Genomic DNA, 43,911 nt, shown 5'->3' on the forward strand with positions numbered 1-43,911 from the left:
AGAACGTCCCAGCCCCTCGGCGGTGTGTGGAAAGAGTGTATCATGTTCTCTTTCCCACGTCTATACTAACAGAGCGTCAGCGAAGCATCTCGTTTCTGCCCATCGATGCTTTCCGAGAGTCCTTAATTCGCCCAGAATAACAAAGGATGCACCAGGAATGACACATTACGGCTGTTTACAACTCGATCGTGGTTTTCACCGGGTAACGCGGTGCCTTCCAAAAAATTCGCCAGCGAGAGAGGGCGTTCCTGCGGGACAGAGCGTGGTTGCAGGGGGTGCGGCACGGGGACGGGTAAGCAACTTACCCGTCCCTGCCAGATTGAAGCCGAGGGTTTTACTCCTCCACCATCCGTCCAAAGTTCCTGACCAGAATACCGAAGTCGAACAGGCTCACTTCTCCGTCACCGTCCAGGTCGCCGAAGAAGATGTCGAAGAAGCTCAGCTCCCGAACGCTGCCGTCTCCCATCTCCACGTCCTTTTGCACCGCAGGCAACGCGCTACCGAAGAAGAGCACCAGGTCATAGCTGCCGTCCGGCACGTCAGGGTCGGCCTCGAAATCGCCGTCCTCGTCCAGTTCCACGTGCTGCACATCGGCGATTTCTCCGTCAGGGGTACGGATTTCCAGTGTGGCATAACGTTTGCCGACATAGGCATCGCTGTTGACATGTCCCGTGATACTGCGTGAATAGAGCCGAAACGCCAGGTCGTCTCTCCCACCGTCGCAGGCGTCGATGAGCGGCTGCGTCCACGGGGGAAACTGCCCTGCAGGGCACAGCTTTACTTCCCGATGCGCCGACCAGCGGAAGTCCTCCTGTTCGGGGCGCGCGCTCTCCTTGTCTGACTCCGAGATCTGGACCCAGTAGTGTTCCTCAGCACGCTGCATGAAGGGCGTCGGCAGGCGGGCGGAGAAGTAGAACACCCGCTTCTGCGTGCAGTCCCATCTGCCGGTGTAGCGGATCACGTCGGGGCGGATGCAAGTGCGGTAAATCGGTTCTGGCGCCGGCTGACAGGTGCCGGGAATGTTACGGTAGATGGCGATGTAGTAGCTCCATCGTTTGCTGTACTGAGCCGCATTGAGCAACACGCCCCACCAGCTCACCCGCACGATGGGGCCGGTTTTGGTGCAAACCCAGTCATCCATCGCCACTTTCTCGAGGGGGCGGGGCTGCTCGCAGCTGAACACGCGCGACTCGTGGGAAGCGAGCTTCCACGTATACGGCTGGTTCCACTTGAAACTCCAGTTGGTTTGTGCCCACGCGCTTACGGTCATGGTAAGCATCGCCAGCACGGGCAAAAGGCGAACTTTCATCGTTGGTTTCTCCTTTCGTGGTGTTGAGGGATGCCCTGTGCAGGGCATCCCTGTTGCTTCTCAGTCGTCCCCAATCGCGCCGAAGTTGCGCACGAGGATGCCGAAGTCGAATAGCGTCACCTCGTCATCTCCGTCCAAATCGGCGCTGGGGTTCCAGTTGCTGTCGCCCGGCAGGCTGCCGAAGGCTGCCACCAGCTCACCGAAGTCGAATAGCGTCACCTCGTTATCGCCATCCACGTCGCCGTTGACCACGCTGAAGTCCACGGTGACATCGCCGGTGATGGCGACCCTCGGGCGGGTGTGTCGCAGCCAGTGCGACGCCTTCGCCGCCACGTCGAACGTGCCGTTGCGCGTGGTATTGAAAGAGTACTGGCTGCTGCCGTTCAGGGTGACGACGTGTGTCTCCAACGGGCTGGTGTCACCCGGGTTGCGGATTTCAATGGTGACCGAGACAGTACTGGGGTCTCCGCTGAAGTCCTGCAGGTCCACCGTACCGCTGACCTTGCGAGTGCTTGCCGCCACGGTGAGCGTGCCGGTGCTACTGCTGGGGTTGAGCGGGTCATCCCCGGCGAAGACGACCTCGATGGTGTGCGCGCCAAGTGCTGCGCCTGCGGGGATGGTATAGCCGATGCTGGCGACGCCGCTGGAGTTGGTGGTGGCGTTGCCTACCGCCGAGCCGTCCACCTTGAACTGCAGGGTGCGTCCCACAATCAACGCGCCGTCGTGTGCTCGGCGCAGGGTTGCGCTCAGCGTCACGGAGGAGCCTCGCGTGCCCGACGCATCGGCTACCGAGACGGTGGTATCGGCATATCGGCGGAAGGTGGCACTGCCGGAGCTGCCGTGGTAATCGGCGTCGCCACCGAATGACGCGCTCATCGGCACGTTGCCCAGCACGCCTGCCGTCACCGTCCACGCGCGGGAGGCGACCCCTGAGCTGTTGGTGTTCGCGCTGCCGGCGTTGCTGCCATCCACGTTGAACTGTACGGTTTTGCTTGCCAGCACCGCATTATCCGAAACGCGCCGGAGCGTGGCTCGCAGTACCACCGAGTGACCGATGGTGCCGGACGCATTGTCTACTGTCAGCGAAGTGGTGTATCTGGTCGCCACGGTGTAACTGGGACTGTATGACCAGTTGCCCGCCACGTCGCGAGCCGCGAACTGGATACGGTTGACAGACGCGCTCTGCTGGTTGAAGGGCACGTTCGGCGCGCTAATGGTCTGGAAGGCGTTGGTGCCATCCGAACCCGTGATCGTGCCCAACTGCCACCCGCTCCACGTCGATCCTCCATCCGTAGAATAGCGATACCAGCCCCCACTGGAGATACTTAACCCCGACAGGATATCCCGCACCTGCACGATGCAGGTCGGCGTGAGCCCGGTGCTGCCCACGTCGGTCACGGAGAAGTTCTGCCAGTCCTGCGGGATAGTGGTGTCGATCTTAACGACCTGCCAGCCGCTGTCGCTGTAGTTGCCTGCACGGTCGTAGGCGCGGAAGTAGACCTGGTTCTCGCCGCTACCGCCCTCCTGATTGAAGGGCACGCTCGCGGCGTAGATCCACTCCAGCGCGGTGCTGCCGTTCGAAGCGACGGTACTACATGCGAACGGTCCCTGTGTCCCCGTGCCAGCCGTCCAGTACCAGTAGTACAGCGCACTGGTGTTCAGTCCGGAAAGCTCGTCCCGCACCTTGATCCAGCAGGAAGGCGCGGAGGTGTTCGCCCAGTCGGGCCAGAAGTCCTGCCAGTTGGTCGGGCTCGTACCGTCCACGATGATGGTGTTGGTGACACTCCCGTCGGCGCCGTTGATGGAGCGCACGCGGTAGCGGACGCTCTTGCTGCCTTCGCTGGTACCGCGAAGGTTCCACACGAGGCGTCGCCAGTAGCCGGCAGGGATGTTGCCCTGATTCATACCGGAGAGATTGCCGAGATTGAAACTCTCCTCTGCGCCGTTGGGGGCGTACCGCACGTAGGTCATGCTGTTGCGGCTGATGCCCGAGCTGAGCAGGGAGATGTCCCCGAACACACCCGACGCCACGAAGGAGTCGGCGCGCGCCCAGCCGATGACGTCGAAATCTACATTCGGCTTCACCGCCACAGGGGTTTGAAAGACCTGCGTGATATTCGGGTTGACCGCTCCATACACCGCGCGCACCGCCACCGACCACGACTGCGAAGAACCTTCGCGTTGCGCGTAGGTGTACACCTTGATACGGTAGTCACCCGCACCCGCATTGGTGATGGTGATGACCTCTACGTTATCCCGCGAGGAGAGGGAAGACCACTCCCCGGTGGCGCCGCTGGAGAAGGGGGCTCTATCCAGATAGATGTCGAGGTCGTTCTTGAGGGCGACACTACCACCCGATGGGGCGGGAGCGTCGGGATAGACCAGCACCACGCGCAGCAAGGTGGCGGTCTGCGGCAGGTTGAAGTCCACCGTGCGAAGGTCGCCAGTACCGCCGTTGTTCCACCACCACACGTGCCACCAGCCGTCCACGTTGTAATGCGAGAGCATGGCGTCGACCTTGCCCCGTCCCTGAGCGGCGGAGCTGACGCCGAGGTCAATCGTGTTGGCGAGGATGACCGCTTTGGTCGCCCACGCGGGGAAGTTGTAATGCCCGATCATGCCCGCCACCAACCCGGCGACATGCGGAGTAGCCATCGAGGTGCCGCTCCAGCCGTACCTGTAACCAGAATTGTTCGTGTTGCTCAGAGAATCGATCCACGAGCCGGGCGCCACCACGTCGGGCTTTACACGACCGTCACCCGTTGCGCCTCTCGACGAGTAGTCCGTCACGCGGTCTACATAGTTCGGGTCGTCGTCGTAAATCGCGCCGACGGTGAACGCGCCCTTCGCCACGCCGGGGGCGCTGATGGTGTTCGCACCAGGACCGTCGTTTCCCGCGGCAATCACCGGCACGATGTTTTGCTGGAAAATCTCATCCACCTTGCGGGACTGCGCATCCGTACCGGCGAGGTTCGTGCCGCTGGAACCACCGCTGTAGTTGAACACCTGGCGGCTGTAGCGTGCTTCACGTCCCTGCATATCCAGCAAACCCTCGTACACCGAGTTGCCTTCCGCGACACCGCGCCCGTCCGCTGCGCGACGGAACACCTTGCTGATGAGGAGGTCATAGCCATCCACGTTGGTATCCTGCAGCCCCTGCGCCGTACCGCGATAGCGTGCCTGAATGCCGCCTTCGCCCATAAAAGTGCCCGTCACGTGCGTGCCGTGACCGTGCACGTCGTCCCACCAGTTGGTCTCAGTGGTGCGGTTATAGCCGGCGGTGCCTCCCCAGATGTTGTTGAGGTCCCAGTGGAAGCTGAGCCCCGTGTCCATTACCCCCGCCTTGATGGGGCGTCCGCCCTCGGGACGTCCGTCGTGCTGGTAATACCACAGCAGGTCCGCGCTGATGGACGCCTGTGACTCGGTGTGCATGGCGTATGCGGGACGCACCGGCTCCACAAACAGCACCGCGTTTATGTCCAGCAGGCGGTTGATGGAAGCAGCGTCCGCCTCCACATACATCACCGCCAACGAGGGGTCGTAGGTGCCTGTCTCCGCCACCAGCGCGGACACCGCCCCGCGTGCGCCCTCATCGGGCGCGAAGAGGTTGACATACAGCCCGATGCGCTCGCTGGTCTGCCCGCCCATAAATAGAAGCAGTTCGGGGTCCAGCTTCTGGAGGGGGTAGGGCTGACCGACCCAGCGCACCTGCGGATGCGCCGACACGGCGTTCAGCGCGTCTACCGGAATGCGCGCCTGGTAGGCGTTGTGCGGGTAGAAGCCGAACAGCTCCACCCCGCGCTCCTGCAGCCACGCCTGCATGCCCTCATCCAGCCTGTCGTTGAGCAGAATGAAGGCGTACACCGCGCGTTTCGCATCCATGCCCTGCGCCGAGAGCGCTGTAGACTGCGCCAGCTGCGCCAGCGCGGGCTGCAGCTTCTCGCCCTCGGGGGGCACGTACTCTCCGCTCAAAAACGCCAGCGCGACCCTCTCGCCTTTGGTGCCGAAAGGCAGAGGGAAGCGACCGGCTTGCACCACACCCTCGTTGCCCAGCCCCAGTCCTTCCCGCACATACGCAGGACCGACAGGTCGGTTGGCGTTGGCTTTTTCGGGGCGGGTGTGCGCCACAGAGGTTTGATACTGCAAGGGGGGATCCAGACCGGGGATAGCCAGCAGCATATCCAGCGGGCTACCCGGCATGAAGGGAAAGCCTCCCGAAGGGGGAGGGGACTGCTTCGCCTGCTGTGAGTGCGAAAGCGGTGCCTGAACGGTGAGGAGCAGCATCGCCATCGCCCATCCCGCAGGCAGAAGCCTGAAAGATTTGAGCCTCATCGAGATTCCTCCTTGTTTTCAGGGATGGCCTGCTGCTCTTACCCGGCACCGGTCGGAACAGCGTGGTTAACCCTGATGCGTCACGGCTACTTCTATCACGCTAACATTTAGCTTCGCCATATTGTATCACATCCCCGTTGCAAAAACACGTGTTTTCGCGGGTTAATGCAATTATTTTGGAAAATATTCCTGCGGCTGTCGTGTGACAAACTTCCGGACTCTTCGGGCGTGAGGGTTTTCCCCGTTTCCGCGCGTGGCAGTAGGCAAAACCGCATCGCTGCGCTCCTTTTCGACTATGACGGGCAGGCGCTAAAGGTCATCCCTTAGGAGCTACCGTCTCTCCCGCTGCACACGGATGGAGTCTCCAAACGCCCAGCCACACAGCACCCCAAGCCACAGCAGGTTGGGCGCAAACAGGGCTACCTGTTCGCGTCCGGGCGCATAGCTGAGCAGAAAGCCCAGTGTCAACCCTACAACCACCCCGACCGCCCGGTTGAGTGTACGGTGGAAAGCGTTCCGGGTAGAGGCTATCAGCAGGTACAGAAACGCCGCCGCATAGAAAGCAAATAGCCCCAGCACCCCCAGTAGCCCGGCTACCGCCAGACGCGCCTGCGGTACTCCCTGGCGATGAGGCCACCAGACCACCTGCGCGATCGGCTCCACCGCTCCGCTCAGCGAGATCAACGCGCCCGACATCATGCCTGCCGTGAGCATCAACAGTACCAGCGCCATACTCCATCGGCTGATAAAACCGATGCCCTGAAACGTGCCATCCACCTCCAGCGCGAGGTACCACGGCGCCAGCACCAGCATCACCACCGCTGCCCATCCGAGTATGGTACCGTAGCGCGCCCATAAAATGGCAGGGGGAGAGGTGTAAGACGGCGGCGTGCCGGCGAAGTAACGCTGGCGCAGCAGGGCATCCAGCTTGGACTGTGCGCTCTCCAGACGGGGGTTGCACTGCAGGGCACAGGTGAACATGGCGATGGCTTCCTCGATGCGTCGCTCTTGCCTGTACACGTCGCCCAGGATCTCGTATGCCTGTGCGTTGTGGCGGTTCAGGCGCAATACCCGCTTCGCCAGAGAAGCCGCCTCGTGCAGGCTACCGCGTGCATATGCCAGCATGGCGTTCTGCAGCAGCTGCTGCACTTCCAGTTCCGCGCTGCGAGCAGACGTGTAGGTAAACGAGAAATCAGTGGTCGTTCGGCGTTGCTGGGTGTGTTGTTGCGAAGAAGCAGGGCGCGAGCGTGGCGGGGGCGTGCTGCTGGTGGTTCTACCGCTGCCCGTTCGCGCCTGCTGTGCCCGATGGCGCATCAGGTCGTAATCCGCTCGCAGTGACGGGCTGGTCAGCACGCGGTATGCCTCGGTAATCTCCTTGAACAGCCGCTCGGCGTCGGGAGAGCGGTTCACGTCCGGATGGTATTTGCGGGCGAGCTCGCGGAACCGCCGACGAATCTGTTCGTCAGTGGCGTTGGGAGGCACCCCCAGCACCTCGTAGTAGTCTCGCTCCGGCATCCGCAGCATGTGTTACTCTCCTAAAAGCGCTCCTCCTCCGCCAGCGTATCCCTGCCAGAAGCCGATAATCATACTGGCAATCCACAGCGCAATCAATAGATACACGCCCACACTCAGCACGACGACCGCCTGCCCGCTTTTGACGTCGGTCTCCTGTTCATAATATTCGGCAACTTTGTCCATCATCGAATCGACATTGCCGGTGCTTTCGCCCGTCCACAGCATGTCCAGCACCAGCCGCGGCATCACCCCCGTGCGACGGAAGGCTTCCGATATCGACTGCCCATGCTCTACCTCTCGGATCGCGCCGCGCAGGCGTTTGGTCAGGTAATAGTTGTCGGCGGCAAGCGCGGCGACGGCAATCGCTCGGGGCAGGGAGACACCTGCGGCGTAGAGCGCAGCCATCGCGCGGCTGAAACGCGCCATCGCCATCTGCCGCACCAGCCCACCGATGCCCGGCACCATCAGCTTCAGGGAGTCATAAGCCTCCCGCAACGGCGCTACCTGCAACAGGATGCGCACCACCGCTACGACGGCAAGAACCGCCAGCAGGATTGGTCCCGCCCAGCCGACCGTCTCGCGCAGGTATGGTATTAGCCCCCCGCCGACCACCAGCACAGGGATTTTGGGGATGAAGATGCCCGCCAGCAGCAGCACTTTGGGGTAGAACGTGCCCGCGCGGATTTTCAGGCGCAGCTTGTAGTCGCGCTCCAGATAGTCCGCAAGGCGTTCCAGCATGTTCTCCAGCAGCCCGCCCTCTTCGCCCGCCTGAATCAGCGCGAGCTGCAGCTCGTCAAAGACGTGCGGGTGCTTGCTCATCGCCTGCGCCAGCGATTTGCCCGCCATCAGGTCGTTCACCACCGCCTGCACCACGCGGCGCAGGCGCGGCTTGCCCGTGTTCTCCGCCACCGAAAGCAGCGCGCGATGGATGGGGATCCCTGCCCGCACCGCCGTCGCCATCTGGCGGTAGAACACCGCCAAATCGCGCACCGATACGCCCGAGTACACCGGGTAGACCACCTTCTGCATCACGACCTGTTCCGCCTGTTGCCTGTTCACCGTGCGCTCGGGGCGGACGTCTAACAGCAGTAAGCCCATCTCCCGCACGATGCCCGCCGCGCGACGGGTGTCCTCCGCCTCTACGAGACCAGTTACCGTGCCGCCCTGCTGATTCTTTGCGGTGTAACGATAGACAGGCATATCGTTCTCCCCCTATGGCGTCTGGAAAAACTCGTCCACAAAGCGGAACATGCCCTGGTAATAGGTGTGCGCCATCCACAGCATCGCTGCGCCGCCCAAAATCAGCATCCCCAGACAGCCGATGCGTATCAGCGCGAAGGACGCCCGCTGATAGCGCTCGCGCAGGGTCTCCTCGTGATAGCCTGCCACGCGGTCGAGCATGGCGGCGATTTCCCCGCTCTGCTGTCCGGCGGCGACCAGGCTGATGGTCTCCCAGTCAAACAGTCCCGTCGCCTGCAACGCGCGGTCGATGCTCTGTCCCTGTCGGATGATGGGCAACGCCTCGATCAGTTTCTCCCTCACGAAGACGTTGCCTGCCGACGGAGCGGCTGCCTCCCACGCGCTGATGGCGGGCACTCCCGCGGCGAACATGCGGTGCAGGGTGCGCAAAAAAGCGGCGAGCGCACGTTGACGGTTCAACGCCCCAAACACTGGCAGGCGCATCACCACCGCATCCTTCCAGCGGCGGTTGGCGGGCAAATCCAGAAACCACCACACGCCCGCCGTGACCAACATGACCGCCAGAAGGATGGGCAGAGAGCGCGTCAGAAGCAGGGTAACGTAGCGCTGATAGAACTGCGATGCATCCCCGCGCCCCATGCCGTAATAGAAAGCAGGGAACAGCGGCAGCACCAGCAACAACATGCCGATGCCGTTCAACAGCAACAGGCGCGGTATCCACAGCTTGCGCCACAGGGCGTGTTCCTGTTCGTAGTGCGCGGCGATTTCGTCGCAGATGATGTCCAGCGAGCCGCCCAGCTCGCCCGCGCGGAACATGCCCACCACGTGCGGCGCGAACAGGCGGGGAAACTGTTCCATCGCCTCGGAGAGCGACTGTCCCAGATGGGCGTTTGCGAGCATGGCACGCGCCGCCGCCTGCAACGATTCGGGCATGGAAGGCTGGTCGGCAATCTGGCTGAGCGCGGAAACAGGGTTATTGCCCGCCCGCAGGAGGGATGCCAGCTGCCGGAAGAAGACGGCGCGCGCGTGCAGGCTGGCAGTGGCGCGTTCGGCGCGGCGGTTGGTGCGCTGGGGTGGGGCAGCCGCCTGCACGGCACTGTCCGTCTTGGAGATGATGCGCTGCACTACGAAGCCGCGCGCCCGCAACAGCTGCTGCAAACTCTGCTCGTCGCTTGCCTGCAGCGTGCCCACAACGGGTCGTCCGGTGGTCTCGTCCACTGCTTCAAAGCGATAGGTCGGCATCTTGCAGCTTCCACACCTTCTGCGCCTGCACCGCAGGCTGTTTCAGCAATTCACAGATGGGTGTGCCGTCGGGCATCGTCAAATCTGGCGCAATCTCCAGCAGAGGTATCAGCACGAAGGCGCGCTCATGCATTCGCGGGTGGGGCAGGGTCAACCGTTCGGTATGCATCTGCACGCTCTCGTACAGAACAATATCGATATCGATGGTGCGGGGACTGCCGTAGTGGGTGCGCACGCGCCCGCCCGCTTGCTCCACCGCCAGCACATGCTCCAGCAGCTCGAGCGGCTCCAGCGTGGTGTCCACCTGCACGACCGTATTCAAGTATAGCGGTTGCGGCGTGTCGTAGCCCACCGGCTCGGTCTCATACACACTGGCGCAACGCACCACCTGCACCTGCGGGGTATGCAGGCGGCGAACCGCCTCGCGCAGGTGTTGCAGCCGGTCGCCCCGATTAGAGCCGAGACTGAGCCACGCATTAGCACCCATCGCTTTCTATCCAAAGCCCGAAAACGGCGGCACCCGCTTGCGCAGCAGGCTGAACAGGGAAGCCAGCCAGTTCGCCCGCTCGACCTGCTGCTGGCTTTCGATCGCATACTGCGCAATGGCGAGTTGCCGCCTTTCCTCGTCCTCCGCGCTCTCGCGGGCGTGCAGCTCCTCGAACACCTTGCGCAGCTCGCCGTTCTGCACCCAGATACCATGACACTGCTCACATCCGTCCAGTTCCACTGGCGAGTCATACAGGTAGCGGTATGGGTGCAGCGGTATCGCGCATCGCGGGCAACGACGTTGCACAGTCTCATCTGGATCATACTGGACGTCCGGGAGCGCACGGTCCTCAATGCTCAGCAGGATGAGTGGGTCTACCTGCATCAACGCGCGCAGTTCCCCCTCGTCCAGCCAGATGCCTGCGCAGGCAGGGCACACGTCCACGACGACGCCGTAATAGGTTTGGGCTTCCATCTCGATCCGACAATCGGGGCACAGCGGTGCGCTCATCGTTTCCTCCTCATGAAGTGGGTATCCTGTCCGATTGTACCCCAACGCTATTCTCGCTGGCAAAACCAGCTGTATCGGCTGGACTCGGCGTCGGTGATGGGGATTTTCCAGCAGAACACCTCATCGGATACGCTTTGCGGGCAGTTCCACAGCACGGGCGGTTTGGTCGCCTTCAGCCACCGCGAATGACCGTCGTAAAACAGGAACACCGCCCCGCCGTGATGCACGATGGAAGGGCAGTCGGCGTTCACGGGGTGGTACGCGCCGTCGTTCAGCGTGATTTGCTCGTCGATGAGCAGGGCAACGCGGGCGGGTCGCTCCACGGCCGTTTCGGGGATGAACGCCAGCCCGGCGTTCATCGAGTAACTCAGCAGTTTCTCCTCGCGCGGGTCCGACGGGCAGATGTAAAGCCCGGCGTTCCTGACGTACGGATAGAGCACGCCGCTGAGCGGTCCCTTCACGGCGAGCCATTCGGGGTTCACCGGTGCGGTGGTCTCCTGTCCGACGGGCACGGCGTAGATGCAGGGCACCCACTGCGCACCAGAGTTCCACCAGAAACCGCGCATCCACGCGGGCCATGCCTCGCTCACCCAGCCGCCCATGCAGTTGCCGTCGCCGTTGCCCGCGTTGCGCCCGTCGTAATCGGTGCGGTACATCGCGAACGCCAGCCCCAGCTGCCGCAGGTGCGCCAGACAGGTGGTTTGCCGTGCCTTCTCGCGAGCCTGCGCGAACACGGGAAACAGGATTGCCGCGAGTATGGCGATAATGGCAATCACGACGAGAAGCTCGATCAGCGTGAATGCCCTTAAGCGAGACATGTTCATCACCCTCCTGCGGGGATATAGGCAGTTCTATTATAGCGAAAATCTGTGAGGAAGTCAGCAAGCCCCTTCTCCCGCAATGTGGAGACATCGCCTGTCCTGAAATGTCCGCGCCTTCACTGTTTCTCTTCTAAACAGCGGGCTGGCTACCTCACGTTCTCCTCTCTCAACAGGTAGCGGAGGTTCCATTCCTGTAAACGGTGTTCCCCCTCTGGAGTCAACAGAACGAAACTCACGGTAAACGCCAGTTCCGAATGGGTAAACCGTTTGCGCACTGCCTCCGGTTGCCCCGCGAGCCACTCTTCGGGAGATTAGTGACGGCACAGGGAGTCGGACAAATCGGAGGGCAGCTTGGACCGATCGAGTCTGTCCCCCGTCGAAACACGGTTTTTTTCACCCCACGCCGCAGAAAGCATATCACCCCTTGCATAATCATATTCAATCAGTTATAATAATATCCAACAGGTTATGCTTTTGGGGTGTGCCATGCGGGCGCATATTCTGGAAGTACATGGTCCGGACAGTGTCGAGCTGTTCAAAGCGCTGTCTTCCGAAACGAGGGTGCGTATCCTCGAACTGCTTGGGCAGGGCGAGCGCAACATCAACGAAATCGGGCAGGCGCTGGGCATCTCACAGCCTGCGGTGACCAAGCACACGCAGCTGCTGGAGCAGGTTGGGCTCATCAAGACCGAGTACAAACCCGGCGTGCAGGGGATGCAGAAGCGCTGCCGTCTGGCGTATGACCGGTTCATTATCTCCTTCGAGCCCACGCATCCTCTGGAAGACCGCGTGGAGGAGGTCGAGATGCCCGTCGGGCTGTACACACTGGTGAACCCCACACCTACCTGCGGACTGGCGAACCGCGAGCGCATCATCGGCTTCCTGGATGACCCGCAGTCCTTCTTTGACCCCGAGCGCGCCACCGCGCAGCTGCTGTGGATGGCAGAAGGCTTTGTGGAGTATGTGTTCCCCTGCTCGCTCGGCGCGGGGGTGGAGATACGCCGCCTCGAGTTGCTGGTGGAGGTCTGCTCGGAAGCGCCCAACTACGACAACGACTATCCCTCCGACATCACCGTGTGGGTGAACGGCGTGGAGATAGGCACGTGGACATCACCGGGCGACTTTGGCGGGAAGCGCGGGCGGTTGAACCCCGCATGGTGGAACGACTACATGACCCAGTACGGTATGTTGAAAATCTGGTCGGTGGACGCGGAGGGCAGCTATGTGGACGGCACACCGGTTTCCGAGACCACCCTTGCCGACCTGATGCTGGCGCCTCACCATCCCATCGTGGTACGTATCGGCGTGAAACCCGATGCGGAGCATATCGGAGGTTTCAACCTGTTTGGGCGGGGCTTCGGCAACTACGAACAGGACCTGGTGCTGCGCCTGCACTACGCTGTCCGGGCACGGGCCAATCGCACCGAAGCAGTGGTCGCGCAGGAAGGAGGTGAAAACGGATGAGCTCATCGGGCTTGAAGCGAGAGATCCCCGGCTGGGTGGGGGTTGTGGTCGTCGTAGTGATACTGGCGGTGCTGGCGATAGCCGGTTATCGGTTTTTCACCGCAGGAGGGCCACGCAAACCCGGTGAATACCCGCCGGAGGCATATCGTCCGCCGGGGTATGTGCAACCCTCGCAAACGCCGGGCGCCGCAACCGGCGGAGGGCGGTAATAGTATCACTGCGGTTGCGGTACCAATTTGCGATCGCTACTGGTCGCATGGACTAACATGACAAAGATCAGAGGAGGTTATCTGAAATGTCCAAACGCAAAGCGTTCACACTGATCGAACTGCTCGTCGTCATCGCGATTATCGCGATTCTGGCGGCGATCCTGTTCCCGGTGTTCGCCCAGGCTCGCGAGAAGGCACGGGCGGCATCCTGTCTGTCCAACATGAAGCAGCTGGGACTGGCTCTGCAGATGTTCGCGCAGGACCATGACGAGTATCTGCCCAAGGCATGGTTCAACGACGAGCCCGATACCTCGTGTCCGCAATGCTGGGGCTACAAAGACCCCATGTGGGGCTGGGACTACGTGCTACTGCCCTACGTGAAGAACAAGCAGATTTACCAGTGCCCTTCGGACAGCGAGAGCTATCCACGCGGACTGTGGAACGACGGCTGGAGCAACCTGCCTGATAAGCCGGACGCGGACAACATTCCGGGTTCCTACCGTATCAACATCAGTGACTACCCGAACGGACCCTGGAACGCGCTGAAGCTGTCCGCTCTGGAAAAGCCCGCAGAAGCCATCCAGATTGTGGAGAGCGTGCCGGGCATCAATAATGCTCAGTGGCATCAGGTGGCTACCTGGGAAGCGGATGAGGGCTATGTATGCATCGACTTCACCGCTAACGTTGCCTACGGACGCCACAACAAAACCACCGGCAGCACCATCTCACAGCGCAACCAGGGCGGTTCCAACTACGTGTTCGCCGATGGTCACGCCAAGTACATGACCTGGGGACAGACCTGGCGGCGCATTGGCGACGACGTGCAGAAGGGTGGGCAGACGGTCACGCCCACTATGTGGCGGCAGAACTTCTCCGGCTGGAACGACCGCTGCAACTATCGGGAAGGACAAAACCGGTAAGGGAAACCCTCACCCCAGACCCCTCTCCCGACACTTCGGGAGAGGGGCGTTCCCCCTTTACCGGCAAAAGCAGGCAGGATCGCAGACACAAGTCAGACAGATGGAGGTTCCTATGGCAACCTATACCAACCCCGTGTACGCCCGCGATTTCCCTGACCCTCATGTGCTGGTCTATCGCGGCAAGTTCTACGCCTACGCTACGCACTCCTCAGGGTATGACTTTCAGGTCATGGAGTCGCCCGACCTGGTGCACTGGACGCATAAAGGCAGCGCGTTCTGTCCCCCGTGGTCGCGCGAACACCTGTGGGCGCCCGAGGTGATACAGCATCGCGGCGTGCTGTATATGACCTACTCTGCCCGCAACCCGGAAACCGGCAAACACGACATCGGCATCGCCACCTCGACGAACCCACTCGGTCCCTTCACCCATCGCGCCATCCTGGTGCACGGCGACGACAACCGCGTGGGGGTGATCGACGCCACCGTGTTCTTTGACAAAGACGGCACCCCTTACCTGATATATTCGGAGGAAGACCCTCGTGCGATTGTGCTGCGCCGCATGACGCCTGACCTGTTGCGCGTCAGCGAAGAGAAGACCGTGCTGCTGCGTCCCGACCGCGACTGGGAGAAGGGCATCGTGGAAGCGCCAACCATGCTCTACCGCAACCGCACCTATTACCTTTTCTACTCTGGCGGCTGGTTCCAGAGTTATAAGCGCGATGCCTGCTACGCGGTAGCCTATGCGACCGCTTCCTCACTCAAGGGACCCTACACCAAAGCCGAACGCATCCTGCAGACCGTGCCGGGCAAGGTGTACAGCCCGGGACACCAGTGTATTGTACGCCTGCCTTCGGGGGAGATGTGGATGCTGTACCATGCGTGGGACGACCAGAACGAACCGCTGTACGGCTCCAACCCGCTGGGGCGCACGCTCCGGCTGGACAGGCTCTACTGGCGAGATGGCAAACCGTATGTGGACGGACCAAGTACTGAACCCAGACAGGCGCCGAGAGTGAGGTAACCCATGCACCTCTCGTGGTCTGCGCAAATTCACCCAGCAGAAGGAGCAAAGGGGTTTCTGGTGATGCCCGGCGGCGACGTGCTCGCCGCACGCACCGAAGCACGCGCCGATGGGGTATTCGTTCTGCTGTCGCGCAGCCGTGACGGCGGACGCACATGGGAGCGAGTGGGTACCATCGTTTCCGACCCCGACGCAGCCACTGACCTCGGCGACGGCAACCTCTGCCGCACCCGCCGCGGTGAACTGCTCTACGTCTACCGCCATAACCGCTACAGGGGTGAGACGCTGTACTACTCCATCAAGGTCGCTTGCAGCGCAGACGGCGGTAAGACGTGGAAGCCCCATTCTACCGTGTTTGAAGTGCGTCCTGAGGGAGAGGGACCGAGCCGGGGGCTGTGGGCGCCATTCCTGTTTGAAACGCGGCGCGGCGTGCTGCAGTGCTACTATGATGACGAGTACACTCCCTGGCGCGAGAGGTTCAGCGGACACCAGTGGGTGCGGATGCACACCTGGAACCCTCACACGGAATGGTGGGAGAACCCGGTGACTGTCAGCCGGGCACATGACCCCGGGCACCTCTCACGCGACGGCATGGCCAGCGTGGTGGAGCTGACAGATGGGCGATTGCTGTGCGTGCTGGAGAGCGTGCAGACCTTCCCTCCCCATGCGGGTGTGATACGCTGTGTGGAATCACTCGATGGAGGGCGCACCTGGAGCTGGACACGCGAAGAACGGCGTGTGGTCTATCAGCCGAACGACACAACCTTTATGGCGCTCGCGCCGTGGGTGGTGAAACTGTGGGATAAGGTGCTGCTGTGCGTATTCATCACGGACCAGGACCGCCCCGTGCCTGATAAACCGGGAACGCCTCCACCCCGCCTCAACATGGACGTGAAGTGCGTCTGGAGCACCGACGGCGGCAGAACGTGGAGCCGCCCCGCCAGCACGGTATACAACGACACGCACAAATGCTACATGCCCGGGGTGGGCGTGTTGAAACAGACAGGCAGCGCAGCAGAGATTCTGGTCATGTTTCTCGAAACACAAAAGGGATTCTTCAGCCGAAGGGGCGTTGTGCGGAGGGGATAGATGCCATGTGTAGCCGCAGGCTTTAGCCTGCGTTCAATCATTGTCCTCTGCCTCCTAAGCCTGCTGCTGGTGAGCTGTTCGCCCGGTAAACACTCCGGCAACGTCGCCAGCGCGGAAATTCGCTTCTGGAACGGCTTCACGGGTCCCGACGGCGCGACGATGGAGAAGATTGTCAAACAGTTCGAGCGGGAGACAGGCATCCGCGTCAAGATGCAGATTATCCCCTGGGGCACCTATTACGACAAACTGGTGCTGAGCCTCGCTTACGGCGGCGCACCCGATGTGTTCATCTGCCACGCCAACCGTATCGCCGAGTTCGCCCGTTACGGCGTCTTTCGCCCGCTCGACGACCTCATCGAGGCGGATAAAGGCTTTAACTCTTCCGACTTCCTGCCCAACATCTGGAAAGCGGGACAGTATGCGGGCAAGCAGGTAGGACTGCCGCTGGACTGCCACCCGCAGGGGCTGTACTACAACCTGAAGCTGTTCCGCGAGGCAGGGATTGTGGACGCACAGGGCAACCCCAAACCTCCTGAAACATGGGAGGAGTTTCTGGATGCCGCGCGCCGATTGACGAAGGATAAAGATGGCGATGGACGACCCGACCAGTGGGGCTTCGCCTTCACTTGGCTGCGCACCAACTGGATTACCTTCATCAGCCAGCATGGAGGTTCCATCCTTTCACCCGACCTGAAGCGCGCGGCGCTTGCCGAGCCTCCCGCCGTGCGAGCCACCCAGCAGATGTGCGACATCATCACCCGATACGGCGTCGCCCCCAAGCCCGAGGGCTTCGATTCGTGGATGGGCTTCCGGCAGGGGCGGGTGGCGATGGCAATCGAGGGCATTTACATGCTCTCCAGTGTGGAGGAGCAAAAAGGGCTGGAGTACGCGGGCGCGCCTGTGCCGTCCTTCGGACCCAGGCGGGCAGTATGGGGTGGTTCGCACCTGTTGTGTATGCCCAAAGACCTCTCGCCACAGCGGGCGCAGCTGGTTTGGCGGTTCATGCGCTACCTTTCCGACCACAGTCTGGACTGGGCAGAGGGTGGGCAGATACCCGTGAGGCGTTCGTTATTAAACCAGCCGCGCTTTCGGCAGATGCGGGTGCAATACGCCTTCGCAAAGCAACTGCCCTATGTGGTGTTTGAACCCGCTTCGCACAAATCCACCGAGATCATGCCCTTCTACGATGCCGCCATCGAGGCTGCCCTGCTGGGAATCAAAAGCCCACAGGACGCCCTGAACGAGGCGGCACGACGAATCCAGCAGGTGCTTGACCGACCATGAAACTACTGGCTCTTCCGGCTCATAAAAGACATGAGGCGCTGGTGGGTTACCTGTTCATCGCGCCCTATCTGGTGCTGTTTGTGGCGTTCGTGCTGGTGCCGGTAGTGTGGGGGTTTTTCATCAGCCTGCACAACTGGCACGTGCTGGGCGAACAGAAGCCCTTCGTGGGCTTTGCCAACTACCGCGCCCTGCTCCGGGATGACCTGTTCGGTATCGCCCTGTTGAATACAGGCTATTTTGCCCTGTTGACGGTGCTTCCCGGAAACGCGGTTTCGCTGCTGCTTGCTCTGGGACTGAACGCGCGTATTCGTGGCGAAGATGTCTACAAAGCCATCTTCTACCTGCCCGTCATTCTGTCGGTGGCGGTGGTGGCGATTATCTGGCGGTGGATGTACAGCACCGAGTTCGGGTTGCTCAACTATTACCTGAAGGTGGTATGGCAGTTCTTGCACCTGCCCGGCGAGTTCCAGCCTGTTGCTTGGCTGAACAGTCCGCAGACCGCCATGCCTTCGCTCGCATTGATGAGCATCTGGTGGGGCGCAGGCGGCAACATGCTCATCTATCTGGCGGGACTGCGCGGCATCCCCGAAGAGTACTACGAGGCGGCACGTATCGACGGGGCGGGTACCTGGGGAAGGTTCTGGCACATCACCCTGCCCCTGCTGAAACCGTCGCTGTTGTTCTGTCTGGTGATGTCGTTGATTGGCTCGTCGCAGGTGTTCGGGCAAAGCTACATCCTGACGGGCGGCGGACCGCACTACAGCACGCTCACGGTGGTGCTGTACATGTATCAAACGGGTTTCAGCCTGTACCGCATGGGCTACGCCTGCGCGGTGGCATACGTCATGTTCGTCATCGTACTGGGTTTTACGCTGCTGCAGTTCCGGTTACTGTCCACGAGGAGGGAGGAATAAACAGATGCGCTTTTCGTTTGTTCGCTTCCTGCTTTACTTACTGATGACGGCAGCCGCTCTGCTTTTTCTGATGCCTGTCGCGTGGATGCTGGTGATGTCTATCCTGCCCGAGCACGAGATTTTCCAGCCGGTGCCGCACTGGATCCCGCAGGAGCCCACCCTTCAGAACTTTCAGGAGCTGTTCAAACGGGCGGAAGAGGCGCCGGTGATGCGCTGGTTCTGGAACAGCCTGTTTGTGGCGGGTACGGGCACACTGACCTACCTGTTGCTCAGTTCGATGGCGGCATACGCTTTTTCGCGGCTGGAGTTTCCGGGCAGAAACATCCTGTTCTTTGTCGTGCTGTCCACGCTCATCATACCCGGACAGGTCACCATTATTCCCGTGTTCCTCATCCTGCAGAAGCTGCACTGGTTCAATACCTACTATGCGCTGATTGTGCCGGGGCTGGCGGGGGCGTTCGGTGTGTTCCTGCTGAGACAGTTCTTCCTCACCATCCCGCGCGAGATAGAGGAAGCGGCGTTTATCGACGGTTGCGGCAGGGCAGGTATCTACTGGCGCATTATCCTGCCTCTCAGCAAGCCCGCGCTGGCAACGCTGGCGATATTCTCCTTTCTGGGTGGATGGAACGACTTCATGCTACCCCTGATTGCCACCAACGAGATCGAGATGCGCACCCTGCCCGTCGGGCTGACCATCTTTCTGGGGCGATACAGTATGCAGTACGGTCTGGTGATGGCAACAGCGGTGCTGGCAACACTGCCCGTGCTGCTGATGTTCCTGCTGTTCCAGCGGCACATTATCCGCGGCGTGGTGCTGACGGGACTGAAGGGGTAAACGGTTATGCCACTTTGTCCATAAACACGTCTTCTTCTGGAATGGAGGGAGGGCGCGCGTTCAGTCTCAGGTTCTCTATCAGCGTTTCCCAAACGCTGGTGGGAATGCTGAAGAAAGCCTTCACGACCTGCGGGTCAAACTGTTTGCCTGCGCATCGCTCCAGCTCTGCCGAAGCCTCCTCCAGCGAGAGCGCAGAGCGATAGGGGCGGTTGGATGTCATGGCGTCCACAGTATCTGCCACGGCGAAGATGCGAGCCCCCAGCGGGATTTCCTCTCCGCGCAGCCCCTGCGGGTAGCCGCTGCCATCCCACTGTTCATGATGGCAGAGCACGATCTCCTGCGCCGCCTTCTGCAGGGAGCGCACCTTCATGCACATCCGATAGCCGATGACAGGGTGCTGGCGCATGATTTCCCACTCAGCGGCGTTTAGGGGGCCTTCCTTGAAGAGTATCCTGTCAGGGATGCCGATTTTGCCCACATCGTGGAGCAGCGCGCCCCGCTCGAGGTCGGGATATTGCTGGTGAGGCACACCCATCGCCTCCGCCAGTATCATGGTGAAGGAGGTGACCCGTTCACAGTGTCCCTCTATCTCTTTCTCACGGATTTCCAGCGCGCTCAGCAGTGCCTCCAGCATGTCGGAGTAGGCTTCATTGAGTTTGCAGAGATACCGTTTCTGCTCCTCCATCCAGAGTTGGTGGCGGCGGATGTTGCGCTCGATGACGATAGGCAGTTCGTGAGAACGCCAGGGTTTGACCAGATAGTCGCTGACTCCGCAATCCAGGATCTCTCGCATGACCTCCACGGAGTCATCACCCGTCATCACCACCACGGGGATTTCTGGATGTTGTTGATGCAGATGTTTGAAGAAAACTTTACCCCCCATGCCGGGCATGTGCAGGTCGGACAGGCAGATATCCACTCGCTGTTGCGCCAGAATCTGTAAAGCCTCCTGAGCGTTGTATGCCACCATCACGGTGTAGCCGTACGAGCGCAAGATACGCGACGCTGCCTCGCCGATGAGGGGCTCGTCGTCGACAACCAGCACACAAGCGCCGGACCAAACAGCGTTTTTCATTTGATTTCTCTTTGAGGAAGGATAGTCGGATTGCCGTCCACGAACACTGCGCAACATCCATCATTATCGGCAAACTGATAGTCATCTTACAGGGTATTGCCGAACCGTTCTACATACTCCCGTAACATTGCCAGACATCGCTGCAGGTAATAGTTCGTGATGGCTTGCAGGTTGAAAGGCCCATCCAGAGCCGCTTCGCGGATGTTTTCGGGGACAACCTCGATGTAGGGCAAATTGGAGGGGAGGCTGACGGAGATACGCTCGGGCATCTTCAGCAGGCGTACACGGCTTTCAAAACTCGGCGACCACTGGACGTGAATTTCCATCAGCCATTGAGTGCCATCCGTGGCGGTATAGAACTCCTGATGAGTTACCGGAGCAGGAAAGGATATTCCCGGCGGGGCTTTTATTTTGTCAGCCATTTGCGCAACCTGTTCACGATGATGTCCCGATTCAGCTCGGCGATAGCCCGGGTCAGCGGGATGCCTTTGGGACACACTTTCACGCAGTTTTGCGCGTTGCCGCAGCCCGTCAGTCCGTCGGGACCCGCCAGCACATCGAACCTTTCGTCTTCCAGTGTCGCCCCCACCGGGTGCAGGTTAAACAGCTTCACCTGCGCCAGAGCCGCAGGACCGATGAAGTTCGAGTGGGAGCTGACGTTGGGACACGCTTCCAGACAGCATCCGCACGTCATGCACCGGGCGAACTCATACCGCAGCTCGCGAATGTTGTCGGGAATACGGGGACCCGGACCCAGATCGTGAGTGCCGTCGATGGGCACCCATGCTTTGATGCGCTTGAGCGTTTCGAACATCTCACTGCGGTCGACAATGAGGTCGCGCACCACTGGGAACTTGGTCATCGGTTCCAGGGTGATTTCCAGATGTCCGTCCACGCGCTTGCCCACCTCGTCTACCAGCGCGGAGCAGGACTGTCGCACTCTGCCGTTGATGACCATCGTGCAGGTGCCGCACACCTCTTCCAGACAGGAGGCTTCCCATGCGGGCGCAGTGGTCGGCTTGCCCTGTCGGTTGACGGGGTTGCGCCGGATGTGCATCAGGCAACTGATGACGTTGGCGCGCGGCTTATAGGGTATCTCGAACTCTTCCCAGTAGGGTTTGCTATCGCGATTGTCCTGACGCTTGACCTTCAGCACCACACTCTTGATGTCGCTCATACCGTTGCCCCCCTGTCGTCCTTGGCACCAACCGGAGCCGCTAATTCCGGCTGCGGCTGTAAAGTCGCCTTCTTATCCACGTCATACTTGCGGGTGCGCGGTGGTATCAACGAAGTATCCACCGGCTCATAGAAGATGTCCGGTCCGTCCGGAGTATAGCGCGCCATCGTGGTCTTGAGCCACTGGGAATCGTTGCGTTCGGGATATTCGGGCTTGTAGTGCGCCCCACGGCTTTCGTTGCGCAGCAGTGCGCCCCGCGTGATGACCTGCGCCAGTATCAGCATGTTACGCAAGGCGCGCGTGAACGGCACAATCTGGTTCGTCCACAGCGACGAGTCGGTGATGTTGATACGCTTCCACCGCTCCATCAGCTCCAGAATCTTCTCCTCCGTCTGCCGAAGCCGCTCGTTATAGCGAACTACCGTGACGTTATCGGTCATCCACTCGCCCAGCTCCTGATGCAGGCGGTAGGGATTTTCGTCGCCGCTCATCTTCAGTATCTGCTGGAAGTCCTGTTCGTGACGCTGACGCTCGATCTCATACAGGGATTCGGGCAGGGCATCTGCCGTCGTTTCCAGCCCGTGTACATAACGAACCACAGCGTTGCCCGCCACTTCACCGCCAAAGATACACGCCAGCAATGCGTTTGCGCCCAGGCGGTTCGCCCCGTGGTACTGATAGTCTACCTCGCCCGCCGCGTAAAGACCGGGGATGTTGGTCATCTGATTGCGGGTGCTTTCGGGGTGCAGGAAGCCGTCGGGCGTGCGCTCGTAGTCCACCCACAGTCCGCCCATCGAGTAGTGCACCGCCGGGAACACGCGCATGGGCACTTCTCGCGGGTCTTCACCTACGAACTTCGTGTAAATCTCGAGGATACCCAGCAGCTTGCGCTCGATCAAATCGCGCGGCAGATGCGTGATGTCCAGATACACCTCGTTGCGTCCCATGATGCCGCGCTTTTGTGTCACGCACACCTCGAAGATTTCGCGTGTGGCGATGTCGCGCGGCACCAGGTTCCCATAAGCGGGGTATTTCTCTTCGAGGAAGTACCAGCGGTCGCTTTCCGGGATGTCGCGCGGGTGGCGCTTATCATAGGGGTCTTTGGGAACCCACACCCGTCCGCCCTCCCCGCGAATCGCTTCGGACATCAGGCGCAGTTTGTCCTCGCCCGGGATGGCGGTGGGGTGTACCTGAATAAACTCGCCGTTGGCATAGTAGGCACCCTGCTGGTAGCAGATGCTGGCAGCGGAACCGGTATTGATAATGGAGTTAGTGGACTTGCCAAACAGGTAACCGGGTCCGCCCGTTGCCATCACCACCGCGTCGGCTCGGAAGGCGCGGATTTCCATCGTATGCAGGTTTTGCGCCACAATGCCCCGACACCTGCCATCTGCATCCTGCACGATGCCTAAGAAGTCCCAGCCTTCGTATTTGTGCACCAGCCCGTCCACCTCAAAGCGACGCACCTGCTCATCCAGCGCGTACAGCAGCTGTTGACCTGTCGTAGAACCGGAGAAAGCGGTGCGGTGATGCTTGGTGCCTCCGAAGCGTCGGAAGTCCAGAAAGCCTTCGGGGGTACGGTTGAAGGGCACTCCCATGCGGTCGAGCAGGTAGATAATGCCCGGTGCGCGGTAGCACATACTTTTGACGGGAGGCTGGTGCGCCAAAAAGTCGCCACCATACACCGTGTCATCGAAATGCTCTTCGGGGCTATCGCCCTCGCCTTTGGTGTTCACCGCTCCGTTGATGCCACCCTGCGCACACACGGAGTGACTGCGCTTCACGGGCACCAGCGAGAACAGGTCTACAGGCAATCCCTGCTCCGCAATTTTGATGACCGTCATCAGCCCGGCGAGCCCACCACCGACCACTGCCACACGTTGCTTTGCCATCGTTTCTCACCTCAGCGTGCTTATCGAAATGCGAACAGCGCCGTCCAGCCCAGCGCGGTCAGCAAGACGAAAATGACCACACAGACCTTCGCACAGGCTCGTTGCGCTTTCTCGCTGACCGTAATCCCCCAGCGGATGCAGAAGTTCCAGATGCCGTTGGACAGGTGGAACGTTGCCGACGTAATGCCCAACAGGTAAAAGGCGACGAGAAGCGGGTTTCGGAAGTACTCCACCATGCCATCGTAATAGATGTTCGCACCAAACAGGCGATGGCTGATGGTCGTTCCCCACACATGCACCGCGATGAACACAATCAGGATGACCCCGGTGATGCGCTGCCACAGGTACATCCAGTTGCGCCAGTAACGGTAACGTCCCACGTTCACCTGCCCGTGTGCCGTGATGACCAACCCGTAAAGTGCGTGGAACAGTAGGGGGATAAAAATCAAGCCCCACTCCAACACAAACAGAATATGCGGGGGCATTTTCTTGTTGAAGAAATCAATGACCGCGTTAAAGTGTGCGGGACTGGCGAGCGCGAAGGAGTTCAACGTCAGATGCTGCACCAAGAAAATACCGATAGGGACGATACCGGAAAGCGAATGCAGTCTGTGCAAGACATGGTTGTCCGCCGCGATAAGCGACCTGCGGCGTGCCGTTGCTACAGCCATCTGTTCCTCCAACCATCTTTGTTGCTAACACAGCGTGTCTTTAGTATACCTTAAATATCGCAATCAGGTAAACATCCTGAAGAAGTGGGTGGTAGACGTGCTGTTGCATCGGGTACAATGGGCATCGGTAGAGAAAGGGCAAATGGAATGGAGACGATTATTCTGGCTTCACCGCGTGGTTTCTGCGCAGGGGTGTCGTACGCCATCGAGGTGCTGAACCTGGCAATAGAGGCGTATGGCACTCCGATATACATGCGCCATGCCATTGTGCATAACGAGCATGTGGTGCGCTCGTTCGAGCAAAGAGGCGTGATCTTCGTCGAAGACCTTTCCGAGATACCTCCGGGTTCTACGGTGGTGTTCAGTGCGCACGGGGTATCGCCCCAGGTTCGTCAGGATGCAGCTGCACGCAACCTGCGCGTCGTCGATGCCACTTGCCCGCTGGTATCGAAGGTGCACCGCGAGGTACAGCGGTTCGCCGCGCAGGGGTATTACGTCATCTACATCGGGCACGCTGGGCACGTGGAAGCGAAGGGCACGATGGGACACGCGCCCGGGCAAATCACACTGGTGCAAACGGTGGAGGACGCCGAGCGTGTGCAGGTGCCTGAAGGCAAACTGGCGGTCGCCACTCAGACCACCCTGAGCGTTTACGAGGTGGAACGCATCATGGCGGTGTTGAAACGGCGTTTTCCGCACCTCGAAACGCCTCCGAAGGAAGATATCTGCTATGCCACCACCAATCGCCAGAACGCCGTAAGGGAGCTGGCAAAGCGGTGCGACCTGCTACTGGTTGTCGGCAGCCGAAGCAGCAGCAACTCCAACCGTCTGTGCGAAGTGGCGCGGGAAGAGGGAGTACCCGCCTATCTGCTTTTGGATCCCGAAGAGGTACAGCCAGAATGGCGTACCGATTACCGAGTGGTCGGTATCACCAGCGGTGCATCCACTCCAGAAAGCTCGGTGGAGGCGATTGTGGGTGAGCTGCTGAAAGGGCAGGAGCATGTTCCCGTACACACGCTGGAGACCGCGCGGGAAAACATCACTTTTCTTCCGCCACGTACACTGATTGCCAAGGCGGCACAGGAGGCTTCCACCAACCGGCGCTAAGCAGCCGCCTCTTCCTGTCGCTTCTCCATCAGAGGGCGCACGCAGTTGCGCCCGGCGCGTTTGGCTTCGTACAGCGCGGCGTCTGCCACCTCCACGAGTTCGGAGGGAGACAGCATATACGGCATATACTCCGCCACACCGAAGCTGGCGGTAACCTGACGATAGGGAGTGCGCAGCTCCGCAATCGCCTGACGCAGTTGCTCTGCGACACAGACGGCTTCACTCAGAGTGTGGCACGGCAGCAGCACGCACATCTCCTCGCCACCGTATCTTGCCGTAAAGCTTCCTGCGGGAGCGTTTTCTTGCAGGGTCTGTGCTACCAGGCGCAGTACGTCGTCGCCTGCCCGGTGTCCATACGTATCGTTAAAACGCTTGAAGTGGTCTATATCCAGCAATACAAATGAAAACGTACATTCTTCCTGCCGAGCCGCCGTGAAAAACTCCGCGAGTTTGTCCTGCAAGGCGCGGTGGTTCAACAACCCGGTCAGCGCGTCGGTAAACGCCAGGCTTTCCAGACGTTCGTTGAGAGCGCGAAGCTTCTGCTCGTACTGCACCCTTTGGGTGATGTCCACGCTGGCACAGATACCACCCACCACTTCCCCGGCGGGTCCGTGCAACGGAAACAGACTGCGCAGCACGTGCCGCGTGCTGCCATCCCGGCAGCGGTCCACGCTCTGCACCGTGATGTTCTGTTCGCCTCGCATAATCAGGTGGATAAGTTCGGTCATCGCCTCTTCGTTTTCAGGAGGGATGATGGTATCGAAGATGGAGCTTGTTAACACCTCGTACTCTTCCCAGCCGTAAAGCTGAGAGGCTGCACGGTTCCATTCGTAGATAACTCCCGCCGCATCAAAGGTAAAGCACGCCACGGGTACGTTTTCGAACAGCTCCCGGAATCGCAGGTTCGCCTGCTGAATCATCTCCTGCGACTGCTCCAGCGCCTGCGTTTTCATCTCCAGCTCCTCTTTCTGGCGGGCGAGTTCGTCGTACGCCTGACGCAAACGCTGTTCCATGTCCAGAATGCGCCTCGCCACGCTGAGACGAGAGGCCAGCTCTACGCGGTCCAGCGGCTTGGAGAGAAAATCATCGGCGCCGGTTTCAATGGCATGGAAACGGTCCTGCTTGGAGTCGCGGGCTGTCAACAGGATAAAGTAGGTATACTGTTTGTTTTGCCGGGCACGAATCCGTCGGCAAAGCTCCAGCCCGTCCACGCCGGGCATCATCCAGTCGGAGATGACCAGCGGGAACTCCTGCTGGCAAAAGGCTTCCCATGCTTCGGCGCCGTCTTTGGTGGCGTGCACCGTATATCCCAGCTCTTCCATCGCCTTTTGCAGCACCAGTCGCGAAACGCCATCGTCTTCGGCAATCAACACCCTCATGCTGCAAGCCCCTCGTCGTTTTTCTGTTGCTTTTCGTAAGCTTCCACCAACCGTAACAGTTCGTCTTCATTCTGTATCTGTTCATCCAGCGCGTCCTGAGAGAGCGCATCGTTCATCTGATCGCAGAGGGATTCCACATCCTTCGCGCCAGCGGCAATGCTCAGACGCTTCAAGGACATCAGGGTATGGCGTGCGTAGTTGACATCTCGCGCCTGTAAAGCCTGTGTCATCTCCGCAACCAGCCAGCGCGCCTCCTGCGCAAACCGGCTGCGGACTGCCTCTCCGAGAAGAGGTGTCCGCGCGCGGCGGCGTACCGGGTTCCACTTTTCCACCATCTGCGCCAGAAGGTCTATTTTCACCGGCTTGCTGAGATAGTCGTCCATGCCTGCCGCCAGGCATCGCTCGCGGTCGCCCTCCATAGCGTGGGCAGTCATAGCCACAATGGGCAGGTGCTTGCCAGTGCTCCTCTCTCGTTCGCGGATGAGACGGGTTGCCTCGATGCCGTCCATCTCCGGCATCTGGATATCCATGAAGACCAGGTCATACACGCGGTTTGCGGTGAGATCTACTGCCTCTCGCCCGTTCATTGCCACCTCCACCGAGCACCCCAGTCGTTGCAACATGTGCAGAGCCAGTTTGCGGTTGACCTCGTTGTCTTCCACCAGCAGGACGCGCACGCTGGCAGTGCGTCGCTCCATCCTGGGGGTGTCTGGTTGGGTTATTTCATGGCTGATACCGGCGGCCTCGCACAGGGCGTTGTACAGCTGCGAACGGCGCACCGGTTTCGTGAGCCAGACATCCACACCGGGCTGTTCTGCCTGCTGTCGCACCGGCGAGCCGACAGAAGAGAGTAAGATGATTTTACATGGTGACAGCGTTTCGATGGAGCGAATATGCTTGGCGACATCCACTCCATGCATCCCCGGCATCTGGTAGTCCAGCACCACCGCGTCGAACGGGCAGGGGGAAACCGAGGTGAGCATCCTCAGCGCTTGCTGTCCGCTGTCTGCCTCCTGTACGGTGCATCCCCACGACTGCAGGTGTTCTCGCAGGATGCGGCGGTTTGTGGCGTTGTCATCCACGACCAGCACACGCAGGCTGCTGATTTTCTGGTCAGGAGTCATTGGTGCGCCCTTTTGTTGATTCTGTGACTTCTGCAAAGGCAGCTCCACCCAGAAGGTGCTGCCCTCGCCGGGTGTGCTTTGCACGCCAATCCTGCCTCCCATCAGCTCGGTCAGCTGCCGGCTGATGGTCAATCCCAGACCCGTGCCCCCGTACTTGCGGGTCACCGAACCATCTGCCTGAGTGAAACTCTCGAAGATGGTTGCCTGTTGCTCGGGGGCGATGCCGATGCCGGTATCCTTGACGGAGAGACGTATCCCGACGGTGGAATCGGTCTCATAAATCACCTCCGCGCTGATAACCACCTCGCCCTTCTCGGTGAACTTCACCGCGTTGGAGGTCAGGTTGTTCAGTATCTGTTTGATACGAACGGGGTCTCCGCGCAAAACATCAGGGATATCCGGCGGCACCACCGTGAGCAGCTCCAGCCCTTTTTCGTGGGCCGGTCGGGCAAATGTGGCGCCCACCTCTTCCACCACACTGCGCAGGTTAAAGTCTACCTGCTCGATGGTCATCTTCCCCGCTTCGATCTTGGAGAAGTCGAGAATATCGTTAATGACGGAGAGCAGGGAATCCGCACTGTACTTGATGGTTTCCACATACTCTCGTTGCTCCTCGCGCAGGTCGGTCTGCAAAAGCAGTTCGGTCATGCCGATAATGCCGTTCATCGGGGTGCGGATTTCGTGGCTCATGTTGGCGAGGAACTGCGACTTGAGTTTGGATGCTTCCAGTGCCGCCTCACGCGCTTGGATTAACTCCTGCTCGGTCTTCTTGCGCTCCGCGATTTCCTGTTGCAACTGCTGCGTGCGCATTTCCACACGCATCTCCAGCTCGGCGTTCATGTTCTGCAGTGCAGCCTCGCGCGCCTTAATCTCCGCCAGCATCTGGTTGAAGCCCTGCGTGAGAATGCCAATCTCATCGTGCGAGGGGGTATTGATATGTATCGAGTAGTCCTTTTTCTCGGAGACGTAGCGCATGGCGTCCACCAGCTTCAGGATGGGGTCGGTGATCCAGCGCTGGAGCCTTCTTGACAGCAGAAACGCCAGCACTGCCGAAAACAACAGCAGAACGCCAAAAGAGCCAGCATAACGACGCAGGTGCCCATGCCAGCCGCGAAGGTCGTAGCGCAGGTGGAGCGTGCCGACTTTTTCGGAACCCTCGCTGGTTACCGGCATTACCACTTCGATGGCGTTTTGCCCGTGATGTACCCCTTCCTCAAAGGTCGATGGAAGCATCGTGTCGGGCGATTCATCGGAGCGTAAGTAGCTGGCAAAAAGCCGCTTGTCGGGTGTATACACGGCTGCGCTCAGGATTTCCTGCGTGGAGCGCAGTGACAACAGCACCTCCGCGCACGCCTTTTCATCTCCAAAGGTGAGTGCAGCGGCAACGTTCGTGGCGGTTATCTTCGCTACAGAGAGAGCATGACCTGCGGCATTGTGCCGATACACAGCGGCGTCATACAAAACAATAGTAACCGATGCTATCAGCAGTGCCAGAGTGGAGGCGACGAGGCTGACAATCACTATCTTCCACACAATAGACAAGCGAACTCGCTGCAACACGCCCGCTAGTCCCTCCGCTTTTCCTTGACGATTCTTGCCAGGCTGAGCAGTTTCGAACTGATGGACACATGCGCTCGTCGGGCGGCCTCGAGATTAATCTCAAACCGCACCCGCTTCTGCTCCACAAAGAAACCTATCATGCCGCCTTTCGCGGCGAAACCCTCGCTCTCCCCAACCACCAGCACAGGGGAGTCACCCAGTATCTCCAGAATGCGGGGCAGGCTTTTGGCTTCCGCATCCGGCACAAACAGGATGTGACACTCCCGCAACTCCTGCCCGATACTCACCTGTTTGACCACGATGGCTCTACCCTTCACGCTCTTGCCGTGTACCGCTTGCTGAAGGGCGTCTGTGATGCCGGACTTACCCAGCACCCCGATCACGAACGGAGCCGAGGTGCTGGCAAAGGCACTGGAAGAATACTCGATGTAACTTGTAAAGTGGTAAAGGAAAGCGGCTTTTACCTCCGTTTCGTTGTAGCCCTGTGCGTGCGCGACTGCCAGTGGCAGGGTAACAATCACTGCCACAAACACTTTGTGCATTGCATGTAAGCGAATCTGTTTGCTTTTTAGAACTGCCATGAGATTGTTCCATATACTGCCCGCTGGGGAATACTGTCGCGTTCCCACAGCGGATGCTCGAACTCGCGGATGTCGCGCTTGAGCAAGTTCTGCAGAGTGAGCCTCATCTTCACCCTGTCCGTGACGCGCCAGCCGATAGAGACGTCCAGCCGGTAGTAGCTGGGCAGGAAGTCCATCCCGAATAACCTGTCCACGAAGAAGAGATAGGTATCCACATGCCATCCTCTGGACAGGTTCAGGTGCGAGCCGATGTTAAACTGGTGCCTCGGCGTGTTACTGGTGCTGTCACTGTGCAGTCTGAAGGGGTCTTTGCTGTCCGGCGCCTGTTGCAGGCGATAGGTGATGTTCGCATACCCGAGGTCCAGCGTCCAGTTGCCGGTCACATTCCAGCGGGCGGAGACCTCGAAGCCGTACGTCCGTCCATGTAACTTGTTGCTCATGTACACCGGTACCACCAGGTGGGGCACAGGCGTTGCTTCCACAAAGGGGTCTGCCGGTTCGAAACTGCGCAGGTTCCTGTACACGTTATAGAACGCCGAGACATCCAGCGACAGGTTCTGGTGGGGCTGACTTCGGTAGCCCAGTTCGTAAGCGGTTACCTCTTCCGAGCGAAAGTCCGGACTGCCGTAGATACGTGAGACCACCGGCAAGCCACTCGCCATGCCCTCATAGTAAGCCTGGATGACGATGGAACGTTCCGCCCGGGTGGGCATCCGAACCGCCCGCGATACCGCTCCCCACCAGACATTCTTCTCGTTCGGCTTCCACAGCAGGCGCAGGTTCGGTTGCAACTCCCACGCGGTGTAGCTGTTGTTCTCCAGCTTCGAGCCAATGGTCAAGCGGGTATTGCTGTTGAGTGTGAGATCGCCCTGCACGAACGCCCCGAAGATATGGTCGACCCGGCTGGGCGGCTGCAGGGACATGAGCGGCCCGGCAAAGGTTTTGTCCGAGGTGTACTTGTATTCGATACCCCAGAGAATATCACGCTTCTCGTTCGCCTGTATCCTCTGCTGCCAGTTGAGGTCCACAATATCGCGGAACTGTGTGAGCTCGATGGGTGAACGCCCACTGTGGTCATAGTAAACGTGCAGGATATCGGTGATATTGCCTCGCTGACGGTTCCACGTGCCCATCAGGTAGTAACCGGAGATGGTATAGCGGTCATCGATGATGCGCGCTCCGGGCAGGGTAACGTCGGGGATGCGCAGCCGCTGCCCCGCCCTGCCGGTATACACTTCACCGTGTAGGATGAAGCTCTCGTTCGGGGAGCGGTTCCAGTCGGCGCGAAAACCACTGCGTCGCACCAGCCATCCGTCGTTGTTGCGCACATACTCCCTGTCCTGTTCGAGGTCATCCCGCTCCTGGTAGAGAGTATACGCCCGGTAGTATCCGTTGTCGCCGAGTTTGCCTCCAACGCGCCATCCGCCGAAGGCTTGTTCCTCACTTCCACCACCTGATACCCACAGCGTCCCCTGCGTTTCTCGGGCGGATTTGGTGATGATGTTAATAACTCCATTGACCGCGTTGGCGCCCCAGAGGGCTGCACCAGGCCCACGAATAACCTCGATGCGTTCGATGTCCTGCATAAACAGGGGCGGCTGCGCATCCCAGTATACACCGGAGAAGAAGGGGGTGTAGACGCTGCGTCCGTCCATCAGCACCAGGAGCTTATTCGAGTAGCGACCGTTGAATCCGCGCACTGCTACCGCCCACTTGCTGGCGTCGATGATGCCCACATGCACGCCGGGCACGAGGCGAAGCACCTCAGGGATGCTGGTTGCGCCCATGCGGTGGATGTCCTCTGCGGTAATCACGTATACCGAAGCGGGTACATCCCATACCGGCTGTGCCTTCTTGGAGGCGGTAACAACCTCTATCTGCATGAGTTCCTCAATGCTAAGCTGAGTGAGGTCCTGCGAGGGCGGCGAGGGGTCACTGTAAGCAGACCCCATAGCGAATGCCCAGAGACACGTGCACACAATCATCATGGAGCGCATGTTTGAATCTCTCCCCTGTGCTAAGCCGAGACAAGTCTAATAGTCATTTTCGGCAGATGATGGTTGTGCCCTCACCCCAGACGCCTTTGCGCGCTGTGGGAGAGGGATGCGGCGCCACCCCTGGTAGCCGCGGGCTGCAGTTTGCCCAAGCCGATGGCGGGGGTTACATTCCGCCCAGAATTTGTGCAGCACCCCATCTCCTATCCTCTTGCTCCCTTGACAGATGCGCGTGATACCCTGTATAATAAGTCCGTCAAGGTTATGGCCCCATCGTCTAGTGGACTAGGACACCTGGTTTTCAGCCAGGAGATCGGGGGTTCGAATCCCCCTGGGGCTACCATATCGGTGCCGAGGTGGCGGAACTGGTAGACGCGCACGTTTGAGGGGCGTGTGCCGCAAGGCGTACGGGTTCAAGTCCCGTCCTCGGCACCAGACCGTGAAGGTGGGCGATTAGCTCAGTGGAAGAGCGCCTCGTTCACACCGAGGAGGTCGGAGGTTCAAGTCCTCCATCGCCCACCATACCTTCTGAGACCACCTTCGCTTGTCCTCCTTGCACACCTGCTGCTGCATTTGGGGTATCATCATCACGGTGGGTGAGCAAACCATGCATCGCCAAACGGGCACTGCGGAGCGATACCTCATCCCCTCAGGGAGCTTTGAACCCGCCTATCTGGCGCTGTACCGCAGGGGCGAACTGCAGCGGCGGGTGGAGGAGGCAGTCGCGTTGCTGGAGCAGTGTCGCGTCTGCCCACGCCATTGCGACGTTAACCGCCTGGCGGACGAAAGGGGTATCTGTCGCATAGGCAGGTTCGCACGGGTGTCCAGTTATTTCCCGCACCACGGCGAGGAAGACTGCCTGCGTGGATGGAACGGCAGCGGTACCATCTTCTTCTCATGGTGTAACCTGCGCTGTGTGTTCTGCCAGAACAGCGACCTCAGCCACCGCGGCGAAGGCGTAGAGGTTCGTCCCGAGCGGCTGGCAAGCATGATGCTTCACCTGCAGTCGCTGGGCTGTCACAACATCAATCTGGTCACGCCCGAACATGTGGTGCCGCAGGTGCTGGAGGCGCTGGTGCTTGCTGTGGAGGGCGGTCTGCGCTTGCCCATCGTGTATAACACCTCCGCCTATGATTCGATGGAGAGCCTGCGCCTGCTGGACGGCGTTGTGGACATCTACATGCCCGACTTCAAGATATGGGACCCCGAGAAGGCACACCGCTATCTCAAAGCGCGAGACTACCCCGAGGTCGCCCGCCGCGTGATTCAGGAGATGCACCGGCAGGTAGGCGCGCTGAAGTTCGACGAGAATGGGCTGGCGAAGCGGGGCGTGCTGGTGCGCCATCTAGTGATGCCAAACGCAGTGGCAGGCACCGAGCATATCCTGCGCTTTCTCGCCGAGCAGGTCGCGCCCGACACTTACGTGAACGTGATGGCGCAGTACCACCCCGCGGGCATGGTTTCCTCAGAACGGTACCCCGAAATCAACCGTCGCATCACCGCACAGGAGTACTGGCAAGCAGTCCACCTGGCGGAGCACCTGGGCTTACGGCTGGACGAGCGATTAGCGTGAACTGCTCGAGCGGATGCGGTATGCCTCGCCGTGTATCTCCCGCGCTGCCTGTACCATCTCGGGGTAGGGCGTATCGGTGATGGTGACAAAACCGATATTGTAGTTCTCGCCGTCGAACCAGCGTCCGGTAAGCGGCTGGTCGTTGTACTGGAACCAGTGGCAGCCCACGAAGTTGGGATGTGTCAACACACTGGTCAGGTAGTCCTTATACATGCGGGCGCGGTCGTGCTGGTCTTTCGCGGCGACCAGTCCGGTGTGGAACATGCCCCTGTCCAGCGCACCGAAGTGAAACTCGCCGATGATGGCGGGTTTGTCCAGTCGCTCCACAATGCTATAGCGTTCGCGCTCCACTCGCGGCGCGTAGATGTTGAAGCTGATGACGTCGCAATACTCCGCCGCCGCCTCGACGGCATCTTGCCCGTACCACGCAAACCGACAGCCCAGATACAGATGATTGGGCGCGAGCTCCTTCAGCACCTGACGCACCGTACGGAAGTACTGCCTCGCCAGGTTTTTGACAAACTCCGCGAAGTCCTGCCTGCGGGCATCGGTGGATGGCGGCTGCAGCCTCTGGGGTTTCTCCAGTTCCTCCCAGCTGGCAAAGGAGCTGTTCCACGCCGCGTTCAGTCTTTCTATCTGACCGTACTTCTGGCGCAGCTGCTGCACGAAGGCGCGCTTGGCGGGCGAGTTTGCCGCGTCTTCCTGCAACGTGCCGTACGCCAGTCCGTAACGACCGCCCTCTTCGCCTGTGCCAGCCCAGCTCAGCTCGTTGTCCACGAAATAGCCAATGCACCAGGGGTCGTCACCGATGCGCTGTGTGACTGCGCGCAGGGAGTTGCGCACGCTTTGCTCGAATTTGGGGTCAAAGGGGTCGTGCATCTTGCCCCAGTAGTCGTTGCCGCTGGCAACCCTAGCGTGGTCACCACCGATGTGCGCCGTGCCCACGTAGGGAACCTTTCCGTTGCGGTAGAAGTCCCAGTCCGACCAGTTGGCGATGGTGTTAAACCCCCATGAGTGCAAGCGGCGCAAGGTCACGTCCATCCACAGCGGCTTGTAGTTCTCCCCGTACTTGCGCTGCAGGTTCAGGGCATACCAGTTGATGGTTCTACCCTCTTTCACTGGTCCCGAGTGTATCCCCGAATGATAACCGATATGCCTTGCCAGTGGACTGCCCTCTTCAGGCAGCCAGGTGAACATCTCCTCGCGTCCGGTGATGAAGGTGGCGTCGCCAGTATGCACACAATCCATCCCCAGCGAGACGAACAGCGTGCCTGCTGGAGTCACCAGCCACCATTTGCCGTCGTGTTTGGCGGTGCGGAAATAGCCGGTCGCCTGCAGTTTGGGACCACTCTTCCAGCCGCCGTACTCGTCGCGGTCGGGCAAGGTGGGGAACCGCCGCAACTCCTGTTCCTCCTGCTGGCGTCTCCGTCTCAGGTCCGCCTCGTCCTTCACTTTTCCGGGCCAGTCGCCACCTGCCCACTGCCCAAAGCGATCGACAATGCCTTTGACCGGCGCACTGCCTTCGATCAGGCGGATGTTGTCGATATGCAGTTTTATCGGTTTGGCTGGACGGTGGAGAAAGACCTGAAACGCCACGATATGGCTCAGGTTCAGCCTGTGCGGATTTGCCACTCCCAGCAGAATGCCACCACCCTGCACCAGCGGCGGCAAACCTCTCATGCCGTAGTCCATCGGGTTGAAGGCAAGGGGAAGCACGTAGGTCTGGGTCTCCCCGGCGCCGATGGTGGTGGTTGCCTGACGACAGTGGTTCCAGCCGTCGGCGCGCGGGTCGTCGTCCACGCGGATGCCAAACCATACCGGTTCGGTGTTGGGATTATAGATATCTATCGCCAGCGCGCCTGCTCCCGTCCAGTTCCACGCCTGGGCAGGACGGAACGTGACGTTCGGCCATTCAGCGGGCTGAAACTCCACCTGCAGAGCCTGCCCCGACAGTTTGCCACCCGCCGGCACGCGCTGTATCTGAACCTCGTTGCGTACTGCTTCCTTCAGGTGCTCTTCCTTCTCGAAATCGAACAGCACCTGCTGCGCTGCGGCGCTGACCGAAATCCCTATCAACAGGCACATCAGGCTCAACCCCCACCCGTACATATCGTTACCTCCCTCTGTGTTCCGCATCACTCGATACGCCACTTTGGTGGTTATTCCTCCGTGCCCATGCCACATTGCGGGAGATACCCTGCAGTGGTAAAATACTGGCGGAGGACGATAACAATGCATCGCGACAGCGTGTTGCGGGTGCTTTCCGCGCACTGGAAACAAATCGCAGAGGACTACGGCGTTCGGCGAATGGCTGTGTTCGGCTCGGTGGCGCGTGGGGACGCGACCAGGGGGAGCGAAGGGGCACGCGCGGTGCCCCTGCCGGAGTTTATGGTGCTTCCTGAATCTTGATGAAGTCCAGCCCGAACATGTAGCGGTCGCCCGTGCTGGCGGGGTTCGTGCCCACTACCTCAACGCGCAACACGTTTTGCCCCTGCTTCAACTGCACCTTTCCCATGCTGATTTTGCCCGTGTGGATAACGCCGTTGTGGAACAGGTCTATCACTTCGCCGACGGGTGTGCCGTTGACCGACAGGCGAAACTGACCGTAGTCCACCGCTTTGGTCATCGCCGCTATCAGCTCGTATGTGCCCGCCTTGCTGGCGTTAAAGCCCAGTTCCAGCACGTCGCCCGGCTTTGCGCCCGTCCACCAAAGATGTTTGGCGTCGCTCCATGCCTCACCGAAGCCCTGCATATCCTGTATGGTGACGTTGCCTCCGGTGTGGCTTAACACGCTCATCTTCTCGCCCTCGATAGCATCCGGCTCGCGGTACACTTTCAGCTCGGGCAGCCGCACAGGCAAACGCTCCCGCAGCGTGGGGAAGCTCCGTGCGCCCTGCTGGCGGTCGGTATACCAGTAACCGATGGTGCTGTAGCCGACCTCTGTCTCCGCCCAGTGCCACACCTCGATATCGGCGCGGAACCTTTGCTGGAACGGCACGTTGTCAATAATCAAGAAACGGTTGTTGGACACATGTCCGAAGTTAGCGGGACCGTCGGCGCGGGGCTGGTTGTGGTAGGCATGCGTGAAGGGCGTTGGGTTGCACCAGGCATAGCCGAAGAAGTCCTCCGTACCGGTTCCAAAGGTGCTCGGAAAATCTTCTCCATCGACGTAGAACTTCTCGTCACCCTCACCCCACCATGCTTTCACAGGGTTTGCGATGCTCAGGGCGACACCCACGAATCGCCCGGTGCCCTCCGCTTCCGCCATCGTCCAGTCGCGCATCGGTCGGGAGCGGATGGGATACTGCGTGTGCCACTGCGCGTGGAAATAGAGTTGCTGACCGCTCCAGCGCGTGGGCTGTACCACTACCCTGCCCGACAGGCTCAGGGGTTCATCGCCGTCGTTGCGCACGCGCAGCACTGCCCGTCTGGCAAAGGGCATTACCCAGTGGCTGTACATCGTGCCGTTTTGCAGTATCCCGCAGGGCAACGCCTGATAGGGGTTCAAGCCCGGTCCCGTGCCAAAGAAGTCCCCCAGCGGAGACCACACCGAGGGCAACGTGGCATCATCCCAGGTGATTTCCAGTACCGCCGCCGGCAACGCCTTCTGCAAGTCTTGCGCCTGCGGCTTCATCTCTATCGCCACCACACGCGCCGGTCCCTGCAGTTCCAGCGTGCGTGAACCGCCTGCGGGGATACTCCAGCGGATGGCATACGCTCTGGAACCAGAAGGAGGACGCCACGTCTCGTAGGGCTTTGCCAGCCGCTGGGCAACCTGCTCACCCAGCCGCCGCGTACGCTCCACCGCCTCCCACGAGAAACTCTCTACGGAGGTGCCGGGCGGGTAGAGCCGGTAGTTCACATGATAGTACATCCCTTCACCGCCTTCTACAGTAACCAGCGCGCGCCTGGCAAAGGGAATGGGGAAGTAGATATTCGCACCGCTGGAACGCATACCAGCCAGCGGGGGTACGAAAGGATAGCCAAGCGAACCGTCAAAAAGCTTCGCAAAGTCGCGCTCGATCACCGGGTTCTCCGCGCCGTCGATGTAGATGCGCAGAACACCCTTCGGGTTCGCTGACCAGATACGCACTATCGCGCCCGGACCCGGGATGTCTGCCATCACCATCTCCCTGCGCCCGTTGCGCTCCTCGATGCGGATATAATGACCGGCATCCCCGTTGGCGAACCAGTCTACCTTCTTGCCATTCACAATGCGGCTGGCGCGGTCGTAGCTGGATGCCTGTTTGCACTGTTCGCCCTGAAGAGGTTTGATGCTCAGCGCGCTGAGGTCTATCATCTGCTGGAGCAGGTCGGATAGGGTGAGCGAAGGTGCCGACAACACCGGTGCAGTAGACAGTACCATCCCGGCGACCAGCAAGCACAACACCCTGCCACTTCTCATGTCACTGTTCCTCCCTCGGAATGTCTGCACTCTGTTGGAGCAGTTCTTGGCACGCAAGGCGGTCTCCTGCAGGAGAGGAGCCTTTGATGCATCAGCCTGTTGACGGAGGTTCAGGGAAAATACGGTTCGGCAGGAGCCTTGATTCCTCTGGAAAACGTGCTTCAGGTTTGTTGGCTACACCCACGCGCCATACACCAGCACCAGATTATCGCGGTGTATGACTTCGTCGGCGCGCTTGAAGCCGAGCCTTTGCTCAATCTGCGAGGTCTGGCAACCTGCGATACGCGCCAGTTCCTCACTGCTGTAGTTCGTAAAGCCGCGGGCGAATACGTGTCCCTTCTCGTCGCGCACGTCCACGACCTGCTGGGGGAGAAAAGGACCTTCACAGGAGAGCACGCCTGCTGGAAGCAGGCTTTTGCCATCGGTAACGATACGTTCTCTGGCTCCTTCGTTGACGATGATAGTCCCCGCAGCGGGCAGACCATACGCCAGCCAGCGTTTGCGGTGACACAATTTGCGGGGCAGGGGATAAAAAACCGTTCCCACAAATCCATGCCCGCGACAGATGTGGTGGATAATCCCCTCGTGTCTGCCGTGCGCAATCACCATCGTCACGCCGGAGGTAGTGGCAATCTGTGCCGCCTGCAGCTTGGTCACCATCCCGCCCGTGCCCACGCGCGTGCTGCTTCCGCGCGCCATACGCCAGATGTTTTCGTCCAGCCGATGCACCTCGCGCACCAGTCGGGTGTAGCGACCGTCTGCGTCGGGCTCGTAAAGCCCTTCCACGTCCGAGAGCAGGATGAGCAGGTCGGCGTCCAGCAACGAAGCGACCATCGCCGCCAGCGTGTCGTTATCGCCGAAGCGAATCTCGTCAACGGCGACAGTATCGTTTTCGTTAATGACTGGCACCACTCCCATTTTCAGCAGTTGCTGCAGGGTATTGCGGGCGTGCAGAAACCGCTGCCGTTCGCCGAAGTCCTCACGGGTGAGCAATACCTGTGCGACGGGCAGGTCGTACGCGGCAAAAGCCGCCAGATACGCCTGCATCAAGAGGGGCTGACCGATAGCCGCCATCGCCTGCTTGAGAGGCATGGTGGCACGTGTCTGGTAGGGGGTGGTCTGAGCGGCATAGTTTTCCCACTGGTCGATGCCTGCACGGATAGCGCCGGAACTCACCAGCACCACATCGGCGCCCGAACGATGTTCTGCTGCGCACTGCATGGCGAGCGAGGCGATGTATACACGGTCTAGCGCACCGGTTTCATCCGTCAGCGTACTTGTTCCAACCTTGATGACAATCCTTCGGTAAGCCATTACGAGGTTTCCCAGTGCTCCTCGTCGATGAAGTCGAACTCCTCGTCACCGATGCGCACGGTGTCGCCATGCTGGATGCCCGCCTCGCGCAAACGCTGCAGCACGCCGATGCGCTCCAGCTTGCGATGCAGGCGACGGACGGCTTCCTCGTTCTCTAAATCGGTCATTTTCACCATGCGCTCGATACCCTTGCCCTGAACCTCAAACTCGTGTTCGCCGGTCTGTTCCACGTGCCATGCCCGTTCATCCTGCCGCGGAGCACGAATCACTACCATGTCCTCCACCGGCGTTGCCGGCGGGGGGATGGAGTCCAGTAGTTCTGCCAGATGGTATACCAGCGATTGGACGCCTTCTCCTGTCGCGGCAGAGATGACGTGCACCGGATAACCCTTCTCGCGCAGGGCGTCTCGCACGCGGTCCCTGAGTTCAGGGGGAGCGACGTCCGCCTTATTCAGCGCAACCACCATCGGTCGGCGCAACAGGTCGGGGTCGTACAATTCCAGTTCGCGCTGGATGACCTCAAAATCCTGCAGGGGGTCGCGCCCCGTCATGCCGGAGATGTCCAGCAGGTGCACCAGCACACGGCATCTTTCCACATGGCGGAGGAACTGGTGTCCCAATCCTTCGCCCGCGTGTGCGCCCTCAATCAGCCCCGGCAAATCCGCCACCACGAAGCTGCGTCCCGGCTCCACGAAGACGACGCCCAGATTGGGTACCAGCGTGGTGAACGGATAGTCCGCAATCTTGGGTCTGGCGGCAGAGATGCGGGAGATGAGGGTAGACTTGCCCACGTTGGGGTATCCGACCAGACCCACATCCGCCAGCAGTTTCAGCTCCAGCCGGAGTCTGCGCCGCTCGCCCGGTTCGCCCTTCTCGGCAAAGCGGGGGGTCTGCTGTGACGGGTTGGCGAAGTAGGCGTTTCCGTGCCCACCGCGACCCCCCCGCGCCACCACCACGCGCTGCCCCGGCTGTACCAGGTCTGCTAACCACTCGCCGGTCTCCTCATCATACACCACGGTTCCGACCGGCACACGCAGCTCGCAGTGTTGCCCGTGTTTGCCGTGCCGCAGGTTACTTCCGCCGTTGCCTCCTCGCTCCGCACGATAGTGACGCTGGAAATGGTAGTCCAGCAAGGTGGTTAAGCGCTCGTCCGCCACGAGCACCACATCGCCCCCGCGTCCACCATCCCCGCCAGAGGGACCGCCGCGCGGCACGTACTTTTCCCGCCGGAAGGCAACGCAGCCGTTCCCGCCGTCTCCAGCCTGAACCTGGATGGTGACTTCGTCGACGAACATCATCTACCTCGAATGCACGAAAAGGCTCGCGCACTGGCGAGCCTTTTCATTTCCTCACCACCCTGCCGATTTATGCAGTCACCGCTTCGGCAACGGGCACCACGCTCACGCGCCGGTTCTTCTTGTCGTGGCTTTCGTATTTCACCACGCCGTCTACCAGCGCGAAAAGGGTGTAATCGCCGCCCATGCCCACGTTCTTGCCGGGCTTGAATTTGGTGCCTCGCTGGCGGATGATGATGCTTCCCGCCTTCACGAACTCGCCAGCGTATTCCTTCACGCCGAGGCGCTTGGACTTGCTATCTCGCCCGTTGCGGGAGCTGCCGACACCTTTCTTGTGTGCCAATTGACCTCACCTCACTCTACGCTTCGATGCTCTGTACGCGAAGAACGGTCTGCCACTGCCGATGTCCGTAGTGACGCCGCTCGTTCTTCTTGGGTTTATACGTGAACCCGATAATCTTCTTACCCTTGACGTGGCGCACCACTTCTGCTACCACTTTCGCATTCGGTACGGTGGGTGTGCCAATGCGCAGACCGTTATCGTCCTGTACCATCAGCACCTCGGTCAACTCGACGGTCTGCCCTTCCTCCACCGGCAGTTTTTCCACACGCAATATGGTATTCGGTTCTACCTTATACTGTTTTCCACCTGTCCTGACTACAGCGACCATTGCCAGCCCACTCCCTGTGGATTTGCCTTCAAACTCCTGTAGGATTTTACCGAACAAACCTTCCTTTGTCAAGGGTACCTGAGGGTGTTCGGAAATAGGGAGTGCAGCGGGTCTACTCCGAAGCCCTTATCCTCACCATCGCCCTGTTGCGCACCACCCGACGCCTCTCGTATCGCCAACTACTCTTTTGCGTCGCCCCCGAAGTGCTGTCCCGCTTTCACGACCCCGACTACGGCGACTACTTCGAGACGCTGGACGAGTCCTGCCAGCCCACACACACCTACGAGGGCAGCGCATGGAAAGCGGCGTACCACCTCACGCAGGCGTGGTGGCATGTTGCTAGAAACCTGTATGACACGGACATGACATGCGTGTTGTAAAGCGGGGTGCCCCTGCGCCCTCCACGAGGTCACCGGCATCTTTACTTGGGGTGCTTGCGCCACATGTCGGTGTGTATGTCTATAACAAACACTTTGCCGTCCGAAGTAGAAAAGCGTTTGACGGCGTCGCTCAAGAACAGGTTACCGCCGGGTCCGGACGAACACACATTGCTTGGTGGGGTCGTAGCGGATGTTTGCACCCAGCACCTGCCGCACTACCTCTATCGGCACATACAGGCGACCCCGTATCAGCCGGGGCGCCCTCGATGCCTGCATCTGTCTGCCTGCGATGCTATAACGGCTTTGCCCCGCCTGCAAACGAACCTCTCCCCGTCTGGTGACCACGATGCACGCACCGTTCTTGTACCAGCGCAATCCACCACGCTCTCCACCAGCCATCAGGTAGCCCACCCAAAAGTAAGCATCTCCGCCGATGTCTATAGCCGGACGGTTCAGATGCACCAGCCGCCCGTCCCAATCTACCTTCACGGGTCGCTCTCGCGGAGCAGCCGTATTGCGGATGGGCTTGCCCTTCTGCCGGGCAGAACCTTGCAGTATGTCCCACCCGAGCAGGGTGCCCGTAAACGCATCTACTGCACAACCGTACCCCAGCCAGACGTGTCCAGGGCGGTCGCCGTATACCGTCAATCGATACACCAGCGTCTGCCAACCAAAGGGATCTGGGTACATGACGAATAGCCTATCCACGACGCCTGCTTCGGCGTTCACCAAACCCAGCTGTTGTGCCGCCGCCGCAAAGGCTTGCTCGGGGGTCAGGACAGGTATCGTGCTGACTAACAGCGGGTAGTAGACGCAGTTTGCTCCTGTCACCCGTCCGTAGACCCTGTCTACATCCACGCGGCACCAGCTGGGACCATACACGCCGTTCGGCAGCCGCTGCCAGAAGTAGACGGTGTGTTCGGCAGGAATGCGCCCTATCCCTGCGCCCGAACGTACCTCTATGTGGTTGAGCAGCTCGGGCAGCGGATAATGGGTCTGCATGTAGGAACGGGCGATGGGTATCGCCTCCTGCTCGCTCAACGTTGCCCGCCGCCGCAACATCTCCTCACTAAACGGCTCATCGTAGAATGACTCGTCCAACCACCAGTACCATCTCCAGCTCCAGTGGTTGATATTGAAGGCGCAAATAAAGAACTCCCAGTTGTTACAGCGCAAACGGTGGAGCGCTTCCACGCCCAGCCGTAGCGAAGGCGGTGCGATGTATTGAACCTCCACTGGCGCGGCTTCATCCCCGACGATTTCTCGCACTTTTTGGATTGCCTGCTCGCGGGTGACGTACTGCCAGACATATTGCGCGGATGCCGTCGGCGCCCAACCAAGCCACGCCACAAACGTAGCGACGAACACAAAGCGTTTCATGGTTTACCTCCTTCTGTTTGCGTCAGGGTAAGAGCCTCAGAGTCGGGTCTCCCTGGAACTCGACGTCGAATTGCCCACGGGCCCATATTAGCCCACCGTAGGCAGTTTCTGCCCAATTTCTGGTTGCTTCACGAGCGGTCATGTACGCTTCATGTATCGTGTGATTCTTAAGCAATTCCATAAAGCCGGGTGACTTCGGCTCATTAGTGCGTTCCCAACCGTCCAGAAATACACACACTGCATTCGAGTGCACGGCGAGATAGCCGATGGTAATCACCACTTTCGCCCCTTTCCATAGAAACCAGTCGCTCAGTCCGCCTGCCTGCACTCCCGTATCCAGCTCGCACCCCACCAGCAGGACGAGGTGCAGGTTGGTCAGCGTATAACCACGGCCCCCGATGCTCTCCAGGATGAGACAATCCTGCCATCCACGAAGCCCGGAAATCGCATACCAGTCCGCGTAGCAGGTGACGAGCCACTTCTGGCTGTGTTGGGATGCCTGGTCTGGCGGTTTGTTCTCGCCCCTCAATAGTAGCAACTTTCCTGCAAACTGTGCTCCACTGTGCCCCGAGAACAGGACAGCCTTGAGCGGCTTTGAACCGGTTGCAGGGTCGATATACTCCAGCGCACGGCGCATTTGTCCAATATCAGGGTTACCATACCACCAAGCAAACCCCTTTAGCCGTTTGAAACCCATCTTCTTGCATCCTTCCCAGAAATATCCTGCTTGTGACTGACCGACATCGGAATTGACAAAGGCGATAATGGCAGAATACGCTTTCTGAGCATTTTCTGGTTTCGCCTTACGTCGGCGATGGGCTTTGTCGATGTCATGATGGTTGTCTGTCGCCATAAGCAGGAACACATAGCGTCCGGACTCTTCGGGCGAAGGCATCGTGAACTCCAGACAATGCTGCCCTGGTGTGAGTTGGTTACTGCTCAGGGAGTGACTGTGAACAATGTTCAGCTCCGGGTCAAAAACCACCAGGTGTGCTTCTGAAGCGGGGCGGTTCTCCGAGGAGGTTAGCGAATAGTGTAAGCGGTAGGTGGCTTGCTCTCCATTATCCTGCACAAGTTCCAGCAATCCTGTGGTCAGTTGCAGAAAATCCGACCGGTTGCTATCCCTGTCTGGCAGGGTAGGCACACGCGCCTCTGCCGAAAGCCGATACAGGTATATCCCG

37 protein-coding genes and 3 tRNA genes are annotated in these 43,911 nt (G+C 60.0%); 15 read left to right on the top strand and 25 right to left on the bottom strand.

The features are described 5' to 3' along the window. Positions 1-334: 334 nt before the first annotated feature. The 8 genes from K6U75_13635 to K6U75_13670 all read right to left on the bottom strand — a co-directional run bounded on the left by K6U75_13635 (position 335) and on the right by K6U75_13670 (position 11,413). A complete protein-coding gene (locus K6U75_13635) occupies positions 335-1,309 on the bottom strand; it encodes a hypothetical protein (GenBank protein ID MCL6476081.1) in 975 nt (324 codons plus the stop codon). Between the two features lie 60 nt (positions 1,310-1,369). Then, positions 1,370-5,641: a S8 family serine peptidase gene (locus K6U75_13640; protein MCL6476082.1), complete on the bottom strand. Its 4,272-nt coding sequence runs from the start codon at positions 5,639-5,641 to the stop codon at positions 1,370-1,372. 330 nt (positions 5,642-5,971) lie between these two features. After that, positions 5,972-7,156 carry a J domain-containing protein gene (locus K6U75_13645; protein ID MCL6476083.1) on the bottom strand — a complete coding sequence of 395 codons (1,185 nt, stop codon included), beginning with the start codon at positions 7,154-7,156 and terminating at the stop codon, positions 5,972-5,974. Between the two features lie 12 nt (positions 7,157-7,168). Then, complete coding sequence (locus K6U75_13650) at positions 7,169-8,356, bottom strand: type II secretion system F family protein (protein ID MCL6476084.1); 1,188 nt, start codon at positions 8,354-8,356, stop codon at positions 7,169-7,171. A 12-nt stretch (positions 8,357-8,368) separates the two neighbouring features. Further along, the gene (locus K6U75_13655; GenBank protein MCL6476085.1) at positions 8,369-9,598 is read right to left on the bottom strand and encodes a type II secretion system F family protein; all 1,230 of its coding nucleotides are present in this window, start codon (positions 9,596-9,598) and stop codon (positions 8,369-8,371) included. After that, positions 9,579-10,085: a 2-amino-4-hydroxy-6-hydroxymethyldihydropteridine diphosphokinase gene (gene folK / locus K6U75_13660; GenBank protein ID MCL6476086.1), complete on the bottom strand. Its 507-nt coding sequence runs from the start codon at positions 10,083-10,085 to the stop codon at positions 9,579-9,581. Before folK ends, K6U75_13655 begins: the two co-directional genes overlap by 20 nt. A 6-nt stretch (positions 10,086-10,091) precedes the next feature. Further along, positions 10,092-10,595, bottom strand: a complete 504-nt coding sequence (locus K6U75_13665) for a zf-TFIIB domain-containing protein (protein ID MCL6476087.1) — start codon at positions 10,593-10,595, stop codon at positions 10,092-10,094. 47 nt (positions 10,596-10,642) lie between these two features. Beyond that, positions 10,643-11,413, bottom strand: a complete 771-nt coding sequence (locus K6U75_13670; GenBank protein MCL6476088.1) for a DUF1559 domain-containing protein — start codon at positions 11,411-11,413, stop codon at positions 10,643-10,645. A 489-nt stretch (positions 11,414-11,902) separates the two neighbouring features. On the opposite strand from K6U75_13670, the gene K6U75_13675 reads away from it, so the two are divergent. From K6U75_13675 to K6U75_13710, 8 genes are all read left to right on the top strand, one after another. Continuing rightward, positions 11,903-12,880, top strand: coding sequence for a metalloregulator ArsR/SmtB family transcription factor (locus tag K6U75_13675; protein ID MCL6476089.1), 978 nt, complete (start codon positions 11,903-11,905; stop codon positions 12,878-12,880). Beyond that, the gene (locus K6U75_13680; protein MCL6476090.1) at positions 12,877-13,089 is read left to right on the top strand and encodes a hypothetical protein; all 213 of its coding nucleotides are present in this window, start codon (positions 12,877-12,879) and stop codon (positions 13,087-13,089) included. Before K6U75_13675 ends, K6U75_13680 begins: the two co-directional genes overlap by 4 nt. 86 nt (positions 13,090-13,175) lie before the next feature. After that, the gene (locus K6U75_13685) at positions 13,176-14,009 is read left to right on the top strand and encodes a DUF1559 domain-containing protein (GenBank protein ID MCL6476091.1); all 834 of its coding nucleotides are present in this window, start codon (positions 13,176-13,178) and stop codon (positions 14,007-14,009) included. Positions 14,010-14,121: 112 nt separating this feature from the next. Further along, positions 14,122-15,030, top strand: a complete 909-nt coding sequence (locus tag K6U75_13690; GenBank protein MCL6476092.1) for a glycoside hydrolase family 43 protein — start codon at positions 14,122-14,124, stop codon at positions 15,028-15,030. Between the two features lie 3 nt (positions 15,031-15,033). After that, complete coding sequence (locus K6U75_13695; GenBank protein ID MCL6476093.1) at positions 15,034-16,119, top strand: glycoside hydrolase; 1,086 nt, start codon at positions 15,034-15,036, stop codon at positions 16,117-16,119. Then, a complete protein-coding gene (locus K6U75_13700) occupies positions 16,120-17,403 on the top strand; it encodes an ABC transporter substrate-binding protein (protein ID MCL6476094.1) in 1,284 nt (427 codons plus the stop codon). It abuts the gene before it with no gap. Further along, the gene (locus tag K6U75_13705; protein MCL6476095.1) at positions 17,400-18,317 is read left to right on the top strand and encodes a sugar ABC transporter permease; all 918 of its coding nucleotides are present in this window, start codon (positions 17,400-17,402) and stop codon (positions 18,315-18,317) included. The genes K6U75_13700 and K6U75_13705 overlap by 4 nt, the downstream gene beginning before the upstream one ends. Before the next feature lie 4 nt (positions 18,318-18,321). After that, positions 18,322-19,152: a carbohydrate ABC transporter permease gene (locus K6U75_13710; protein MCL6476096.1), complete on the top strand. Its 831-nt coding sequence runs from the start codon at positions 18,322-18,324 to the stop codon at positions 19,150-19,152. A gap of 4 nt (positions 19,153-19,156) precedes the next feature. Here K6U75_13710 and K6U75_13715 read toward each other — a convergent pair whose 3' ends face one another. From K6U75_13715 to K6U75_13735, 5 genes are all read right to left on the bottom strand, one after another. After that, complete coding sequence (locus K6U75_13715; GenBank protein ID MCL6476097.1) at positions 19,157-20,227, bottom strand: response regulator; 1,071 nt, start codon at positions 20,225-20,227, stop codon at positions 19,157-19,159. An 86-nt stretch (positions 20,228-20,313) separates the two neighbouring features. Then, entirely contained in the window at positions 20,314-20,649 is a 336-nt protein-coding gene (locus tag K6U75_13720) for a hypothetical protein (protein ID MCL6476098.1), read from the bottom strand. Next, on the bottom strand, positions 20,634-21,404 hold the full coding sequence (sdhB, locus tag K6U75_13725; GenBank protein MCL6476099.1) for a succinate dehydrogenase iron-sulfur subunit: 771 nt from the start codon (positions 21,402-21,404) through the stop codon (positions 20,634-20,636). Before sdhB ends, K6U75_13720 begins: the two co-directional genes overlap by 16 nt. Beyond that, entirely contained in the window at positions 21,401-23,296 is a 1,896-nt protein-coding gene (gene sdhA, locus K6U75_13730) for a succinate dehydrogenase flavoprotein subunit (GenBank protein MCL6476100.1), read from the bottom strand. The genes sdhB and sdhA overlap by 4 nt, the downstream gene beginning before the upstream one ends. Positions 23,297-23,316: 20 nt before the next feature. Continuing rightward, positions 23,317-23,967, bottom strand: coding sequence for a succinate dehydrogenase (locus K6U75_13735; protein ID MCL6476101.1), 651 nt, complete (start codon positions 23,965-23,967; stop codon positions 23,317-23,319). A gap of 147 nt (positions 23,968-24,114) precedes the next feature. Between K6U75_13735 and ispH the strand changes: the two genes are divergently transcribed. After that, complete coding sequence (gene ispH, locus K6U75_13740) at positions 24,115-25,074, top strand: 4-hydroxy-3-methylbut-2-enyl diphosphate reductase (GenBank protein ID MCL6476102.1); 960 nt, start codon at positions 24,115-24,117, stop codon at positions 25,072-25,074. Here ispH and K6U75_13745 read toward each other — a convergent pair. Genes K6U75_13745 through K6U75_13760 form a run of 4 tightly spaced genes read right to left on the bottom strand, consistent with a single transcriptional unit; the run spans position 25,071 to position 31,601 of the window. Next, on the bottom strand, positions 25,071-26,453 hold the full coding sequence (locus tag K6U75_13745) for a diguanylate cyclase (GenBank protein MCL6476103.1): 1,383 nt from the start codon (positions 26,451-26,453) through the stop codon (positions 25,071-25,073). The two genes, ispH and K6U75_13745, sit on opposite strands and share 4 nt — an antisense overlap. Then, positions 26,450-29,137 (bottom strand): response regulator, encoded by a 2,688-nt coding sequence (locus tag K6U75_13750; protein MCL6476104.1) that lies wholly within the window; start codon positions 29,135-29,137, stop codon positions 26,450-26,452. Before K6U75_13750 ends, K6U75_13745 begins: the two co-directional genes overlap by 4 nt. A gap of 5 nt (positions 29,138-29,142) precedes the next feature. Further along, positions 29,143-29,718, bottom strand: a complete 576-nt coding sequence (locus K6U75_13755; GenBank protein ID MCL6476105.1) for a YfiR family protein — start codon at positions 29,716-29,718, stop codon at positions 29,143-29,145. Then, complete coding sequence (locus K6U75_13760; protein MCL6476106.1) at positions 29,706-31,601, bottom strand: TonB-dependent receptor; 1,896 nt, start codon at positions 31,599-31,601, stop codon at positions 29,706-29,708. The genes K6U75_13755 and K6U75_13760 overlap by 13 nt, the downstream gene beginning before the upstream one ends. A gap of 377 nt (positions 31,602-31,978) precedes the next feature. On the opposite strand from K6U75_13760, the gene K6U75_13765 reads away from it, so the two are divergent. From K6U75_13765 to K6U75_13780, 4 genes are all read left to right on the top strand, one after another. Further along, positions 31,979-32,055 (top strand) — tRNA-Glu (locus tag K6U75_13765). Between the two features lie 7 nt (positions 32,056-32,062). Further along, a tRNA-Leu gene (locus K6U75_13770) sits at positions 32,063-32,147 on the top strand. A 12-nt stretch (positions 32,148-32,159) separates the two neighbouring features. After that, positions 32,160-32,234, top strand: a tRNA-Val gene (locus tag K6U75_13775). Between the two features lie 85 nt (positions 32,235-32,319). Continuing rightward, positions 32,320-33,285: a radical SAM protein gene (locus K6U75_13780; GenBank protein ID MCL6476107.1), complete on the top strand. Its 966-nt coding sequence runs from the start codon at positions 32,320-32,322 to the stop codon at positions 33,283-33,285. Here the strand turns inward: K6U75_13780 and K6U75_13785 are convergent. Further along, positions 33,277-35,394 (bottom strand): beta-galactosidase, encoded by a 2,118-nt coding sequence (locus K6U75_13785; GenBank protein MCL6476108.1) that lies wholly within the window; start codon positions 35,392-35,394, stop codon positions 33,277-33,279. The genes K6U75_13780 and K6U75_13785 overlap by 9 nt on opposite strands. 123 nt (positions 35,395-35,517) lie before the next feature. Between K6U75_13785 and K6U75_13790 the strand changes: the two genes are divergently transcribed. Continuing rightward, the gene (locus K6U75_13790) at positions 35,518-35,694 is read left to right on the top strand and encodes a nucleotidyltransferase domain-containing protein (GenBank protein ID MCL6476109.1); all 177 of its coding nucleotides are present in this window, start codon (positions 35,518-35,520) and stop codon (positions 35,692-35,694) included. On the opposite strand, the gene K6U75_13795 is transcribed toward K6U75_13790, so the two are convergent. The 5 genes from K6U75_13795 to rplU form a co-directional block, all read right to left on the bottom strand. Beyond that, positions 35,672-37,690, bottom strand: a complete 2,019-nt coding sequence (locus K6U75_13795) for a DUF2961 domain-containing protein (GenBank protein MCL6476110.1) — start codon at positions 37,688-37,690, stop codon at positions 35,672-35,674. The genes K6U75_13790 and K6U75_13795 overlap by 23 nt on opposite strands. 174 nt (positions 37,691-37,864) lie before the next feature. Beyond that, the gene (proB, locus tag K6U75_13800; protein MCL6476111.1) at positions 37,865-39,004 is read right to left on the bottom strand and encodes a glutamate 5-kinase; all 1,140 of its coding nucleotides are present in this window, start codon (positions 39,002-39,004) and stop codon (positions 37,865-37,867) included. Then, positions 39,004-40,299, bottom strand: a complete 1,296-nt coding sequence (gene obgE / locus K6U75_13805; GenBank protein ID MCL6476112.1) for a GTPase ObgE — start codon at positions 40,297-40,299, stop codon at positions 39,004-39,006. The genes proB and obgE overlap by 1 nt, the downstream gene beginning before the upstream one ends. Before the next feature lie 70 nt (positions 40,300-40,369). Next, positions 40,370-40,642 (bottom strand): 50S ribosomal protein L27, encoded by a 273-nt coding sequence (rpmA, locus tag K6U75_13810; GenBank protein ID MCL6476113.1) that lies wholly within the window; start codon positions 40,640-40,642, stop codon positions 40,370-40,372. A 16-nt stretch (positions 40,643-40,658) separates the two neighbouring features. After that, positions 40,659-40,970, bottom strand: coding sequence for a 50S ribosomal protein L21 (gene rplU / locus K6U75_13815; GenBank protein MCL6476114.1), 312 nt, complete (start codon positions 40,968-40,970; stop codon positions 40,659-40,661). A gap of 101 nt (positions 40,971-41,071) precedes the next feature. On the opposite strand from rplU, the gene K6U75_13820 reads away from it, so the two are divergent. Continuing rightward, positions 41,072-41,350 carry a hypothetical protein gene (locus K6U75_13820; protein MCL6476115.1) on the top strand — a complete coding sequence of 93 codons (279 nt, stop codon included), beginning with the start codon at positions 41,072-41,074 and terminating at the stop codon, positions 41,348-41,350. Positions 41,351-41,491: 141 nt separating this feature from the next. Here K6U75_13820 and K6U75_13825 read toward each other — a convergent pair whose 3' ends face one another. Both K6U75_13825 and K6U75_13830 read right to left on the bottom strand, forming a co-directional pair. Continuing rightward, positions 41,492-42,730 carry a copper amine oxidase N-terminal domain-containing protein gene (locus K6U75_13825; protein ID MCL6476116.1) on the bottom strand — a complete coding sequence of 413 codons (1,239 nt, stop codon included), beginning with the start codon at positions 42,728-42,730 and terminating at the stop codon, positions 41,492-41,494. Positions 42,731-42,752: 22 nt separating this feature from the next. Next, on the bottom strand, positions 42,753-43,911 hold a 1,159-nt coding region (locus K6U75_13830; protein ID MCL6476117.1), incomplete at its 5' end, for a hypothetical protein.

The organism is Bacillota bacterium (assembly GCA_023511455.1).
In the GTDB taxonomy this organism is placed as follows: domain Bacteria; phylum Armatimonadota; class HRBIN16; order HRBIN16; family HRBIN16; genus HRBIN16.

What these genes read in the sequence shown, in the direction of transcription:
- K6U75_13760 (MCL6476106.1), bottom strand. Translation starts at nt 31,601, where the DNA reads ATGCAGATAGAGGTTGTTACCGCCTCCAAGAAGGCACAGCCGGTATGG.
- folK (MCL6476086.1), bottom strand. Translation starts at nt 10,085, where the DNA reads ATGGGTGCTAATGCGTGGCTCAGTCTCGGCTCTAATCGGGGCGACCGG.
- K6U75_13695 (MCL6476093.1), top strand. Translation starts at nt 15,034, where the DNA reads ATGCACCTCTCGTGGTCTGCGCAAATTCACCCAGCAGAAGGAGCAAAG.
- K6U75_13790 (MCL6476109.1), top strand. Translation starts at nt 35,518, where the DNA reads ATGCATCGCGACAGCGTGTTGCGGGTGCTTTCCGCGCACTGGAAACAA.
- K6U75_13645 (MCL6476083.1), bottom strand. Translation starts at nt 7,156, where the DNA reads ATGCCGGAGCGAGACTACTACGAGGTGCTGGGGGTGCCTCCCAACGCC.
- K6U75_13680 (MCL6476090.1), top strand. Translation starts at nt 12,877, where the DNA reads ATGAGCTCATCGGGCTTGAAGCGAGAGATCCCCGGCTGGGTGGGGGTT.
- proB (MCL6476111.1), bottom strand. Translation starts at nt 39,004, where the DNA reads ATGGCTTACCGAAGGATTGTCATCAAGGTTGGAACAAGTACGCTGACG.
- K6U75_13705 (MCL6476095.1), top strand. Translation starts at nt 17,400, where the DNA reads ATGAAACTACTGGCTCTTCCGGCTCATAAAAGACATGAGGCGCTGGTG.
- K6U75_13710 (MCL6476096.1), top strand. Translation starts at nt 18,322, where the DNA reads ATGCGCTTTTCGTTTGTTCGCTTCCTGCTTTACTTACTGATGACGGCA.
- K6U75_13650 (MCL6476084.1), bottom strand. Translation starts at nt 8,356, where the DNA reads ATGCCTGTCTATCGTTACACCGCAAAGAATCAGCAGGGCGGCACGGTA.
- K6U75_13700 (MCL6476094.1), top strand. Translation starts at nt 16,120, where the DNA reads ATGCCATGTGTAGCCGCAGGCTTTAGCCTGCGTTCAATCATTGTCCTC.
- K6U75_13685 (MCL6476091.1), top strand. Translation starts at nt 13,176, where the DNA reads ATGTCCAAACGCAAAGCGTTCACACTGATCGAACTGCTCGTCGTCATC.
- K6U75_13665 (MCL6476087.1), bottom strand. Translation starts at nt 10,595, where the DNA reads ATGAGCGCACCGCTGTGCCCCGATTGTCGGATCGAGATGGAAGCCCAA.
- sdhA (MCL6476100.1), bottom strand. Translation starts at nt 23,296, where the DNA reads ATGGCAAAGCAACGTGTGGCAGTGGTCGGTGGTGGGCTCGCCGGGCTG.
- obgE (MCL6476112.1), bottom strand. Translation starts at nt 40,299, where the DNA reads ATGTTCGTCGACGAAGTCACCATCCAGGTTCAGGCTGGAGACGGCGGG.
- ispH (MCL6476102.1), top strand. Translation starts at nt 24,115, where the DNA reads ATGGAGACGATTATTCTGGCTTCACCGCGTGGTTTCTGCGCAGGGGTG.
- K6U75_13670 (MCL6476088.1), bottom strand. Translation starts at nt 11,413, where the DNA reads ATGTCTCGCTTAAGGGCATTCACGCTGATCGAGCTTCTCGTCGTGATT.
- sdhB (MCL6476099.1), bottom strand. Translation starts at nt 21,404, where the DNA reads ATGAGCGACATCAAGAGTGTGGTGCTGAAGGTCAAGCGTCAGGACAAT.
- K6U75_13735 (MCL6476101.1), bottom strand. Translation starts at nt 23,967, where the DNA reads ATGGCTGTAGCAACGGCACGCCGCAGGTCGCTTATCGCGGCGGACAAC.
- K6U75_13720 (MCL6476098.1), bottom strand. Translation starts at nt 20,649, where the DNA reads ATGGCTGACAAAATAAAAGCCCCGCCGGGAATATCCTTTCCTGCTCCG.
- K6U75_13655 (MCL6476085.1), bottom strand. Translation starts at nt 9,598, where the DNA reads ATGCCGACCTATCGCTTTGAAGCAGTGGACGAGACCACCGGACGACCC.
- K6U75_13780 (MCL6476107.1), top strand. Translation starts at nt 32,320, where the DNA reads ATGCATCGCCAAACGGGCACTGCGGAGCGATACCTCATCCCCTCAGGG.
- K6U75_13640 (MCL6476082.1), bottom strand. Translation starts at nt 5,641, where the DNA reads ATGAGGCTCAAATCTTTCAGGCTTCTGCCTGCGGGATGGGCGATGGCG.
- K6U75_13635 (MCL6476081.1), bottom strand. Translation starts at nt 1,309, where the DNA reads ATGAAAGTTCGCCTTTTGCCCGTGCTGGCGATGCTTACCATGACCGTA.
- K6U75_13795 (MCL6476110.1), bottom strand. Translation starts at nt 37,690, where the DNA reads ATGAGAAGTGGCAGGGTGTTGTGCTTGCTGGTCGCCGGGATGGTACTG.
- rplU (MCL6476114.1), bottom strand. Translation starts at nt 40,970, where the DNA reads ATGGTCGCTGTAGTCAGGACAGGTGGAAAACAGTATAAGGTAGAACCG.
- K6U75_13745 (MCL6476103.1), bottom strand. Translation starts at nt 26,453, where the DNA reads ATGAGGGTGTTGATTGCCGAAGACGATGGCGTTTCGCGACTGGTGCTG.
- K6U75_13825 (MCL6476116.1), bottom strand. Translation starts at nt 42,730, where the DNA reads ATGAAACGCTTTGTGTTCGTCGCTACGTTTGTGGCGTGGCTTGGTTGG.
- K6U75_13755 (MCL6476105.1), bottom strand. Translation starts at nt 29,718, where the DNA reads ATGGCAGTTCTAAAAAGCAAACAGATTCGCTTACATGCAATGCACAAA.
- K6U75_13690 (MCL6476092.1), top strand. Translation starts at nt 14,122, where the DNA reads ATGGCAACCTATACCAACCCCGTGTACGCCCGCGATTTCCCTGACCCT.
- K6U75_13785 (MCL6476108.1), bottom strand. Translation starts at nt 35,394, where the DNA reads ATGTACGGGTGGGGGTTGAGCCTGATGTGCCTGTTGATAGGGATTTCG.
- K6U75_13675 (MCL6476089.1), top strand. Translation starts at nt 11,903, where the DNA reads ATGCGGGCGCATATTCTGGAAGTACATGGTCCGGACAGTGTCGAGCTG.
- K6U75_13715 (MCL6476097.1), bottom strand. Translation starts at nt 20,227, where the DNA reads ATGAAAAACGCTGTTTGGTCCGGCGCTTGTGTGCTGGTTGTCGACGAC.